The following is a 57,671-nucleotide window of genomic DNA, read 5'->3' on the forward strand; positions in this document are numbered from 1 at the left end:
CCCGAATTAACGGCGGAGCGCTTCATCACGGGAGCGTTGGGAGAACGGTATTACCGAACCGGAGACCTGGCGCGCTGGTTACCCGATGGCAGCCTCGGTTACCTGGGACGGATGGACCGGCAGGTGAAAATCCGGGGGTACCGGATCGAACTGGGTGAAGTGGAGTCGGTGCTGCTGGAATTGCCGGAGATCGAAGAGTCGGCCGCGGAGGTGCGGGAAGACACCCTGTATGGCTACTACGTATCGAGCAAAGAGGTGGAGGAAGCCGAAGTACGGAGGCACTTGCGCGTGAAATTGCCAGACTTCATGGTACCGGGCCAGGTGATGAGATTGCAGGCACTACCCCGGACATCCAGTGGCAAGATTGATCGTAGCGCACTTCCGATCCCGCAAAGGCTTAGCGAAAACGTTCAAATCGAATCGCCTCAAACCGAACTTGAAGAAAAGATATTAACAATTTGGAAAAAAATCCTCAATACAGATGTTGTTGGAGTAAATGATAACTTTTTTGAAGTTGGAGGTACTTCTATCTCTCTGTTAACACTTGCTGTCGATCTGGATGAGGCAGGAATAGAAATCGAGCCTATAGAGCTTTTTCGCTTATCCACTGTGAGGGAACAATCTGATTACTTTAGCTCAATAAACCCAATACCATTAAAGTATTAAACATTCTACAATGATTCGAGAAAGGAGCTGCCTCAATGGATTTATATAGATTGGCAACAAATTATAGCTTCTGTGTTAAAGAAAATTATATATGAATGCAAAACAGCTGATTGCTAATATACGATGCTCTATTAAGTCATCTAATGAATCTCTTAGGCTTCCCACAAAAAAAGAAGCAGGAAATCTTCTGTAGAGAAGGAGGCTCGGTGGTGATATTCAATCCCGTTATTTTTAAAGAGGAGAGCTTGACTTTACTTGCGCCAATGGAATGCCTTTCCTCATGTGTAGTCTCATATCTTAAACATATTGGGATGAATCCGAATTACTTTTTAATAGGATACTGGTCTTTAAGATACGACTACGGGAATCTAGCTGCCGGTATGTCAGCAAGTGAATATAATTTGACGGAATCCTATGGTCTTGACATAGTCCCTGCAATTAATTCGAGTAAAGAAGAGTTGATTAGAAGTCTGAGTCAAGGGCATGTATCTTTTTATTCTTGTATTTCTTCAAGTTTAACTTATTTTCCAAAAGTGATGTTAACTCATGAGAACTCTGGTTTTACACACGTTATTCTCCTGGTTGGCTATAACGAGACAACAGATCGTATTTTGTTAGCTGACCCTACTGCCAAGTATTTAGGGGAAATTAGATTCGAAGATTTACTAGCTGCGGGTACATCCACGTCAGGATTCTCATATTATATGCTCCAACAAAACGGTTATAAATCTATGGTGTTAAACTCCTATATTAAGGAAAAAGTGTCACAGGCCTATATGGCTTATTTGTACCCAAATGATCACTCTTCAATACATCTTGCTGTGAAGAGTTTCATTGATGATCTAGATGCAAGCTTTCACTGGACAAAAGCCAAAAGAGATAGCTGGATAATGCAGAATAATATCTCATTAACTTCTATCTATAAAATGAGAGGTGTGTTCTGGAAAAGCTATAAGGAAAGTTGCGAATTAACTGAAGCTAACGTTCTATTGGGTGATAGCCTGATTGAAGGGATTATTAGACAATGGGTTTCAAGTAATTTTATGCTTGTGAAATATCAACGTGCAAACGATAACCAGCTTTTGGTGGAGTCAATCAAGCAAGGGATAAAAAAAGCAGTAGATCAGGAACGGGAGTTTTTAGCTTTCCTATGTGATCTATCTTAATATCCATATCATAAAGAGTCGTATTAAGCTGGAATATCTACAGTGGTTAAGGTCACAGTACAAGTTCTTAACACTATATTTGATTGGTTATGAGCTACGGAAGAAGTAACTTGAATTTTTGGTTGCTTCTTCAAATAACTCCACAGAAAGAGGAATTAAAATGACTAAAGTTGGCGTTATTGGAGCGGGCATTATGGGCTGCGGTGTTGCGCAGAACCTCGCTCAATCCGGTCTAGAAGTTGTACTACTGGATGTCAGCGAGAAAATACTGCAGGAATCCAGAGAAAGAATTACAAATGATCTACGTTTCCGCTCATTATTTAATTCTTCTGAGATTCTGGAGGCATCTGATTCAATAATGCAACGTATCCATTTTGGGACGGATTACTCTTTATTGAGAGATGTTGACTTTGTTGTTGAAAATGCAACTGAAAATTGGGAAGTGAAGCGAGAAATTTACACAATTATTGATGATGTTTGTAAAGAAGAGTGCATTTTTATGATCAATACTTCATGTATTTCAATTACCAAATTGGCTGCATTAACCAAGAGAGCAGATAAAGTGATAGGAACTCATTTCATGAATCCAGTAGCTGTTAAGAGAGCAGTGGAAGTAATTAAGGGGTACCATACTTCTAACAGTTGTATTCATGCAGTCGAAAAGTTCATGAGACGCATCAACAAAGAAATAATTATAGTTAATGATTATCCTGGTTTTGTTTCAAATCGCATTTCACACTTGTTCATTAATGAAGCTGCATTTGTTGTCCAAGATCAAGTAGCTTTACCAGAGGATGTAGATGCAATTTTTAGAAAATGTTACGGGCATGCAATGGGACCTCTGGAAACGGGAGATTTAATCGGCTTGGATACAGTGGTTCATTCTTTAAACATTCTTTATGAAAGCTATCAGGATTCTAAATTTCGTTGCTGTCCATTACTGAAGAAGATGGTTGATGCAGGATTATATGGTAGAAAAAGTGGTCAGGGTTTTTATGTGTATCCCTAATTAATAGAGAACACTATGATCAGAAATTCTTAGTGGAGAGTGAATAAGATGGATGAGATAAAATCTAAGATTAAAGTTTTCTTAACCCGTTATTTTCGTAATTGTGAGTTGACAGATGATGATGACATTTTTGAACAGGGATTTGTTAATTCCCTATTTGCTATGCAGCTGGTTATGTTTATCGAAAAAGAATTCGCTATAACAATCGAAATTCAGGACATGGATCTGTCCAACTTCAGGACAATAAATCAGATGGTCAGTCTGATTCAGAAAAAGACCACCAACTGAAAAATCTGCTTAATGATGGGGGATTGTAATGAAGATTGAATTAACATCAGAACAGTCAACATGGCAATATGAATTTCGAAATTTTGTTGACCAGGAGATAGTTCCTCGCGCAGCTTATAACGATAAACAGGAGCAAATTCATCCTGAAATTATACATATAATGAGTGCAAAGGGCTATCTAGGCTCCATGATTCCTAAGAGGTACGGTGGTATGGAGCTGGATAACGTTACATTAGGTATTCTTAATGAAGAGATGGGTCGAGGATGTTCCTCAGTGAGAAGCTTGTTGACGGTACAAGGTATGGTGGCATTGGGAATTCTGAGATGGGCAACAGAAAGTCAGAAGGATTACTGGTTACCGAAGCTAGCTTCCGGTGAGGTATTGGCTTCGTTTGGACTTACCGAACCGAATGTCGGTAGTGATGCTAAAAGCATTGAAACGACTGCCGTACTTGATGGAGACGAATATGTATTGAATGGTCAGAAAAAATGGATAACTATGGGTCAAATAAGTGGAATGTTTCTCATTTTTGCCAAGTATGATGGGAAGCCAACTGCATTTTTAGTAGAGAAGAGCAATGTTGGATTTGATGTTATACCTATGTCAGGGCTGTTAGGTGCAAGGGCTTCTATGATTGCTGAAATACGATTTAACAACTGCAGGATCCCGAAAGAAAATCTTCTTGGACAAGTCGGGATGGGATTATCACATATCGCGTTACCATGTCTTGACTACGGTAGATTTACGATTGCTTGCGGCAGTGTAGGATTGGCACAGGCATGTTTTGAAGCTTCAGCTCACTATGCAAATTCAAGAATTCAATTCGGTAGGCCCATAAGGGAGAACCAATTGATTCAAAAGATGATTACAGAAATGACTGTAAATATTAAAGCTGCCAGGTTGCTTTGCTATAAAGCCGGGTATTTGAGAGATACAGGTGATCCAGACAGCATCATGGAAACTTGGTCAGCTAAGTATTTTGCCTCGACCATGCTTAATAAAATTGCAAGTGATACAGTGCAAATTCATGGGGCCAATGGATGTCACAACGATTATCCAATTGAAAGATACTATCGTGATGCCAAAATTAATGAAATTATAGAGGGAACGACACAAATGCACGAAATACTCATTGCAACACAAGAAATCATTACTGTCCGTCGAGCATCAAGAAAAGCTGCTAATTTGGAGAAAAGTAAGGAGAATATTTCCCATGACCTTTCCAATTGATGAGAAAATAAAGACTAAGGCCAAACGCCATATTAAATGTGTGATTTGGGACTTAGATCACACCATATGGAATGGAATTCTTATGGAGAATTCTGAGGTTCAGCTACATTCACACATTCTTGATGTCATTATAAGCCTAGATAAGAGAGGTATACTTCAGTCGATAGCTAGTAGGAATGAATATGATATTGCAATGGAGAAATTGAAAGAATTGGGTATCGAAGAATATTTCATTTACCCGCAGATTAACTGGAATAACAAATCTAGTTCAGTCCAAACTATCTCCAATCTGATTAACATAAATATGGATGCGATAGCCTTTATTGATGATCAACTTTTCGAACGAGAAGAAGTGACTTTCCATCATCCACAAGTTTTTTGTCTAGACGCTGTGGAGACAGTTAACTTGCTTAAAATGTCAGAATTCTCACCCGCATTCCTTACAAAGGATTCCATAAATCGTAGACAGATGTACTTAAACGATATTGTGCGCAAGAGCGCTGAGGATCGTTTTGAAGGTCAGCAAGACGAGTTCCTGTATTCACTCGATATGGTACTTACTCTTTCCTTTGCTGAAGGAGATGATCTAAAGAGGGCAGAGGAATTAACTGTAAGAACGAATCAATTGAATGCAACCGGCTATACATTTTCTTACGAGGAAATTGAAGCTTTATCACATTCTCCTAATCATAAACTTATAATTTGTGGTCTAGATGATAAATTTGGAACCTATGGTAAAGTAGGACTGGCACTTCTGGAATGCAACAATGATTGTTGGACCCTGAAACTACTTTTGGTATCCTGTCGAGTTATCTCGAGAGGGATTGGGGCTGTAATGTTGAACTTTATAGCCAAACTTGCCAATAATGCTGGGAAAATATTACGGGGGGAGTTTCTACCTACTGGCCGTAATCGGATGATGCTACTTACTTATAAACTTTCAGGTTTCAGGGAGTTGGAAGAGAGAGAAGGCATGCTTATACTTGAACACGAACCGAGTCAACTTCAAAATGTACCAGAGTACATTACATTATTTGACTACGTTTCGTAAAGGTATGGTTCGAATAGATGAATTAAAGAGTGAAGATCTATCTCTAGATGGCGTGAACCAGTTTGTGTGATGTAGATTATTCTATCACAACAATGCCTGAAAATATGTCTATTAATCTACTTAAAAATGCTGTTGTATACTGTTCGGACGTTTCGTAGATTATCATACTACAAAAAAAGCGGCTTTCAGATATTCTAATTATTATCCTAAGCCGCTTATATGAGTAACAAAAATTATTTATTGCTATTCTCAAATTTCCTATTCTTCATAACCAGAAGGAAAGAAAGAATCAAAATTGTTATATAAATAACGGGGGATGCAATTTCTATTGGTGTTAGAACATTGTTTGTTTTATTGTCATCACTTAGTATGAACAGAATTATTCGGTAAGGAGGAATTATCCATGAAATAATAGGAGTAGTTTGATCTATAATACCTTGGCCTCCTAATGAAATTGAAAGAATAGTACATAGTCCAAAAAAAGATAAACGGGTTGTTCTGAAGAGCTTTTGATTAAACCATACTGCTATTGAGATTCCGAGCAAAGCTGATAGTTGATGACAACTGAAGGCAATTAAAGCTTGTTGAAAACTTGGAGTATAGTCAAATTTATCAAATATTATAGGGTAAATAATTGCGAACGTTGAGATTGGAAGAGTGAACAACCATATGTACAGAAGCTTTAAGGCATAAAGAAGAGTTAACTTTCTAGAATGAAGGAAAGTAATAATTTGTTGTGTCTCATCTTCAATATCAATAAACCCGTAGCAAAACCAAGCCGAAACAAAAAAAAGAAAGGTGGACGTAATCGCATAGCTATCCATGACTGGATTTGGCACAACCCCGTACAGGAAAAAAACAGCTATAAGATACAAAGTGAGTGGTGCTACATAACGATAAGAACGTTGATAATACCTATGATAATAAAATAAGATGTGTAACATTTAAGTTAGACTCCCTTCCTGTCAATGTTAATTATCGATCCACCGGCTTGTAATATTTCTAAAAGCAGGGTATCACAGGAGTCTTCATGTACATAGAAACTGGTTAGGCTGTTAGCAGTAGAGCTGGATATCACTCCTATATGGGATGAAAATTGATTAGCCAGACTCATATCTTTAAACCTACAAATTACAAGAGAAGCTCCTTCATTAAAAACTTGTTGTTCTTCATGTTCAAACAGTGAAGCATCTTTTACTGTGACGATCCTGTCAGTTATTCTTTGGAGCATGGCAGGTTCATGAGTTGAAATTACAATCGTAACCCCCTGTTTTTTTAACTCCTGCAGTGCGCTAATCATTTCGAGTGAAGAGGATACATCTAAACCTGATAAAGGTTCATCGAGTAGAAGCAAGTCTGGTCTGGATAATATGCTCTGCATCATATTAACTTTCTGTAGCATGCCTTTAGAGAAATACCGCATAGGTTGATCACTCAGCTGTAAATGGAAAAGTGAGTGTAATTCCTTGATCCTTTGGTGCAGATAATCTTTTTTTAGACCTTGAATGCAACCCATATGTATTAAATATTCCTGGGAGGTGAATTTATGCTTGGGAAAGCGATCCGGCATGAAGCCTATCTTTGGTTGCTGCGAATTATTGACAATGCGGTGTCCAGTGGTGGGGTGAATAAAACCACCAATTATTCTAATAAGGGTGCTCTTACCGGAACCGTTTGTGCCTAGCAAAATAAGTGTTTGGCCTTGATTTATAGTCAGCGATATAGTCGATAAAACAACTTTATTAGAATAACGTTTAGTTATATTATTTAATTCCACAATTGAGCTCAATATTAATGTCCTCCTTTTATATATTTTAGTTAACCTAATTTCATAAAATTTCACCTATATCTTAACTTGCTCTTTTCAGTCACTTCTCAAGAAGTAAGTAGCAACCAATTTAGTTTAGCGCAAATTTAACATATTGTCACTCCATTTCTAGTATATTCTATATTCCTTTTTTCTTGTATTGAATATAATCTTATTTTGTTGTGTAAAAGAATATGATAAATATACATTTATGGGATAAAGTGATAATGTTAAATTGTTACAATAGTAGTTTCATTGGTCTCATCAAAATGAATATAGAGTTAATGATGTTAGCGAAGGAGAGTTTGAAAATGAAGAAAAGCGCGTTCATTTTTCCAGGACAGGGAACACAATATGTTGGAATGGGAAAGACGCTCCATGACCAGTTTTCCTCAGCGAGAGAAACTTTTGAAGAAGCTAATGATGTGACTGGTATTGACATTACGAAGTTGTGTTTCGAAGGAAGCTTATTAAAGCTAAGCCAAATTGATATGGCACAATTAGCTATAGTTACAGCGAGTGTTGCAGCCTACAGGGTATTAAAAGAAGAGTTAGAATTAGAACCGGATTATGTCGCTGGTCATAGTTTGGGAGAATACTCTGCGCTTGTTGCTAGTGGAGTAATATCTTTCAAAGATGCACTTAAGCTCTTACAACTAAGAGGAGAGTTATGTTTTCCTTATTGCAATTCGGGAAAGGGTTCGATGTCGATTATCGATCATGTGCAAAGTGGACTCATAGAAAACATTTGTTCGAAGGTATCTTCTGTGGGATGTCAGGTTTCCATAGCTTGTTATAATGCTCCCCTGCAGACAGTTATTACAGGGGATGCAAAAGCAGTGATGGAAGCAGAAGATGCAGCTGTTATGCTTGGGGGAGGAGTAACTCCACTTATGATGAGTGGTCCATTCCATAGTCCCATATTGCAACCAGTTGCAAATCTAATGGAAAGAGAGCTTAAAGATTTAAAGGTATCCAATTTTTCTTTTCCAGTTATGTCAAATGTAACAGGTCTTCCTTATACTACACCCGAATCGGTGAGAGAATTGTTATTATCACATTTGACGCATCCGGTTAAATGGATGGATATTTTACATTATTTGAGCATAAATAACATTGATGTCATGGTTGAAGTAGGACCTCAACATATTTTAACTAATTTACTGAAGTTAAATGATGCTCCATTTAGTACATATTCTTTTGGAATAGCCAATGAATTGCCTTCACTCTCAGCCCTAAAACCAAAAAAATATTCTGATATTGAATTTATGGCACAATGTTTGAAAGCTGCAGTAACAACACGTAATCGAAATCTGGATGAGTCCGCTTTCGAATCTGCGATTGAAGCCTACACTGAGCTTGAGCAAATAGATAGGGAGGTTAATCTTCATAGAAATATCTTATCCAATAAACAGCGAGAAAGAGCTATTCAGCTGTTAACGCAAGTCCTTGTGAATAAGCAAGTACCTTTAAATGAACGAGAGATGACACTGGGGAAATTGCTCTGTCAAGATTAAATTTAATAAACGAAATGAGGAAATGACATTGACGAAAGAGAATAAAAATAAAATTAGAAATTTTATCTCACGATTCTACAGACACCATAACTTATCGGATAGTGATAATTTAGTGGAGCTCGGTCTAATGAATTCACTTTTTGCTGCCCAGCTCACCATGTTCCTTGAACAAGAGTTTGAGATACAGATGGAGATACGTGAGCAATTTTTTGAGAAATTCAATAGCATAGACACAATATGCAGTCTAATAGACGAGCATATAGAAGATTCGACAGGGTCGCATGTATATCAACTCCCGAATGGCTTAAAGGTTGAATATTTGAATAAGACGGATGCTGATCACTTTTATGAGGATATTTTCGTTAAACAGTCTTATTTGTCTAATGGGATTGAGTTGCGTGATGGAGACTGTGTTTTTGATATTGGAGCAAATATCGGCTTGTTTTCATTGTTCGCCTTACAACGTAATAAGGGGATAACAGTCTACGCTTTTGAACCGTCTCCATTAACTTACAAAGCCCTGCAGAAAAATCTAAACGCGTATAAAGATCAAGTTCATTTATTTGAATGTGGTATTTCTAATAAAGAAGGTAGTGGTACTTTTACTCATTACATTCATAGTTCAGGTATGTCAACATTTCATCCTAACGAAGATCAGGAGATGGAATCACTTAGAAATATAATTACAAATGCAACCAACGTAAAAGAAGATAAAGAGCATTTAGTGGCTTTATCCGTGAATGACCGTTTACAAAGCGAAATATTTACATGTGAAATTCGTACCATGGCAAGTGTGTTGGGTGAGCATCCTATTAAAATTATTGATCTACTTAAGATAGATGCTCAGAAATCAGAGTGGGAAATATTGAGAGGTATTCCGGATGAGGCTTGGCCAAAAATCCGGCAAGTTGTAATGGAAATTCACGACTTAAACAATAGGGTGTCGGAGATTGAGAAATTTTTAGGGGATTTAAACTATCAAGTTCATATAGAACAAGATGTGTTGTATAAGGGGACTAACCATTTTAATCTTTATGCTATTCAAAATAATTAACGATTTGGGACGTAAATATGAAATTCTTTTATTAAATTTGAAATACGTGTTTACCTCTGCGTTGACGTCAAAAGTTTGTCACAAGATTGGCAATAAAGAGTTGAGTTTCTAGCTGAATGGACCTCTCTATAGGAGATATTTCCCGCTCCAAACTGCCATAAAGCCTCTTTGTGAAAAGTAGAAAATTAAGCTGTGTTCTAAAAAATAGAATAATGTTACGAATGAACTAGCAGTGATGTTAAATATATATAATCCTCTCTGGCTAGGGAGTGTAAAAAAATCACATCATATTGCTAGGAATGTTCTAATAGGGCTAGCTTGTTCTGGAGCCTTAAAAGAGCCTTTTCTTAATATATTTTACGATCTGAAATTGGTTTGATGAGCCCTAATAGTCTCTATATGTCACTAAAATGTTGCTTTTAGTGGAATATAGAGATTTTTTTAACATTAAAATATATAATTTTATTTTATTCTTTAATATGTATCAAAATCAAATTATTTTTTTTGTTCCCAAAATAGAGAAATGAATGTATAATATTTACTTAGAAGTAATGTCTTACACCCTTAAATTCCTTTATCTAGGTGATGGGAGGGAGATGAAATTTGATACATTGTCTGCTTGATAGTTTTGCTTTTCTATTAAACCAGAGACGTTATCCTGTAGATTACCGGCCACTTTATTTTGGTGCATGGAATGTGCCTATTACTTGGGATGAAAATCACGAATTAACTTATTTCTCAACGGATCTATCCCCTCAATCGTTTGTTCAGGATTTCACGGAAACATATGGAGAAGCTATAGATATGTTTCTTTTTAAAAGTAAAAATTTCAATTTTGATAGTTTACATAATAGTATGCCCGAGAATATAAACGATAAAAGGGTTATAGCTTGTGTCGATTTGTTCTACTTAAATTACCCGAATCGTTGTTACAAAATTAAACATCGTCCGCACTTAGTCATTATTGAGCAAGAAACGAAAGACTGTTGTCGTATAATAGATTCCTATTTTAATTGGAGTGGAAGTGTACCTCATGCAGATATTGCCTCTTCTTTTATTGAAGCAACAATGTGGTTCACTCTGGACACTGGAAAATTACATTCACCAACAAAGGAAAATGTACTCCGCAAATTAGCCGATTCCTGTTTGAATTTTGATAATGAATTATCCTCAGTAGTAAGTCGAAATTTAAGCGAGGCAATTGAATTAGGCGGAACTGAAAAAGTTATGAAAGAGATCTCTAAGAAATTAAGTCAACTTGGTGTTTTGGCGAAAAGAAAAAAAGCATATGAATATGCTTTTTCTTACTTATCAGAAACGATGAAGTTAAATTTAGATCTGAATGAAGAAAGAATGAAAATACTCCAAACAGGGTGGAGCAGTCTTGCATTTTTAATTGTTAAACTAGGTATTAACGGTAAGGTTGAGGATTTAAATAGGTTACTTGATAAAGTAGAAAACCTCGCGAATCTCGAATCGGAGATTAAGGCGGACTTATTGTTAATTTGTAAAAAAGCTATTTGAAGGTGGGGGTTCTAATGGAAACTCGGATTTCGATGAACGAAATTTCTAACAATAAATTAGCGGATATGATTGTGTCCAAATTAATTTACAGTATTGAGAACATCGAAGGATGTAGATTTGATAAGGAGAACTTCGAAGTCGTTGTTGAGCACTCTTCTTCCGATCAGCGTGCAGAAATTGAAAATGTTGTGCTTCAACTTATTTCTCGTGAGCAATCCTATCGAGGATTTTCGACCAAAATATTAAAAGATAATTTAAGCGAAGTAACCGTTCCAAATTTGCATGAAGACTTATCGAATATCTATTCGCCTAATCATAATGTCAAACGTGGTGTAGCATTGGAACTTTATGATTCACTGAATAGACTGTTACAAAAAGTTGCTTTAAAACATACATTAGATGAAAGAAAGTATTCTTCGCTTATAGAGACGCAGGTTTTAAAAAGATGCGGTTACATTCGTTCATTTCCTCAGAATCTCTTCATGGTTTCGGAATTCCCGCATTTATTAGAAGCTCTCGATCAAGTTGAAGAATCAGGAGGAAGCGACTCCATTGCTCGGCAAAGTAAGTTTTCTCTTTCTACAGCAACTTGTATGCACTGTTATGCGGAGTTGGCGGATCGGGAAATCGAGACCCCATTAGTTATAACAGCAGACTCCAACTGTTTTCGGCATGAGGCTCCATGGCGGCTATCCAGTTATAGACTGAACGAGTTTGCGATGAAGGAGATCATCGTTATAGGGGAGCCGGAATTTGTTGAGGCTAAGAGAAAAGAATTAATTGAAGAAGTGTGGGGATTGTTTTGTGAAATGGGGTTGGCAGGGAAAATAGAATCGGCGAGTGATTTGTTTTATTACTCTGACGATACAGGCAAAAGTCTGCATCAGGTTGTAAAGAATTTGAAATACGAATTGATTGCCGTTGTTCGATCAGGAACAGAATCTTTTTCCATAGCATCCTTCAATAATACTCGTTCATCTCTGGTTAATTCATTCGGTATTATAGATCCTAATAATCCCATTTTACATTCGGGCTGTATAGCATTTGGTCTGGATCGTTGGGTTTATGCAGTTCTCTCCTCTTTTGGTAGTACGCCTTCATCTTGGCCAAATAAATTGAGAGAATTGTTGCTTTGATAGGACAGTCTGTCCAAGGGGGAGAGTTATGTTAAACGTTAATAATGAAGAGTTTTTGTTCCAAGATTTACAGAGGCAAATGGATCTATTAGGTAATAACCCGGCACTTTGTTCTCCTCAGGGAAAGAGGATTGCTGTATGTCTACGACACCCGTTTGAAATACTTGCTATCTTACTATTTGTAATGGAAAGGGGAGGAGGGATACTTCTCTTGCATGCGGACACTCCCCTTTCGAAAGCGAAGGAAATTGCTGAGTTGGGAGGCTGCGGGGGGATTGTTTACTCTAATTTGAATGATGTTATTCCACTTAGAGGAATGGCGTTGGAGACTGAACCAACAATTTATCAGATGACTTCTGGTACGACGGGGGAGCCAAAGGTAATTTCACGCAGTTGGATAGAAGTTCAAGAAGAAATTACCGCTTATAACGAAATGCATGATTGGAGAGCGGATGAAACTCCAGTTGTGCTGGTTCCTATTCATCACTCTTTTGGTTTGATATCAGGCATGCTTTCGGCACTGGCTAGAGGAACCAAGCCTCCAATACTTATTACAAATTCAAACCCTAAATACATCATACATAAGATAAAGGAAACGAAAAATTCAATCGTGTTTGGGGTTCCGTCTTTATTCAGTTTGCTCTTATCTTTTTCTAAAGAATCCATGAGGTTTCATAAAGTGGTTAGTGCAGGCGCATATATCCCTCAAAAAACATTCATGTTGTTGAAGGCCAGCACGCAAGAGTTATGGCATCAATATGGTTGTTCCGAGTTAGGGTGTATCTCTATAGGAGTAAACCAAACAGAAAATTGTAATGTCGGTAAAATATTAAATACAATGAGGGTTGAGACGAGATTAGTGGAAGCCTGCACAGATGAAGAAATATTAGTACATAGGAAAGATAAAGTGATTTACACGGGAGATGCGGGCTTTTTAACGAAAGACGGTTTTTTGCAAGTGAAAGGACGTATTGATGATGTGATCAATGTCTCGGGGTATATGGTGAATCCCTCCGAGATTGAAGATACTATATTACAAATGGAAAATGTTAGAGAGGTGGTCGTATTCGGGAAAAAGCACGTTGTATTTGGTGAAAGTATCAAGGCTTTGGTTGTAGCGGAGAATGTGAGTAACTTAAGTATACGTGCTTGGTGTAATGTCAAACTTCCAAAATATAAAGTGCCTGGAAGCATTGAGATAGTTGACAAAATACCAAGAACAGAAAATGGGAAGATAAGCAGAAAAATATTAAGAGAAATGGATGGTATAACAAATGACAAGAGATGAAATTAAAGCGAAAATCAGAGAAATTATGTCCAATGAATTAAATCTCACGGTTTCTGCAATATTAGATGAAGAAAGTAAACTTTTCGAGGATCTGGGTATAGATTCCCTTATGGTCATGCAAATCGCTGTTTATGTTGAAGAACAATTTGAAGTAGTGATACCAGATGAGACATGGGAGCCGAGTGCTCTTACTTCTGTAGGCTCATTGGTGGATTTCGTAGAGAATTTGCTAGAGGGGGAGCCAGTTTGAGGATTGGTATAGCTGGGTATGGCCGCATTGTAGAGTTGATGCACAACTCACTTATACGAAAAGTCGAAGGTCTTGAACTTACGGCAATATACGATGTGACGGAAGAGAGAAGGAAACATGCTGAAGCCAGAGGGCTACAGACGTATTCGAACTTGGACCTTTTTTTATCGGATGCTCTTATTGATGTAGTGTTAATTGCCGCTCCGACCCAATATCACTATTCTATTGCGTTAAAAGCCTTACAATACGGAAAACATTTAATTATTGAAAAGCCTGTTGCAATGAACGCGCAGGAGGCCATTGAAATTCAAAAAAAAGCTATTGAAATGAATAGAGTTGTTACTTTATTTCATAATCGCAGATTTGATCCGGACTTTCAATTCGTTCAATCGATTCTGAAATCTAGTGAAATTGGGAAAGTTTTGTTTTTGGAACGCTCCCATCATATGGATGGAGCGGGGGTTGAATTTGGAATTCAATCTTACAATCCAAAATGGAGAATAATGGATATTAAGGGCGGCGGGGTTCTGCTGGACTGGGGAGTCCATTTAATTGATCAGCTACAACAATTAAATCTAGGTTCGGTGGTTTCGTTTACTGGCTCGTCTTATAAGATGGGATGGCATCAAGGGGATGCGGACGATTATGTGAATTCAACGATTGCTTTCGAAAATGGCCTGTTGGCAACAATAGAAATCCATTCATTATCTAATGTAGATAAGCCATCCTGGACAATTGTTGGCGAAAGAGGAAGTGTAGTCGTATATAAAGATAAGGCTTTTGTGAATGTAAGGGGAGCAACCTCTGAGATGAGGGAAATTCCTAGACTTTCTAGATTTGCTTCGGAGGTAATTTACACTTCATTTCTATTGGAAATTGAAGGCAAAGGTAAATGCATTGTAACTTTAGATGAAGCAATTAAAACCATGCATTGGATTGATCAAATTCGGAAGAATGAGGTTTTAATGGGAGAAGTGAGTAAATGGCGAGTTTAAAGCAAGTTATGAATCCTGAAGTGATTAATTTGGGAGCTTTAGAGTGCTTATCTTCCGCCGTTGTAACCAGTTTGAACATGACAGGCAGAGATTACAGATATTTTATCGCAGACTATTGGAATCTAAACTGTGAACTTACAATGTTGCTTTCGAGCAGGAATTTTTCATTTTACAATTTGGAAGCAATTTATGGTATGAAATCAGATTTTGTAGTGGGTCCCTATGAGCTTCTGATTAGGGAAGTGGAAAGAGGAAACATTGTAATTTACAAAGTAGAAGCTTCAAAACTTGGTTTTTTTCCTGAATCAATGCTTGGTTTTGAAAATCAATTTTTTGGACATTGCTTGCTAGTTTATAAATATGAACCTGGAACACAAACTTTCCATATTGTAGATCCCGTAATCAAATACGTTGGGAAAATCTCAATGGATGAACTTATCCATGCAAGCGCATTTCCAAGTTGTGCTGGTATGAATACGATTCATCTAAATAAGGAGTCGACATTATCTTCCGAGCAAAGACTTAATTTTTCTGCGGAACGAAACTACAATTCCTACTGTTTGGAATATGTTCCTGGCGGTGCCAGAGCGCTAAGGAAATTCCGCGAGATAATTGAGGAAAGTGTGGAATGGACTCAGGAAGTACGAAATGAGTGGTCAAGTAAAAATTCTATTTCTATCACGTCAATTCTTAAATTACGTGGATTAGTATGGGGAAGTTTTAGAAGTCTTGCAGGTTTTACTCAAGATGTTATTGAACACGGGGATAAGTCGATTGAGGATATTTCCAAATTATGGAACTCTTTGAATCTTAATATACTTAAAATTGGTCGTCAACCTAAACCGGAATATGTAGATAAAATCATTAATTATACTAAGCTCCTTGAGGAGAAAGAATTGGATTTTCTAAAGTTTGTCTATCATAATACACAACTTAAGCTAAAGGAAACCGAATAGGGGGCTTTTTAATGGGAGTATTGTTCTCTGCACCTCAATATGAATTCCAGTTGATTAGACAAGAATGGGAACAACGTTTTAACGAACTGTGCGCACATGGTGTTTTTGTTGGCGGAGCTCCTGTAAAAGAGTTTGAAAAACATTTCGCGAGTTTTCTGGATGTTAAAGGCGTTGCGGGTGTTGGCAATGGAACTGACGCATTGTTTCTTGCTTTAAAAGCACTAGGGATCGGTAAAGGGGACGAGGTAATTACCGCAACAAATACGTTTATTGCTACGGTTGAAGCCATTCATCATACAGGTGCAACTCCAGTTTTAGTTGATTGTGAGCGAGATTCTTATTTAATCGATTTGGATCAGGTGAAAGCTAACGTAACTTCAAGAACGAAAGCGATCATACCCGTACATCTATATGGACAAATGGTGGATATCGACGAATTTGTTCAGTGGGCAGCGGATAAAGGGATTTTTATCGTTGAGGATTGCGCACAGGCTGCAGGGGCTCATTTAAATGGAAAGTATGCTGGAAGTATCGGGAGTATCGGTTGTTTTAGCTTCTATCCTGACAAGAATCTGGGAGCTATTGGTGACGGTGGTGCAATCTCCTCCAATCACCCAGAACTATTATCTGGATTTCGTAAACTCCGGAATCATGGAGGAGAACTAAAGTATATACATGAGTTTCCAGGCTTTAATTCCAGGTTAGATCCGTTGCAAGCGCTTGTTCTTGACCTAAAGCTAAAATATCTAAACGAATGGTCGGAGCGAAGACGTGAGAATGCAGGAATATATAGTGAAAATTTATCAAATGTTGAAGGTGTTATTGTGCCTAAACATCGTGGAAATGAAAGTCATGTCTTTCATCTATACGTTATCAGAGTGGAAGAGGACAGACGGGATGCCCTAAAAAAACATTTGCAAAAGAAAGGAATATTAACGGCCATTCAATATCCAACAGCTGTGCATCAGACACCGGCTTTCCAGCATCTCGGTTACGGAAGAGGGGCGTTTCCGGTGAGTGAGGAGTATGCGCAACAGATCCTCTCTCTTCCAATGAGTATAGCATTATCAAAAGCGGATATCGAATACGTATGTGATGAAATAAGATCTTACATGGGAACTAACTAACTGGAGTTTTGATAGTGGGGAGCGAATCAAAAATGTCTTTGGAACAGACAGATTTTATAAGGATGGCCTATATCGATGGACGGCCTAAACGCGTCAACGAACGAGTCATTGATTCTCAATTGACAAGGTTAATCGGGGAACATACTCGGCTGATAGGCATTCCTCCTATTAAGTTTCTAAAACTTTTTAATGGTTCACCTGAAAGATGGTTAGAAAAGAAAGAGATCAAGACCGCTTCTTTAAGGCTTCAAAAACTGTGTGCTGATCTTGATACGAAAATCATTTTTGCTAACCTTCCTCAATTGACTCCCTATTTACTGTTAGCCAGAAATCATATGAATCTTGATATTCGATTTCTTATCATTGCTCACTCCGTTGGATCGGAAAAATGGCTAAAGCATTGGATAGCACTGGCTCCGCTTATTAGAAAACAAGATATCGTAATTGCTGCGACGCAATCCTGCAAGACGGCTCTAGTAAACCTGTCTTCAGTGTACAAACAAACTGTATGTATACCGCTTTTTATCGATTGCCACAATCCTGTTCAACGTTCATTGGCAAACAAGCCATTTAATATTCTCATGATAGGAAGAATAGAACCGGTTAAGAATATTCATAATGCTATAAAATTAACTGCTGAATTAAGAAAAACTTTCCCTGAAGTTAGATTGATCGTAGCAGGGGAATTCACGGGAAGGAACAAAGAGGAAATTGATCTTTATCGATTGCAAATAGAAAAGGTGATGCATGGTACAAATTCCTTCGATATTGTTCAATGGGTTGGCCCTGTTGAGGGGGAGGAAAAATCGCAATTGTTGAGCAGTGCTAGTTTGCTTCTTAATCTGTCAACTGATCCAGGTGAAACATTCGGGTTTAATTTAATTGAAGCGAAAACTCATGGCCTTCCGGTAGTCTGCACGAAATGGGATGGTTTCATGGAGGTGGTTAATGATGAAATTGACGGTTTATTTGTCGACTGCTTCTGGGACCGTGATCTCCCGGAGATAGATATGGATAATGCATTGTTATGCTGCTCGAGAATTTTATGTAATGATTCTTTCCGGTTGCAACTTTCTAAGGGGGCATTACAGGCCGCATTTTATTACGATTATAAGAAAGTGATACCGCGTATTATAAGCGAAATTAGAAATGCTGACACTCACCTAATTTCTGATACGAGAAGAACAGAGTTTGAGGAGTTGCAAACCGCTAACCTCATTAATCTCAAAGAGTTTTATTCGGAAACCGTGATTCAGGAGACTAGTTTCGTTAATAATCGATATTTTAGTTTTTTCACTGAACAAAACGGTATCAAACATGAAGAATGGATGCCTATTGCTAAGCGGTTTATCCATCATTTCGCCGGAGGAAAGTGCAATGATTAGATATGGTTTATTTCAACGTATTAGTAGTCTGGTCGAACATCGAAAAATTTTCTTAATCGTGGCATATATGTGTAAATTTATGGGTTTGCTATCTATAGCTGTTCAACCGATGTTGCTTGCGTACTTGATTGATCACGTGCTAATAGGCGGGGAAGAGGGTAAATTAATTCCTATTATTATTATTTGCGCAGCGCTTATTACATTTGGTTTTATCATGAACATAGTAAGCTCGGGGATTTTTCGGAACTTGGATATAAGGTATACATTGGACATCCGCGAAAAAATCATCCAGCATATTCGTAAAATACCTGTAGATATCATTGAAAAGAACGGGGTTGGTAAGTATACTGCTTTGGTTGGGATGGACCCTGCAGTTGTTGCGCAATTTCTAACGAATATTTTAGTAGAAGTGGTGAGTCAGTATGTCACTCTTCTCTTTGCTCTTATTTTTTTGTTTTCTATCAACTGGGTTTTAGGCGTAGTTGCACTATTAAGCGTTCCATTTATTATTATTTTGCCCATGCTTTTTCGTAAGCCGTTGATTCGATACTCTCAGCAGATTCGCTCTCACAACGAAGAAGTGGGAGCCATGATTATTGAACATATTGAAGGCTCTAGGGAAATTCGCGTGTTTGGACTGGAAAAATGGGAAAAAAATAAAAACAAAAAAGTCTATTCGCATTTGATTAAGTCAAGTACGCTTGAGACGATATACGGAATGTTGTCCTCTCAAGTAGGCTCTCTTTCTGTCAGTTTTATCATACTGACAGTATACTATTATTCAAGCGGACAGATCCTTCATGGAACGATGACACTAGGAGGTATGGTAGCCTCTGTTGGATATCTCAGTAATGTTCTAACCCCAGTACTAGCTGCAGCTTCACTTTATAGTTCTGTTATGAAAAGCGAAGTAGCGATCTCGCGTATTGAAGAGTTTTTGGGAATGCCCGTCGAAACGTATCAGAATAATAAGTATATTCTAGAGATGAAGGAAAGGAACTTGGGTACTAAAGAACCAATTCTGAGTGTTAATGATTTGAACGTTCCTGGCGAAGCTAAACCGATTCTTAAAAATATTGATTTTCATGTTTCTACTGGTCAAATGATAGCTCTCGTCGGACCAAGCGGTTCAGGTAAAACGACTTTATTAAAAACACTAATGGGCTTGATTTCGTATGAAACGGGCTCGATTCATTTAAATAACCGTTTGATAGGAGATTTGAGCCGCGAAGAAATCAATCTTACGATAGGGATGGCATTTCAAGAAGCGTACCTTTTCAAAGGAACATTATTTGAAAACATTAAACTTGCAAAGTTAGAAGCGACGGAAGAAGAAGTAGTCGAAGCTTCACGAATGGCAAACCTCGGAACGCTTATTTCTGATCTTCCGAATGGAATACATACTGAATTGGACCCCAATGGAGGTCACTTTTCAGGGGGCGAGAGACAACGCATTGCGCTGGCACGTTTATTTTTGCGTAAACCCCCAATCATTTTGCTGGATGAGCCAACATCGGCTGTAGATTCAATGACAGAGATGGAAATTTTTAAATCGATCAAACACTTACAGCGAGAATGCACAATCATCTTGTCTACGCATCGCCTGGATTCAATCATGGATTTTGACTGTATTTACTTGTTAAAAGATGGGGAAGTAGTGGAGAAAGGAAATTATCAACAATTGATCAACCAAAGGGGAGGATTTTACTCCATGGTGGCCAAAGAAAGAGAAACAGTCGAAATGATTTAAGTTATGAATTCATCCCAGTGTAGACTAATTCATGAGCATAGGTGAATTTGAAAAAAACGAAAACTACTGCAACATACAGGTACTACTCTTATAGTAACACACTATTTTTAAATGAAATGACAAGTAGTCAGAAATTTTGATACATGTCCTTATACTACTAATGAGAAAATAATGACTTTAATTTAGGAGACAACAACTTCATGAAGAAAAGTGTGTTATACGAAGACATTATCTTTAGAATGTTGGTTTCATCTGTAGACCTAACCACGGAATTGTTAGAGTTAATTACAGAGGATCGGCTGGAGGTCAAAGTTACGAAACAACAGAAACTAGAAACAGATAACATAATCCTTCGCGAGTCATTTCTATTTTCGCATAAGTATAAGATGACGATTTCGCAGAATATTGTAATCCTCTATTCAGACTTCATGCCTCTCGACTTATTCAACTCTATCATGTTGAAGAAAGAGGGAATCGGACATTTACTTAAGAGGACAGGTTCAAGTTCGACCAGAAAAATTATTCGTTCTGGATACAGACAACCTTCCGAAGTCATCAATCTGCAGAATGAGCCTTTTAAACTTCAATTTGAATCTCAAAAGAAAATTCCTTTTAAAGAGTACAAGGTAAGATTTGATTCATATCCAATTGAAGGAATGCAATTGGTTGAGTATTTTAATCCGGAAATGATTTCGGAGATAATAAAGTACCCTATGAAGCTTTCTGAAGAAAGAAATAGTATGGTTTAAGTTTATTTTTTATGTAACTCTCAAATAAACCATTAAATTTACAACTTTAGTAGCGAGCAATTCCTGAATGGAATATTAGATTTCCCTTTAGAAAATGTTATATATAAAGCTATCTTTATTGAAATTGAATTTTTTTAAAACTGAAATAAGCTAAAAAGCCAGATATTATATTGGAGGTAGAAATATGCAATTATACGATATTCAGCTAGTTGTTACTGAAGAGATAAAAAAATTACTAAGCCTTGACCGTGAGATTGAATTAAGCGAGGGTTTGGAGAACATAGGACTGGATTCAAGAAATACAATGAAATTAGTTGTTCTAATAGAAAGTATATTTGGATTCGAATTTGATGATGAGGATCTGGTAGATGACGAAATCCTTTTTAATGTTTTTAATGTAAGTGAATTTATTTTCAAAAAAATTAATGGATAGAGCAAATTTGACATCTTGGATTGTTATTTTGGAGATTATGTGGTAAATTCTACTTATAATACTTAATTTAGTATTTTATTTGAATACTAAGTAAATATTTAGAGAAGTTGATAGGTATATAAATTAAAGGAACAAATTGAAAAAGATGATGCAGAGCATATCAGAGGTTGTCAAAGAAGCTTACATATTTATATTCTTACTGTTCGATATTCAGTTATGGGCTTTGACTACGCGTGCGGGAAGTTTACGAGGCGCGTAAATCAACAAAACCACAAGGCACCGTAAAAAACGATTTATCATTAATAAGCAATCTTATTATTTTTAAAGTGCACACTAGTGAATAACGTATAGGGAGGGGTTATGGTATGAATACATTTGTAGTAGTTCCTGTTGGCGTTACACCAAATAGTCACTCAAAAAATTAATAATTAAAAATTTCGTTATTCAATAATATTTTTAAAAGAAACACTAGTGTGTGCCTTAAAAATAATAATGAGACCTTTATACTTCCGAGCTTGTTATAGGAGATGGATTTCAGAAGTTGAAAAGTTTTTTATCTCCAGTTAAGGATAAGTTGCAAGCGACGCATTGATTCTTCGTTTTAATCGGTACATGGTAGCAATAAGCTGTAAATAATGGAAAAAGAGGCTTAGTAGAATCCTGTACGTCAAGATTTTTCAGTTGATGTAGCATCTTCTCGAACCTACTTTCCTGTAACCCTAGCTCTTTTGGTTCGAGAATTTGCATTATATATCTTAGAATTTCAAAAAGGAGAGAGACAATTGAGAGTTAAATTAAATCCGGAATATACGATTAAAGAATTTAAAGATGGAAAATTAATTGTAAATTTAGTGACAAGTTTTTCATTTTATATTAACGATGCAGTGTACTCAGTAATCAAACCGCTAATAAATGAATCAAGTGATGTCCAAACTTTGACTAAAAATGTGGAATATGATCCGAACGAGGTCATGGAGCTTATAAAAGATTTAATTAGTAAAGATTTATTAGTTGTTATTGATGAATAAGTTTTACTTTTGTGCTTTCTTGATAATTTAGTAATATTATATGTGTCAGGAGGGAAACATGACTAAAAATCATTGTTATTATTACATAATAGCTAGGTTGGCAAAGGAAAAAGGAATTGATTTAAATGAAATTGATATTTTCTACTTGTTAGGTGGATATGGTTTAAAAATCGAAGAAATGAATAATGGGTATTTCCCGCATATCAGTGTCACAGGGAATAAGGTTAATAATGAAATATTTGAAGATAGAACTGGAATCAAATTTTTTCATTTAAATTACACTACAGAAAAGTTTGAAGTAGCCAATTTAATAGAGGCTTTGAAAGTTAGAAATTATGTATCAGCTGTAGCTAATTGCTATTTTTTGACTTACGATCACCTTAATTATAAGAATAATATTGGAAGTCACTTTATTTTTATCCATCAATATGATATTTCAAATGATACTTTTCTTGTAAGTGATAATAAATTTGAGTGTGTTTCAATAAAAAGAAATGACTTAGATATTGCTTTGAAAAATGTACCTAATAGTAATAATGAAGTGAGTTTCTTTGATATAGAAGTAGTAGTCGAGGATGTTGGAATTAAAGATCGGATCCCAGAAATAATTAAATTGAATGCACTTGAGTTACTCAAAAATTGTAAAAAAGAGCTACTGAATTTAAAAAAAGGTCTTGAAAAATTAAAGACATTGGAACCAATTTATAAATCATTATCTTATACTGAAACTCTTAATAGTATCAAGTCTTTGAATGGTCCTATTGTTTCTAGAAAATATCTTTTGCAGAGTTTCACAGATGATGAAATCAGAAGAGAGATCAATAAGTTAATTGGTATGTGGGAAAAACTTTGTATTAGTCTTTACAAAATTTATGAAATTGGGACCGATATTAATCTAGATGGACAACTTGAAGATATTCTTGAACTGGAACTATTAATAAATGAAAAAATTTTAAACAATGTTAAATAAGAGTCATGTCAAAAATTAAGATTGATTATGTTGAAGCAACCGGCTTATCTCTTTTAGCTATGCTTCGAATTCCTTGACACCATATGTTCAGTGAAAGGTTCTTTTTTTAGTTCCCGATACTTCCTCATCCACTGATGCAACGTGCTTAGATACAAATATAAATCTTGGAAGGCTCTCATTATTACTCATGGTGGGTCTTTTTCTTGATGATATGATGAATTGAGTTGATTGTAGGAATAAATAAAATAGTACGATATTAGAAAATGCAATCTTTTTCAAATTTTTGCACTCAAGGTCAAGCGAGTTGAAGTTAAGCCATCAACTTAATGAAAGATAATTAGGGATTGAAGATTTTGAAAAAAAAGATTGTTGTGTGTGCTAGTGTCGGGATGTGTATTTGTCTTAAATTGTTATGGATTAAGGCTGAGCATTCAGAAATATTGTGCTATAATTCAATCATATGGCATTTAAGTTGATATTACGGTTGGAAGGCGGTTCTTGCATGCAGTCAATCTATGAGCGAATTGAGCACCTGATTGCCGAAAGAGGGATGACAAAGAAGGCCTTCTGTGAACAGCTGAAGATAAGCACAGGCAATTTGGGTGACTGGAAACGTGGTAAATCAATCCCGAGTACAAATAAACTCATTGAAATTGCTTCATTTTTTGATGTGAGTCTGGACTGGTTGATGATTGGGCGTTTATCGAAGGAAGCCATTGTGCGGGAAAAGCGGGAAGATTATTTTTTTAACGTGTTGCGGCAATTGAATTGCCAAGAGAGTGAATTATCGACTGTGGAACAGTCTTTTATTAGTGAATATATCGAGTTCACTCGTTATCGCAAATTCAAAGAGAGTAAAGATTCTGGAAACTATAGCTACCAACCTGAAGCGGAAGGCGAAAATAAGTCAGAGCAGGAAGGGACGTAAGTGCCTCTGGTTGATAAAAAACCTCCACTGTGCCCAAGGGAATGATTTCCGGGACAGTAGGGAGGTTTTTTTTCTGTAGAAATATCGGTTTAGTGATGCTGATCAAGAATACTGGAGTATTTGGGGTACAACTGGCGGATACAATCTGGACAGATGTCGTGTGTAAACTCGGCGGAAGTATGTTTTTCCAGATAGCGCTCAACGCTGTTCCATTCGTCTGATTCATTCTTGATATGTTTGCAAACGGCACAAATAGGCAGTAGTCCATGGAGGGTACGAGCTTCAGTCAAGGCTTGTCGCAGCTGAAGTTCTGTCTTCTTCTGTTCTGTAATATCTGTGTGAGCCACCAAAGCGAGGTTGGTATCCGTCGTAGGTCCGTTCTGTAAGGGAGTAAGTTCTACGCGAAACCATTTCTCTTCGTTGTGTGGTGTAATAACAGAGATATCGTATGTATGGGTTTGGTTAAAAGGAACAACGTTATGCCTCAGGTACCTCGCGAACTTGGTTGGATAGTGGTTTTTCTGTTGTGCTGCCCATGCTTCCATCAGGTGAAGGTAATGATTGTGGCGGCTGGCTGCACGTATGAAAAGTTTATGAAGTCCGTGCTGCCAGGCCCGGTTACAGCTTCGTATCATCCATTGATGATCAATAATGATCAACTGATGATTGGTCGCCTGGAACGATAGGCTTTCCAGGTCGGATGTAATGGTTCCCATGAGAGAAGTCCTCCTTATGATGATGAAAGTGTTCTTATCTCAGTTCCTCTGGTATGTTCAAAATGTCAGCGACCTGATGTCTGAATCGGGTTGCTTTGCGTGTGCCATGAATAAGGTTGGATAGACGGTAGGGCGGAATATCATGTTGTTCGCAAAAGGTTTTTTGATCGACCTGAAGTTCGGTTAGCCGTCGTTTGATAGCCCATCCGAACGGAGTGACTGGTTTCTTCTTGTTCAATAGGGTTCACCCCTGAGTGGATTTTATAGTATTCAGCAGGTCATTCTTCGTGTAAAATAGATAGGAATACGTGCTGTTAGTTACATTATATACGTAAATTCGTCATCTAACAATTAAAAAATACGGAAATAAGTGTATTTTTTGAATTAAAATGACGTAAGTTCGCATTTTGTTGATTGAACAAAATAAAAAAACACGCCAGCAAGGGGAGTTGCGGCGTGTTTTTGGTGTGCTCTGAAAAAGAGGTTTCGAGGAGGAGTGCGGAATTATGCTCTGTAAGCGTGCAGGCCTGCTCCAAGCATGTGGAAGCTGGGGAATAACGACTTCATAGACATGGACGTAGGATGCATGGGTGCATCCGGTGAGGAGGCGCTCACGGTAGTCCATTCATTCTCAAGGTCTGCGGTCAGGCGAGCCAGCAGTTCCCGAGTGGCATTTTCATTTAGGGGGATAACTTTGCAAGCTTCGGATACGCATGCATTCATGGCTGAATGTAAGTAGCCGAGAACCGCCTCTTCGACGGGGATATCGAGGTGGTGGTTGATCCAGGCGTGAACGGTGGGGAGGCAACCAACTGAATTGTATTTTACGAAGATTTGTTCAAGCGGGCTAAGGTCGATCCAAGGATGCAAGGCGCGAGACAGTTTGATTAAACGTTTGCCTATGATTGTTGCTTGCTCTCTAAGTTCAGGAGGGGTTCGCTGTACATGCACAAGTTTGTCGATCAGGGCAATTCGCCAAGTATCCTTATGATCTGTTGCGGTGTAAATCCCCTTGATAGCCATACCTTCTAGACGAACGAGACTGGGGTGTAACTGGCAACGCATAAATGATTCAAGTTCCTCAGCTGTCCGAATAGTGCCTTCCTTGATGTGGGTGTCCATGCCGAAGAAATGGGTGAATCCTCCCACCTGGACAGAGGGATCAAGCAGTTTCGCATAATCGAGTAGCTTATTCCCACGGTTCACGATCATTCGCCTCCTGCGCTTTATTGTGTTATGTTTAATTACAAATGATGATCTTTTCTTAAGTTTAATGTGTAAATCCGAATTATATGATATATATATTCACATAAATATCCGTGTTTTGTCAATGATTTATGAGAAAATAAAAAACTTAATTAAATAAAATTCATAATTAGTGTTATATAATATAACATTAAAAATTCTATCTGTGTCATATATCCATGTCTAAAATCACTTTGGCCATTTTGCCGAATCAGATTAATGATATGTAATTTTCGAGGAAATATGACTGAATTTTGCAAGAGGTGTGGAATAGGAAGGGGTGAAGAACTGTTATCAATTTAGAGTAAAGCCGGTTGTAGTAAAATGTCATTCATAAAGTAATTCATAAAGTGATTAATAAAGACTTTACTTTTGTTTAAGAATCCGGTATAATCAATTCTGTTGCCGATAATTTACGACATGCGGTCGTGGTGGAATGGCAGACACGCTATCTTGAGGGGGTAGTGGGCGTATGCCCGTGGAGGTTCGAGTCCTCTCGACCGCATCATATGAAGATTTACGAGAGAAGCTTTCCGTGATGGAGAGCTTCTTTTTTTGTTTTCATATAGCAACAAGGACGAATTATTTAGGATGAGGACATGTGTTAAAAGAGAGGACGCAAAAAAGCCGCCCAAAAGCTTGAGCAGTTTCTGGCTCTTTGCTTTATAGGTGGCTTTTTTCGTTTATATGTTTGTTCAAAAGTCTATATTTATTTGTTAATTAGCTTCTGAATATCCTCTTCGATTTTGTCCGGTGTAGTCTGCGGAGCATATCGTTTCACAACTTTACCGTCCTGATCGACAAGGAATTTGGTGAAGTTCCATTTGATGGCTTTGGAACCGAGCAAGCCTGGTGCTTCTTTCGTAATGTGTTGGAAGAGCGGATGAGCGCTTGAACCATTGACGTCAATTTTTTCAAACATAGGGAAGCTTACGCCATAATTCATCTGACAGAATTCAGCAATATCGTCGGAAGATCCTTTTTCCTGCGCGAATTGGTTGCTTGGGAATCCAAGCACTTCAAACGGAGCATCCTGGAATTTATCCTGAAGCTCTTGCAAGCCCTTGAATTGAGGGGTGAGACCGCACTGGCTTGCGGTATTCACAATTAACAACACTTTGCCGCGATATTGGGACATCTCAATCTCTTGTCCGCGAAGGGTGTTTACTTTGTAATCATAGACTGACATGGGGTACGCCTCCATCCTGTTATTCTTAATATACTTATTATATTTTAAACAATTAAATAATGCAAAACTTATTTGGATTTAGCGTTGTTATAACCATTCGCTTGCTGGACTCCAAAATGGATGAGAAATACATGAATCAATTTTTGTGCGGTTGAGAATTAGGTAGCTTGGAAGAGAAGGATAGCGTATGACCTCATTGTAAGCGTTATTATCAAAGGTTATTGCCGGAAATCTGGCGATTCGGTGATCTGTATGCACTTTACATGATCATGGTACGGGTGTATGATTCATAGCGTAATTTGAATTTTAATTAAATTGTACCTGAAAAACGAAACAAACGATAATATCGATCGGTCTTATACTCAAGATTTACGAACGATGTTTTAATCGCTGAGTTTCCATTCATTGTGTATGGAAAACGGGGGAACCAACAGAATGGGCTGTATGACAGCAGCGGACATTCATGGGGTGAATTTTTCGGTGAAATCCGGAAATAGGGCGACTCTCGCGCCCGAATCCGTCAGCTAACCTCGTAAGCGTTAAAGGGAGAGGCAACAAACCGCACGCTGGTTCATGGCGCTTTCGTCATGGATTATTTAAGAAGCGTTTCGGAGGCCTTGGTCCCCACGCTTCTTTTTTTGTTGTCTTTTCACGCCAAGGGAGGAACGAAGAATGGATAAAGAGATGATTTTGGTAACCGCTCCGAATGAAGCTGGACGTAAATTTGTGAAATTGCTGATGTATAAAAAAATGCCATTTGCCGTTCTGACGAACAGTGCTGATGAGGAGCGCAAACTTCGCCGTCTTGGCGTGGAACACGTCATCCGTATGAATACAGCAGCTGCTGAGAAATGGTTTTTGCCGCAAGGCAGTGTAGGCAATGTATTTATTTTTGAGAACAGTCTGAACTTGACATGCCGCTATCTTCAAATTTGTCGCTCTTGGACATCGAAGTCCTTGTGTGTGATCACGGAGCAGAGCCATCCTAAAGGGATTTATCGTGGAATGGGCGCCGATAAAATTGTGTATTCACTGAATGGAGAAGTCGGGTTCCTTCTTAATAGCTGCAATAAACCGGAGGCTGAAGTGAGCAGCTTGTGATTGACATTGATCCAAGGTAAGACGCCTGTTATAATTGCAGGTATAGACTAACGGAATTTGAGGAGACTCATGCTTGTCGTGGGTCTTCTTTTTTTATGGAAACAGTACGGTAGTATAGAAGCGAGGGATAACCTGCAGCTAACGAGGAGGAATCAGCGTGCCGGATATTGCCGGATTGAAGTGGTTGTTTTTTGATGTGGGGGATACGCTGGTGGACGAATGGGAGCCTGTAGATGATATTATTGGGCAATTCGTTCGGGAAGCGAATGATTACGGCTATCCAGTAAAGATTGAGGCGGTAAGAGAACTGTTTGCTACCTGTTACCGTAATTATGAACAGTGGCCCATGAAAGTGGCCATACGTACATATATTCATGATGAAGATCACCGCATTCAGATTCAGGACAAGCTGAAATTCCATAAAGAATTGGAGCAACCGTTTCCTTCTGCAACCAAGGTGCTTGAACAGCTTTCGCATCACTATCGCATTGGCATCATTGCGAATCAGAGTCCTGGGACTGAAGCGAGGCTGGAAAGCTACGGACTTCGTAAATATGTCCATGTCCTGGCCTGTTCGGCAGAAGAAGGGGTGTCCAAGCCTGATCCGGAGTTGTATGCGGTTGCTCTGAAGCAAGCTGGATGCGCGCCGGAAGAAGCGGTTATGATTGGAGATCGAATTGATAATGATATTATGCCAGCACGTAGTTTAGGCTTACGCACCATTCGCATTTTGCAAGGATACGGAAGGTTCCAGCCAGAGCTTTCGGATGACGAGCGTGCAGATTGGACGGTGGAGTCCCTAGATGAACTGCTGCCGCTACTCATACCCGATGAGGATGCAGGCAAATCTATATGAGTCTCAGGTTAGATCGTGTGGGGTAGATTAAAGGTATGAGGGTATTAGAGCGTATCACAATAATGATACAAAGAAGGCCGATTTGCGTTGGGATCAATACCAACAGCGAATCGGCCTTTTCATATATAAACTAGAACAGCATGATGGTCTGAATAATCAAATACACATTCAGCACAACGATGATAGCGGCAATAGCCCAAGAGACAATTTTGAGCCACAGTTTGTTTGCAAAAGGCCCCATGCTTTTTTTGTCACTTGTGAACATCACAAGTGGGATGACGGCGAATGGCAGTTGCAGGGACAGGATGACCTGACTCAAGATCAGCAACTCTTCAGTGCCGTGCTCACCGGCAATAGCAGTGACGATAACAGCAGGGATGATGGCAATCAGTCGAGTAACAAGTCTACGCAACCACGCCGGGATACGGATATTCAGGAAGCCCTCCATGACGATCTGTCCTGCAAGCGTGCCTGTAAGGGTTGAGTTCTGACCGGATGCGAGCAAAGCTACGCCGAACAAGACACTGGCGATCGTTGTACCAAGCAGTGGGGTTAGCAGATGATATGCATCGGATATCTCTGCTACCTGTGTCATGCCCGCGCTGTGGAATACAGCTGCAGATACGATCAGGATGGCTGCGTTAATGAACAGAGCTAACGTCAAAGCAATGGTTGAATCCAGTGTGGTGTAGCGGATAGCTTCTCTTTTACCCTGAGTCGTCTGCTCAATCTGGCGGGTCTGCACAATGGATGAATGCAGATACAGATTGTGCGGCATAACGGTAGCCCCGATGATGCCAATGGCGATGTAGAGCATGGCCGGGTTTTGCAAAATTTCGGTGCTAGGAACGAATCCGTGAAGAACACCGCCCATATCCGGTTTCGCCAAAAATAGGTCGATGCCGAAACAAAGAGCAATGGTTGCCATCAGCACGATGACGAGTGTTTCCAGTGCACGGAATCCTTTGTTTTGTAGTACGAGAATGAGTAATACATCCACTGCGGTAATAATCACACCGTACAACATGGGAATGTTAAACAAAAGTTTAAGAGCGATTGCTGAGCCGATGACTTCGGCGAGATCCGTAGCCGCGATAGCCAGTTCACATAGAATCCATAACATCATGACAACGGGAGCGCTGAAGCGTTCACGACAGGCTTGGGCGAGATCACGCCCAGTGACAATACCTAGCTTGCCTGCGAGGGATTGAAGCACCACGGCCATCATGTTGGAAAAAAGGATGACGGACAATAACGTATAACCGAATTGCGAGCCGCCTGCGATATCCGTAGCCCAGTTGCCGGGGTCCATATAACCAACAGCGACAAGATACCCTGGGCCGACAAAGGCGAGGAACTTTTTCCACCATGCCGCATTTTTGGGTACTTTCATGGAACTGTGTGCCTCACCTAGCGAGGGGGCCATCGTAGCTGCGGAAGCAGACGCATATTCGCTGGATGGAGAATTGAACGGATTTTTTTGACTCATACATGGATCACCTGACTTTACAATAAGATGTGGCCGGCCTGTAGCCGGAATAAATTCATTTTTAGGATGTGCTCTAGCACAAATGCTGTGGCAAATAAACGGGATAAATACGAGTGCTCATATATCTAAAATTTTATGTTCATGTTTACATTGTACACCCTCAATAATTTTTGTCTAGTGCAACTTTTGTGTAGTCGGACAAAAAAAAGGAGAATTTTTCGAAGAGCCTCTTTATATCGTACCCATTTCGTAAAAAGATACGACTTTTATCACGTACGCATGAAATGTAGCCAAATGTAAAAGCTGATAAAGTACACAATCAGACGTTTCAAATCGAGCCAGAAGTTTAAAATGAATTGTAGGCAGTCAAAACTTTATTAACGAAGGAGAGATTCTGATGGAAGCTTTATATACAGCAACAGCGACAGTAAAAGGTGGACGAACAGGTTCGGTGGCTTCTTCGGACGGTGTACTGCAACATGATCTGAAAATGCCGAAAGAACTTGGCGGTGCTGGTGGAGAAGGTACAAATCCCGAGCAACTTTTTGCAGCTGGATACGGTGCATGTTACGAGAGCGCTCTGGCTAACGTGGCACGCAAAGCAGGTGTGAAATTGGAGAATGTCGTTGTAACCAGCAACGTATCGATCGGCAAAGATCCAACAGATGACGGATTCAAGCTAGCGGTTCGTCTGGATGTGAGTATGCCGGGAGTGGATCACAGTCAGGCTGAGGATCTTGCCCGCAAGGCGCATGACTTCTGTCCGTATTCAAAAGCAACCCGCGGCAACATCGACGTTGTACTCAACGTTGTCTAATAGATAGGAGAATCCCTGGCTTTTTCTCTTTGAAAGGCACAGGTAAAACAAAGAGCAAGGTATCCAGTGATATCTGATCTTCAAGCACACAAGCCCTGCTGGTAGCTCAGCAGGGTTTTGTTTTCCAACATATATCACCTGAGAATTCACCTAATCTGAAAGCGGAGGAGGATTTCTCCGTATTAAGTCGTACTCTTTTACATAAACGTACAGTCACTTCATGCCACATATTCCATTAAGGGGGAACGGCGATGAGTATTGAAGAGATGATTGAGAGGAAATTTGTATGCACCAAATGCCGGGGTACGGAATGCAACATTAAAGAAGTCTCTATGTCAGGAGCGGGGCTCAGTAAGGTGTTTGATATTCAGCATAACCATTATTTGTTTGTAGGCTGTACGGCCTGTGGATATGTGGAAGTGTTTAACCCGGACGTGTTGAAAGGCAAGAAACAGGGACAAGTTGGCACGATTCTGGATATTCTGTTCGGCGGATAGACATGCGTGAGTTGACATCGACCTGAAATTTCTTTAATATGATTTAGTACTGAAAGTGTCAGTGTCATTAGCATGAACCAAATTTGAATTCACGGGTGATATCCATGTCTTATAGACCAAGCATTGCACAACTGCAAGTAGCCAGCAAAAACGAAAAAGACGGATTGTACGAATTTACGATGAAACTGGTGGATGGTACACAGTGCCGTGTATTCTACTCCAAATCTCCGGATTGGAAAATGACTGCGATCAGCCGTCTGCAGAAAACACCTTGTCCTGTATGTCGTAAAGACTTCATCTGCAAATGTATGGATCAATGGTCAGGTGACCTGCATCAACAAATGATTAACGACGAGTGGATGGAAAAAGCACTGGCTGAGTAATTGTCGGACAGTTATGAGCGTAGGCACTGAGCCTGCGCTTTTTTTCTATTTTGCCAGAGAGATTGGTGGATCAAATTTAGGTTAGGCGAGGAAAGTTGGCTCAAAATGGGTAAGTAATCTAACAGCACCATATAGGAGGCCACGATCATATGACAGTAGACCAAGAGGATAAGCATCAGGGACACCCGATTGTTCTTGTAGACGGCGTTTGTCACTTCTGCCAGGGGTTAACCAAATGGATTATCAAGCGTGATCCGAAGGCGAAATATCATTTTGCTTCACTTCAGTCGGATGTGGCGAAAGGATTGCTGGAGAAGGGTGGTCTGAGAACTGACAGCATGGATACGTTTGTATTGATTGAAAATGGAAAATACTATACACGCTCCACAGCAGCGTTAAGGTTGGCCAAAGGTCTCAAGTTTCCTTATCCGCTACTCTATGTGTTTGTTATTGTGCCCAAATTCATTCGTAATGCAGTATACAACTGGGTTGCGCGCAATCGGTACCGCTGGTTTGGGAAGGACGATGCATGTATGTTGCCTACACCCGAGACTAAAGATCGATTTTTATAAGTATAAAAGTATCAGTTTTCAAGGATAAGCTTCCATAAGAAAGAAGTTTCATGTAAGGTGATTAATATCGGCAATTACTGGGTAATTACTGTGGGTTACATTATTTTTTACATTATTGGGAGGATAACAACTTGAAGAAGTGGACGACAATGATTATTGGGGCATTATTGGCAGTAAGCTTGGCAGCATGCGGAAACGACACAGATAAATCTGCAACGCCGCCAGCAGGTAATGAAACAACGACTGAAAGCAACAATACAGCGGAGCAGAATGCGGCTGTTCCAACACTGGATGAATTGCTTGCCAAAACAGGTGAAGCAACGAAAGCGCTGAAAAGCTTCACTACAGAAGCTAACATTGATCAAAAAATTAAAGTGGATGCTGGTGAGCAATCTCAAGATCAGCAAGTAAAAACGTCTTTGAAAATGGATATCATTAAAGATCCAATGATGATCTATCAAGAGATGGAACTGGATATGTCTGGACAAAAGCAAAACGTAAAACAGTATATTACTTCAGACAAAATTTACTCCCAAGTGGGGGACCAGTGGGTAGCGATCCCAGAAGAGCAAACGAAGGCGCTCATCGAACAATTGAAAGCTAGCATGAACCCGGAAAAAGAGCTGGACCAATTCAAAAAAGTAAAAGAAGACGTTAAGATCACTGAAGAGGGCGACAACTATGTCCTGAACGCAGATGTATCGGGTGACAATGTCAAGGAATTGGCTAAATCCGTTATGGAACAAAACGGTTCAGATGCTCAAATGCAGGCTATGCTTGATCAAATGAACATTAAGAGCATGAAGATGAAATATTTGATTAACAAAGAGACGTCTCTTATGGAGAAGATCGATGTAGAGATGGTGATGGAGATGGAGCAAAACAATCAGAAAATGACGATGGACATGAAAATGGACACTTCGTTCTCCAACCATGACAAAGTTGCAGAAATCAAAATCCCGCAAGAGGCTTTGGACAGCGCAAAATAAGTAAAGCCTGAAACACCTTTGATTCTTACTTCGGAATACCTGTGGGTAGACCGGATAAGGATCAGGGGTGTTTTTTTGATTTTGGAAGTTCTTTAGAGTGTTATAATATGGACTTGTATGATTTATTTTTTAAATTTGGTCATTTGTAAAAGGATCAGCCGTGATTGTAAACATGTGGTTGCGTAAGGTTAATTCATCATTGTTTTAATGGGAAGGGGATACCGAGATGATCAAATATGCACATATTCATCACGTAAGTCTGGCTGTTCGTAATTTGGAAACCGCAAAAAAATTCTATTCGGGTTTGCTCGGAATGCAGGAGATTGAGCGTCCTCCGTTTCGTTCCACGGGTGCGTGGTATGCGATCGGCAGTCAGCAACTTCATCTGTTGCAACATCCGGAAGGTCATACGCTGCGGGAAGCGGGGATTGATACAACCGACGGACATTTTGCACTTTGGGTGGTCAGTTATTCGGAGACGCTAGCTTGGCTGGAAGAGCAAGGTATTGAATATGAAGCTAGACCAGATAGTGTGGCTGGATTCGCTCAGATTTTTATCCTTGATCCGGATCGAAATATCATTGAATTTGGAGCGCCTTATGGTTCTTAAGTGAGATGGTTAGAATAAATCCCTTGCTCGTCCAGAAATTGTATGTTATAGTGTGCATACATTCATAGCACGTGACGGAAGCACCGTCCATATCCTGCAATTTCATGCGGGAAATGGGCGGTGTTTTTTGTGCTTTTTTTTGATGGGAGGGAAACGTAATTGATTGTCCTTAAGGCAATGCTGGTATCGAGGGATAAAGATTATATCCAAGCTTGGCTTGACTATGTACAGCGTAGTTCGTCAAGCTCCACGATGCGATTCATCGCTTTTTCACAGTGGGAAGCATTCAGGAATCATATGGATGAACTGGATGAACAAGAGCTACCTGATCTGATCATCGCTGAACCTGAGTTTTTAAACCCTTGGTTGATGAATGGTGGGGATGTCTCAGGTATCCCATGGCTTATGCTTAGCGAAGGAGCTGACGAAGGGCACGAGGCGAAGCGACTCATGAAGTATCAGCCGTTGCCTGCGTTGCTTGAAGCCGTCAGGAGGGCTTGCAGGCAACCACGTAGTAAGCGGAGTCGACATTCGGGTCAAGAAACATTAACCATCGGTGTATTATCGGCATCGGGTGGGAGTGGCAAAACAGCCGTAGCTCTGCATATGGCGAAGCAACTTGGACTCGCTGGGTATTCTGTGTTGTATCTCAATCTGGAGACTCTGGACAGCTCATTTCCTTTCCTGGAGAGAGGGTTACGGCAGGGCAGTCAGCATCATGTGGAAGCAGAGACAGGTTTATCACGACTACTATATGATCTGAAAGCCTGTAAAAGGGAGGTAGCGGGTGGTCAGTTACAGACGCAGCGGCGTAGCCTGAATCAAGGTCCTACACAAGATAGAAGTGCGGGGGGAAGGAAAAGTACGGATGCACATACAGATATAGCGTCTGCTACTTATTCGGATATCTCGGTAACAGGACAAATGAAAACAATAGTTGAGTATGTTGTTGGGCATGAGGCATTAAAGGCGGATGTGTTCTGGCCGTTAGCCAACCGTAAGGAAATGTTACAGATGTCTAAAGCGGATACAGTGGATCTCATCCGGTATCTGACCGATTCCGGGCAATATGAAGTGTTGATTCTGGACGGAGACTCAGGCTGGGATGAACGTAGTGATGGCATCCTGAAAACGGCAGATACCTTCGTCTGGTTAGTAGAAGATGATATCGCCGCGATGCATCGATGGGGACAATGGCTTCAGCATAACGAGCGTAACCGAACAGAACTGTTAGGAAGTATGCTGGAGCGTACGTATTTTGTCATCAACAAATATCGGGAGCAAGTGATCAATCCATTGCCAAGACCTGATCTGTATGTGGATGCAGTGTTGCCTTATATTCCTTCTTGGAAACAGATGAATCAGGAAGAGGTCATGCTGAGTTCACCGATCTTCCAGCGTGAAGTAAAGAGATTGTGTGAATTGCTGATTCAGGCTGAAGGAGGTGGCTAGCCGCAAGACAGGATGCATTTTTATACAGGAGGAGCCTGGGGAGTTATGACAGATCATTTATGGAACATCACAGACCGTGAAGAACAATTTCAAATGCTTCGCAGAGAGGTCCGAGCTTCGCTCGATATGACTTCTTCTGCCGGGGATGAGGAGTTGTGGCATGGGATTGAGAGAAAAGTTCTCGGTGATTCGGGCCTGGAAGATTTGACTTCAGGTGAGCGCCATGAGTTGGTGCAACGATTGTACGATTCTTTTCGCGGATTGGATATTCTACAACCTCTGGTGGATCACCCGGACATTACGGAGATTATGATCAACAGTCATCGGGAGATATTTGTGGAACAAGAAGGGGAGGTCAGACAGATTCCACTGCAATTCGAGTCCAGAGAGCGGTTGGAGGATATTATTCAAATAATCGTGTCTGGTGTGAACCGCATCGTCAATGAATCTTCCCCCATTGTGGATGCCCGCCTGAAGGACGGTTCACGGGTCAACATTGTGCTTCCGCCTATTGCGCTAAAGGGGCCAACGATGACGATCCGGAAGTTTCCCAGTGAGCCGATGAAGATGTCTGATCTGATTGAGAAGGGGGCCTTGCATGAGGAAGCAGCCGAGTTATTACAGCAGTTAGTGCGGAGCAAATACAACATTTTTATCGGGGGAGGTACAGGTTCGGGGAAAACGACTTTTCTGAACGCGTTATCCCAGTTCATCCCTGCTGATGAGCGGGTTATTACGATTGAGGATTCAGCGGAGTTACAGATCGTGACTGTGCCCAATCTCGTCTCTCTGGAGACCAGAAATGCCAATACAGAAGGAAAAGGTCTGATATCCATCAGGGATTTGATCAAGTCCTCCCTACGGATGCGTCCAAACCGGATTGTCATTGGGGAAGTACGGGGAGCGGAAGCGCTGGATATGCTACAGGCGATGAACACGGGCCACGATGGGAGCTTGTCTACTGGTCACGCAAATACGATCTCGGACATGATCAGTAGACTTGAAACGATGGTCCTTAGTGGAGCGGAACTTCCCATTACTGTTGTAAGACAGCAGATTAGCTCGGCCATCGATATTTTTGTACATCTTTCCCGGCTTCGAGACCGTTCACGTCGTGTGACGGAAATCAGTGAAGTGATAGGTTTACGTCATGGTGAAGTGCTTCTGACCCCGTTGTTTCGATTTCAGGAGCAGGAGGAACGGGAAGGGCGTATCATTGGTGGACTCATCCGGGTGGGCAACCTGACCAAGGTGGATAAGATTCATATGGCCGGACTTGGAGAGTGGCTTGAAGGATACATAGAACAATTAGCTGAGCAGGCCGGACCAGAAAACAAGTAGTAAGCTATGAAAATAAAGCGAGCTATAGGATGGGATACAAGGTGAGTGGAAAAGAAAAACGTCTTATAACAACTATGATTTAATGTTTTTGATGTGACCTATCTTGTTGTTAACGATTTTGGGAAGTTCCAAACCATGTTGTGAGAGAAAGAGGGTGCAGAGGGCGGTGCAGGGCAAGCAAGCATTAACGAATTATACCGTATATACACTTAGCTCAAGACAACGCTTGGTCTGTATGCTGGTCAGCGGATGTTTATTTTTCGGTGTTGGCTTGTTGTTTTATCATCACTGGTTGGCAGGCACGATACTGGCTGCTGGTTGTATATGGGTGCCCAGGTTTTGGACAAAGGTGCTACTGGAACGCAGAAGGATGACACTTAGTCTGCATTTCAAGCAAGCTCTGTATGCACTATCCTCGGCCCTGGCGGCCGGGAAGTCAGTGGAAAACGGTTTTAAGGAATCCGTTGAAGACCTGCGGATGTTGAACCCTGAAGCTGATACCGATTTGATTCGAGAGTTCACTATATTGCGGACACGCATGGAATACGGTCAGCCGATTGAAGAGGCGTTGCAGGATTTTTCGGAAAGGGCACAGATTGAAGATATTACGAATTTCGCAGACGTGTTTATTACTTGTAAACGAACGGGAGGTGATCTGGTGGAAGTGGTTCGTCGTACCTCCGCAGTGATTGGAGAAAAGCTGGATATTCAACAGGACATCATGGTTGCTGTGGCACAGAAAAGATTTGAATCCAAAGTGATGTTTGCGGCACCCTTCATTTTTTTGTTATTTCTCAACCTGACCGCCAAAGATTTTATGGAACCACTATACAGCGGGCTCGGATATCTCATTTCTACAGGTGCGCTTGCTGTGCTGGTCTGCTGTTATCTATGGATTCATCGCATTATGGATATCAAAGTGTGAGGAGATGAAAAGATGCTGTTTCCCCTCATGATTGGAGGAGTACTTAGTGCGGGCTGGATTGTGCTTGATCGAACCCGTGGGAAAACTTACAAGCATTTACGAAAGCTGCATATGGAAGGATTACGTTTGAAAAAAATGCATGCTCCGTTTCTGTTTATGCTCGACAAGTTCGAGATCGGCCGCAGATTACCTGTACTTATGTTTCGGATGCAGCACGCGATCCAGAAGATGCATGGCATACAACATAGCGGTGAGAAAACGCTACTCTATTGTGCTGAAATGTTGACGTACTCATGGCTAGTGTTGCTGTCAGGATGTTTACTATCCCTCGTGAGGGAGGTAGGCACGGGAGCATTAGCTGGTGGAGTCGTTCTTGCAATTGCTTTACCGTTTGCGATGTATAAGGATCTTTACACCAAGGTGAAGCGAAGAGACCAAGATATCCTTATAGAGCTCCCTGAACTGCTTAATCGAATTGTGCTCTTGGTTGGGGCAGGGGAAACAGTACAACGTGCAATCAACCATAGTGTGAATAGCCAGGGCGAACGGAATCATCCCTTGTACAACGAATTGCGGAGAGCGGCAGGGGACTGGAATAACGGATACTCGTTTCAGCAATCTTTAGAGCAGTTCAGCCGCCGATGTGGTGTGCAGGAAGTAACGATTTTTACAACGACAGTTTTACTGAATTTCCGGCGTGGAGGAGGTGACTTTGTATTGGCACTGCGGGATCTGTCACATGTATTGTGGGAGAAACGCAAGGCGGTTAGCCGGGCCAAGGGAGAGCAGGCCTCTTCGAAATTAGTGTTTCCGATGGTGCTGATCTTTTTTACAATCGTGATCATGATCGGTGCGCCAGCTTTTATGATGATGAACATGTAGGAGGGAAATTGGGATGAAGAACAAGGTAGCGGCATTTTGGAAAGAAGAAGAGGGTCTGGGTACGCTGGAACTGATTCTGATTATTGGTGTAATTATCATTATAGCGTTGATCTTCAAAGACCAGATTAAAAAGTTGGTAACAAGACTGCTGGTTAATGTCAGTAGCAAAAGTGATGAGTTTTTTGAGTAGACGTTTTAGAAAGGAAGAAGGGAGCTTCACTGTCGAAGCTTCCCTGGTCTTCCCGATCATATTATTTATCCTGGTGTTGCTGCTGTTCTTCACGATGTACATGTACCAAAAAACGTTTTTAAACCAGCATGCTTATGCGGCTTCTGAACGAGCTGCCTACAGTTGGGATAATAGTCACAAACAGGCGCTGACAGGCGAATATGCTTCCGGGGAATATGATCACTTGTACTGGCGGTTAAGCGATGATCGGCTGTTAGGAGTATTGTTTGGTTGGGCGGGAGCGGGTAATGAGGTTAGCGTTTCTATACCTGAATCAGAAGGTGGCAATCTTTCGGAAAAAAAACTAGCACAAGCATCTAGCCATATGCCTTCAGCCATGAAGGGCACAATGACATATCAAAATGCATTGATCCAGCGGAAGGTAACAACTGAGCTAGAGCAGGTTATATCGTTGCCTCTGCCCTCATTGTTGTTTGATTCCGGCAATCTTGTACTCACGAAGGGCTCCTCTGCTGTTGTAGAACCGGTTGAATTCATCCGAACGGTGGATTTGATCCGTTATTACGGTGCCAAGTTTAAAGGAAAAGGTGGAAAGGAAGCGACTTCAGCTGTGGAGGCAGGGCAAGTTATACAGCATTTTGGTAAAAACGAAAAATGAGCAAAGGGGGAGGGAGGCACTGTTTAGAAAAAAAGATGGTGAAGCTGGAGCTGTAACGTTATTTCTGATTTTGATTCTGGCTGGAGTGTATATGTTTGTGGCAATTTTTATTGATTATGCGAGAATTGCTGCCTTCAAAGTACAGACGGAGCGGATGGCACATGCCGCAATGAGATCCGTTATGTCAGCTTATGATACATCGCTTCGGGAGTATGGTTTGTTTGCATATGGCGACAGTAGCGGAGATGCCATTATGGCCAAAGTGTTGAATGATAGTGTGAAACCTTCTTCCGTAAAGGATGGTTTCCCGATTCTGGATATTCAATGGGACACCACTTCACTCGGTATGGAACGTGAACTGGGCAGGTATGATATTTTTAATCGTCAAATCCAGGAAGACATGAAGTATAGAGCGCCGGTTGATTTTGCTATTGAAGTGATTAATCGATTCAAACCGATGTCAGAGGAGATGAAGGAAGCAGCACATACCGTAGATCTGTTGAAGAAATTACAAAAGCTCTATGACAAACGTGAGAAATTGCTGGATGAAGCGGTCGGGAATCAGATTGAATCTGCCGATAAGGTAATGAAACTTCCAGACTTGATCATGAAACCGCCAGCCCAGGCCATCTATGAAGAAATGCTTGAGACAGCGCCAGAGACAGCGGCAGAAGCGGCTGCACGTTATGCCGATTACTTAAGCAAGAAACAAGCAGACGAGGGACTGCCTTTCAATGAACAGCTGTACATATTGGAATTGGGGCGTTACCGGACAGGTGTAAATCAGATTGTTACAGGAATCAGCATGTTGATGCAACCAGCGCTAGAGGCGCATAAGACCAAACTATTGGAAGCACAGGACAAGATCGAAGAGGCACGTGAAATTAATGAAGAAATGAAACGAGTGATTGCGGAAGGAGAAAATCGTTCCGAGAATGCCGGTTATGACAACGTGGGTAGCTCTACCCTTCCTGGAACGAGTCCGACATCTGCGGGTTCCGGCAATGAAGCCAAAAGTACTCGTTCGCTCGCTTCCGAGCTTGTCAGGGAAGATGCTCTATTTGATCGGATAAAATCTCGTGTGATTTCTCAAAATGAAGACTTCTCTGGCGTGCGAAAAGATAGCATGGAACTCAATACCCAGCTTCGGAGTGTGACGGGTATGAGTAGTGTTCCAATTAAACCTGCGGTCAGGCAGGCAAGTCAGACTACGGAACGTTATATGAATTCTTTTGGGAGAACAGGCCCTTCCAATCTTATCACACAGAGCCAACAGGAACTTGAAAACGGCCGTGGATCGGATGCCCAGCGTAAAGAGAATGACAAGCAGTCCAAAGGGAAGTTGAAGGAAATCAAACGGATATTCAGCCGGATAGAAAACGGAAGTTCCGGTTCCGTGCAGACATTCAAACAGTTGGAACAATTTTATGAGGCCAACATAGCGTTCAATCAAAAAAACTCTGAGCGAGCGGAAAAGACAGAGATTGCGAGTGATCCGTATGATTCCGGTGGAAATGCCATGAAGGGAATGGATCACCTGTTTGGAGGGATGTCAGGACTACTCGGACAACTTGGCGATGAGTTGTTTCAGAATGAATATGCGCTTGCTTACTTTAATTCCATGGATTTTGGTCAATTGTTCTCCTGGACGGAAGGTAGTGGAGATGTTAATGACGTGTTCAAACTGGAGAATCAGGAGCTGGAGTATATCCTATACGGTTTTCATAACCCTTCAGGTAACATCGCATCTGCATATGCGGAGGTCTTCGGAATGCGTCTGGCGATTCGTACAGCTGAAGGACTAAGTGAGAATAGTAAGCTTGGGAATCCGCTTCTTGTGCTGTCTGCCGCGATCCTGTATGGAATCACGCATGCAATAGAAGATATGGTGAAGCTGGCGAAGGACGGCAATGTTGAATTATCCAAATATATCAAGGTGAAGCTGACATACAGGGATCACCTTAGATTGTTCCTGCTTATGCATAGCAATAATGATCGCAAAATGTCCCGAATGTTAGCCTTGATCCGATTGAATACGGGAGCTAACCCGGATGAGAAACAAACTTATGCTTCCGGTCAGATGCGCAGCAGCATCAAGCTATGGTTTTTGCCTGGAATTATGCGAAGTATAGGCGCTGTTATGGGCAGTGAGGATCAAGTACAAGATGGACGCTTTTTCATTGAACGGAAGGCGGATTATTCCTATTGAACACGTGAAAACATGTTGATGGAGGCATAATGGAAAAAAGGGTTCAGGTTCAGGATGAAAGGAAATGTGTGCAGATGCAACATCGGATCACGCGGATAAGCAGATTGGAACGCTTGAAGTCACTGAGAAAACAGGTGCTTGAAGCGAAGAAAGAACAGGGCACTATGGTGCTGGAGGCTTCGCTGGTTCTACCCATTTTTCTATTCTTTATCCTATTTCTTATCTTCATTGTTCAGATGACACTGATCTCCACCGCATTGCAGAGTACAGCGGGGGAAACGGTAAAACAGTTATCAACTAAGGTTTATCCAGTATCGCTTGCCTTCGCGCCTTCAGATTCTGCTGGAGGTGAGAGCCTGGAGGAGGGCTGGAAATGGCCACAGCTGTCCCTGACGGAATGGGCAGACGGTTACGCTTCTTCCTTGCCTTCACCCTTAAGTGACTGGGTGCGAGATGCAGCGAAACGTGGTGAAGAGCCGCTGCAAAGAATCAAAACGTCGGTAATGGAAGCCATACTTGATCCGGTTGTGAAGCCGTTGTTGCAACCATTTGTTGAAACTACACTGCTGGATATGGAACGTATTCATGTTAACGGAGTATCCGTTCCTAACTTGAAGAATAAGACGAATCCGTATTTCAGAATAGAGCTGAGTTATGAGTTGCCTGTGAAGGTTCCTTTTCTCGGCAAGCCTTTACGAATTCAGGTTGCTGCATCAGAGCGGATATGGATTGGTGACACAGGAGAAGGAAGTGGTAACGGAAGCGGGGGAGAAAATAGCACGGGGTCAGCAACTGTTTTATCAAAGCCAGATCCAGCATTCATAGGGAACCATGCAACGATAAAGGTTCAGGTCAAGCCAGGCGCAACGGCTAATCTCACGATTTTTTACAAGTCTGGTGAGAGTTCTGCGAAGCATATTGGCTGGGCTACGGCTGACGAGAACGGAATCATAGAATGGACATGGTTTGTGGGCACTCGAACAACGGAAGGGACTTGGAGTTTTGTTGTAGAGACTGCGGAGGGCATGCAGACGGAAACTTCATTTACGGTAGCATCCAGAAAGTAAGGAGCGATGATATAGGTGGGATGGTTTTATGTGATCTGTGGTATATATCTTCTGGTGGCGTTTGTAACCGATATACGGTCTATGAAAATTCCGAATCGGTTGACTCTACCAGTAACGGCAATGGGAGTGCTTGCTCATCTTGCCTGGGGAGGCTGGGGAGGTATGTGGTTCTCTTTAGCTGGATTTGCTGTTGGTTTCGGTATGTTGTTTTTAATGTACGTCATCGGTGCAGTCGGTGCAGGAGATGTGAAGTTATTTGGGGGCATAGGAGCCTGGACGGGGTTTACATTTGGCATACACGTGATCATATATTCCATTCTGTACGCTGGATTAATCGGCTTAGTTATCCTTTTATTTCGCAAAGATGCGTCGCAGAGAATACGTACAATGATGTTTAATATATTCGGTTTCTTTAAACTAGGCTCTCTTAAACTCGTAAGTCACGAAAAAACGCTGAAGTTCCCGTTTATGCTCGCTGTACTTCCCGGTTTCGTCAGCTCATGGATTTATATGTTTGGGTAGTTGCTCTGCTCTGGAATAACAGCGATTGAAAGGCTCCTCTGTTATTGGAGCATCCGTGTAATGACTTTTGTTAACATATTAAAACAATGGAAAGTGAGGAGCGGTATGTATGGCTTAACGAGGGATTTCGTACGTAACGGCGGGACATTTATGGTTTTGGAAAAAGCGGACGGGCTACGAATGGAGGAACTCAGCAGGGTACAGATCGGTATGTTAACCTCGAATCGAATTCCTCGTATGCTACCTTTATTCACTCGGGAGATTGATCAGAATGTAACGTTACAGTATGACATCTCCGGATATAAGATGTTGTCCCAGATGTTAAAATCGAGTCAAATCAGCTTGCCAGTATTGTATAATCTTTTATTTCAGTTGGCAGAAGCTCTTGTGGAGTGCAGGCACTACATGTTGGAACCACAAAATTTGTGTATTCACGAAGACTATATATTTATTCAGGGGGCAATGGAGCAAGGGGAGCTTGGTTTAGTTTACGTACCCATGATGAATGCCCATGCCCGGCAGGAGAAGCAACCCCCGCAGATATTCCGTGACTTGGTAATCAAGCTTATGGCTCATGTTCAGGAATTAGAAGGAGAGGGCATACAACGAGTATTACAGTTATGTGATGATGAGCGGTGGGACATTCGGCAATTACGTGAACTTTTATTAGAATTGTGTACTGGTAAACCAGCACGACTGATATCCAGTCAGCTGCCTGAAAAGAAAAGCGTCGCCAGACTTAATTACAATACACCTGATACAGAACAATCAGATCGTCATCAACGTGAGCGCCAGCAAATCATCAAACCGGATGTAGACATTAAAAAAGTAGACCCCTATTCGAATTCTTTGTTATACAGGCCAACAGCTGGCCAACCTTCGTCGAGAAATACAAACTACTTTCATCAGAATCAGACCTCAACTCAGCCTGAGTCCTCTTCATCATTTGTTTCCGTAGATCAGAAAAATGTGGAGATGGAAGAGCAAAATTCGGTCACTAGATCTTCGCATACGACATATATCTGGCTAGGTTGTATAGTTTCCATGGCATTAGTATGGAGATTTATCTACATGCAACAGCCGAGTCAGAATGCAATGATTTTGTCTACAGCGCTAAGTGTTGGCCTCAGTGCAGTGGCGAGTTGGATGTGGAAGAGAACGGGTGATTCCGTTGGTAAATCCGGCGTTCATATCCCTTTCTCTTTATCAGTGCTAGGCAAGAAAAAGGATAAGGGGGCTAAAGTTGAAGAAGAGATGTTTCAGGAGAGCTGGCGCTGGAATGCCATGGATAAGCCCGAAGAAGATAAGGGGAAATCCATTGAATCTTTGCCTGAGGTTGCTGAAGATCATACCTCTTCCCGCCTTCGCAGCATGAGCATATCCCCTATGAACCTAAAGTCTGAAGAAGAAATGCTCAATCCACCATATACTGAGAAACGGGAAAGGGAATGGGGGAGCACTTCTGAATCCCATCTCACGGGCTCAGCCGCTGAGGCAACAGTTAATCTGCAGCCACTGGACGGATTACCCAATGAAGACAGAAGCTCTAGTCTACCATCATATTACCTTGAATTAACTCTAAATAAAGGTGGAGGGAGCAAACGTGTTGATGTGAAGGGGGCATCTTTTGTCATTGGAAGAGCAGCGGATATGGTTCAATATGTAGATAACTCGACAGGTGTATCCCGTGCACATGTGGAATTGAGTCGGAGCAAGTCTGGTTATGCTCTCAAGGATCTAGGTTCCGTCAATGGAACGATGCTTCAAGGAAGTCTGCTGGCTCCTTACAAAGAATATCCACTGACGGATGGGGATACGTTCATCCTGGCCGAATCGGTCTACGTTTATCGAGTGTCAGGATGAACTGTACGATCCAAATGTAATTTGTTTTAATCGGATAACCCGCGATGCTTCAGGTCCTCAAGAGCCTGAGTCAATGTGGGGAAGGTAAACTTAAAACCGTGATCCAAGGATTTTTGTGGAATGACCCGTTGTCCTTGAAGCAGGACGACGGATAGTTCACCAACCAGTGTTTTGATCAGGAAGCCAGGGACAGGGAACCAGTGAGGACGATGATAGACTTTGCCTACCGTACGGCCGAATTCATCATTGGTTACCGGGTTGGGCGAAGAAGCATTAACTGGACCCGAAATTTCTTTGTTATGAATAGTAAAGTCGATCAATCGAACGATATCCATGATGTGAATCCAACTGGTCCACTGTTTTCCGCTGCCGATCTTGCCGCCAAATCCGAGCATATAGGGCAGTTTCATCAATGGGAATGCCCCTTTTTTATGACCCAAAACGAGACTGACACGGATTTTGACCAGTCTTACATCCCGGATGGCATCGGCGGCAACTTCCCATTGTTCCGAGACGCGGGAAGGAAAATTCATCGACCTTTGCGGGCTGCTCTCATCAAAGGTTTCATCGGGAGAGGTGCCGTAGATTGCCATGGCAGAAGCCTGGACAACAACTTCCGGCTTTTGTCGTAGCGATTCCACTAGTTTAGCAACCCGGGCAACCGTTCTAACTCTGGATTCCACAATTTCCAGCTTGGCCTTCGTTGTCCAACGCTGGTTCAATGTCTCACCCGCTAGATTCACCAGAGCATCAATACCTTCAAGTTCCTGCGGCGTTTCTTCGAGCTGATCCCAAGATATATATGTAAGGTCTTTACTCGGATTATGCATGTCAGGAAGCTTGCGAGTGATTACTTTCACATGATGTCCGGCCTGTAACCAGTAATCTACAAGTGCGCCTCCGACAAATCCGGTTCCTCCACAAATGGCAATTTTCATATTGAACATCCTCTCTTATGGGTCAAAAAGCCCCGCAAGGTAAGTTAAATGAGTGAAAAGGGCTTACCGAGCGGAGCTAACATGTGTTTAATTTAACCAAATTGGTACCACATCTAACGATGCTGACCTGCTTTATTTTCCAATCGGTTCATACGCTATAATTCATCAAATGATTATTTCATTAAATGGCGATAGGGAGTATAGTCGATTTTATTTTTCTCCAGAAATTTAACCAGAAATTTATTGTCCCGTTTTGGTGTCGCAATGATATAACCTTTAATGCAATGGTCTCTGGACACTTCGGTTGCATGATCTTCCACGGCAATTTTACCAATCTCGGCAGCAATGGAATGTTTGGCAATGTCGCGAAAAGGGCCAGGTACAGGCTCAACAAGCTGATCCAGAAAAGCTTTGGCTTCATCTGTCCATAGGTGGCGGCTTGTCTCCACCCAGTGATTCTGCCAATCCAGCTTGGACTTTCCGTCAGCTTTCGGCAGCACTTTAAGGAACTTGCGCATCATGAAAAATCCACCGATGCACATGCTTCCAAGCAGCAAAAGCGTCCAGAACGCAATCGTATTCATAAACCAGTTGCTGGGCGAACTACTCGTTAAAAGCTGGGTGTAGGTATTAAAAATCATTGCCAAATCACCTCGGTTTATTGATTTTCACGCCCTGATGAAAAGGCGTCCATGTTCCGTAATTTGCTGTCAAAAATAGCCTCTCATTCGAATTATATCGCATTTCTAGATTTATTTCGATAATCGCGTTATGATAGTGGATAATTCGGAATAAGGGGGATCTATTGATGCTGAAAATCGGCTCCCACGTGTCCTTTTCGGACAAGGGATTATTGAGTGCAACGAAGGAAGCGTCCTCGTACGGTTCCAGTTCGTTTATGATATATACGGGTGCACCGCAGAACACACGCCGCAAGCCTATTGAATCGATGTTTATTGAGGAAGGCAAACTTGCCATGCAGGAAGGCGGATTTGAGGACATTGTTGTGCATGCTCCTTATATCATTAACCTGGGCTCTTACAAGGACAGCACATATGGACTGGCTGTGGACTTCCTTCAGGAGGAAATCCGCCGTACTCACGCCATTGGCGTGAAAAACATCGTATTGCACCCTGGTGCATTTACGGATAAGGATGCTCATTACGGTATCGAACGTATTGCACAAGGATTAAATGAAGTGCTCGATGGTATTCAGGAAACCGATGTGAATATTGCACTGGAGACGATGGCTGGCAAAGGGACCGAGATGGGCCGGAGCTTCGAGGAACTTGCACAGATTATTGAGAAAGTGAAACATAACGAACGTCTGACGGTGTGTATGGATACGTGCCACATTCATGATGCGGGTTATGACATTGTCAATGATCTGGATGGTGTACTGGATCAATTTGATCGAACGGTTGGACTTGACCGCATTGCTGTAATGCACATTAACGATAGTAAAAACCCTGCCGGTGCACGCAAAGACCGTCATACACCGATTGGATCGGGCTGGATTGGTTTTGAAGCAATCAACCGTATTGTAAACCATGAGAAGCTGAATAATCGTCCATTCATTCTGGAAACGCCGTGGATTGGTAAAGATGCCAAAACCCAGCGACCGATGTATGAAATTGAAATTGCATTGCTGCGCGGAGACGTGGAAGGCCGTTTCGGTCAGGAGTTCCTGAGTGAAGTCGAGCAAATGCAGCACTTCTTCAAGGGTAAGGAACTGGATTCCCGTGCGTATGTACTTGATGTGTGGACACTGCTCAAAAATGATGCCAAAGCCAAAAAAGCTGATCCGCGTGAACCGCTGGAACGCTTGTATGACATGGTGACAGAGGCGGCATTGTTCCCGCATTTGAATGAAGAACAAATCAATCACCGCTTGATTGCTTGGCTTGCAGGGTAATCCCTGCAAGTCTTGCCTGATATAGTTCATGTATGTCTTGTCTAATTGAAGGAGGAAGATTAACCCGATGGAGATTCACGCAAAACAAATACGACCTGATGATCAAAACCGCGCCAATCGAGCGCGTATGCTTATTTCCTGTCCGGATGGTCCGGGAATTGTAGCAGCGGTATCACACTTTTTGCATCAACATGGTGCCAACATTGTACAGTCTGACCAGTATACGATGGACCCGTCAGGCGGTATGTTTTTTATGCGGATCGAGTTCGATCTACCGCAACTGGAGAGCAACTTGGCGAAGCTGGAAGCGGATTTTGCCGATGTGGCAACACGTTTCGAGATGGAATGGTCTCTTTCAGCGGTTAGCCGCAAAAAAAGGTTGGCTATTTTTGTATCCAAAGAGGATCACTGTTTGGTAGAGCTGCTCTGGCAATGGCAGGCTGGCGATCTTGATGCGGATATTGCGCTTGTGGTCAGCAACCATTTGGATATGAAAAACTATGTAGAGTCTTTCGGCATTCCGTATCACCATATTCCGGTTACAGCCGATACGAAAAAAGAAGCGGAGCAACGTCAACTGGAAGTGATCGGCAACGATGTGGATGTGATTATTCTCGCCCGCTATATGCAGATTATCTCTCCAACGTTTATTGAACATTACCGTAACCGTATTATCAACATTCATCATTCGTTCTTGCCAGCCTTTGTTGGAGGTAAGCCATACGCTCAAGCCTATAACCGTGGTGTTAAAATCATTGGCGCAACGGCGCATTATGTAACGGAGGAGCTGGATGGCGGCCCAATTATTGAACAGGACGTTCAGCGTGTAAGCCATGGGGACAATGTGACCGAATTGAAACGCATTGGACGTACCATTGAGCGTGTTGTGCTTGCGCGGGCTGTGAAATGGCATGTGGAGGACCGTGTTCTTGTACACGAAAATAAAACAGTCGTATTTTAAGTCTAAGTTTACGCTTTAATACTGTGCAAGGTTGATCCGTAACCTCACAAGAGAAGTAGACTCAGTCACTCAGAGAGTGCTGCACTATAAGCCGAGCGGCCCCAGTTCAATGATGGACCGGGTGCCGCTTTTTGGCGTGTATGTATTTTCCGCATAGACCTAACAAAGTACCAAAGAGAAGATGGCCAACGACCCAATAGAAAATGGCACCAGCATCATTCAGATCGGGTACACGTGGGGATAACGGAGACAAAGGGAGATAGAGCAGGGAAGAGGCGGCTCCAATAAGTATTCCTCTACTGAATGGACGGCCTGAACGTCTGATCCACCAGATATAGAAAATCCCAATGATAACAGATACAGCAAGGTGCAGGGAAAATTCGATCCATTCCGGCAGGCGCGGAGGAAGCCCTGGTACAAAATCAATGTTAAGTAGCAAGGTGTATACCTTTTCGTCAGTTAATGTTTGGACCACTTTGAGAACCACTCCTAGAAAAACGCCGCTGACGATTCCGGTTATGATCCCGGAAAACAAGGGTAATGATGATTTTAACGAACGAGACGGGTGTCGCACTGCATCTGACATTACAAGCCCTCCTTGGAATGAAGCATACCTACTATCTGAAAAATAAACCGTTCACCTCGCTCTCGAATCGAGAGATACAGACTAGAAGATGCAAATTTCACGTTAATCTCTAAAAAGTGTATGGTTTTCGGCTTAAAGGTTATACTTCATCCGATGGATTAACAAGGTTTAGCGAGAATCAGCCGAATTTTCCGTAACTTTCTAAAAGAAGGTTATGGAAAAGCTTCACGGCAAGTGATACAATACAAAAGTGAATAAGTCAAAATGAAACATTCAAGCGGATTCACTTATTGTTTATGCGGTTTGCTTGTATGATGAGAGGGACTCGCTTGCGCACCCGACTTATCTAAAGACATGAGGAGGACAAACCATGACTGACAAGAACGAAGCGATTCAAAAGGACGAGAACACCACAATCGACAATCTGTCGATTACAACCGTACGTACTTTGGCGATTGATGCAATTGAGAAGGCAAATTCCGGACACCCGGGTATGCCGATGGGCTCCGCTCCGATGGGGTACCAGCTTTTTGCAAAAACGATGACTCATAACCCGGACCACCCGACTTGGATTAACCGGGACCGCTTTGTGCTGTCCGCAGGACATGGCTCCATGTTGCTGTACAGCTTGCTGCACCTGAGCGGCTACGATCTTCCTATGGAAGAATTGAAACAATTCCGTCAATGGGGAAGCAAAACTCCGGGTCACCCGGAATTTGGACATACAGCTGGTGTTGATGCAACTACCGGACCACTGGGTCAAGGTATTGCAATGGCAGTTGGTATGGCTATGGCTGAAGCTCAACTGGGCGCAACTTATAACAAAGATCAATTTAACGTTGTTGATCACTACACATATGCAATCTGCGGTGATGGCGACCTGATGGAAGGCGTATCTCATGAATCTGCTTCCCTGGCTGGACGTCTGGGCCTTGGTAAACTGATCATGTTGTTCGATTCCAACGACATTACGCTGGATGGCAAACTTGATCTGTCTTCTTCCGAAAGCATCGCTAAACGTTTTGATGCGTATGGCTGGCAAGTGCTGCGTGTTGAAGACGGTAACGATCTGCCCGCAATTGAAAAAGCAATCAAAGAAGGTCAAGCAGACACAGCACGTCCTACATTGATCGAAGTGAAAACCGTTATCGGTTACGGTAGCCCGAACAAACAAGGTAAAGGCGGCCACGGCGGTACTCACGGATCTCCACTGGGTGCAGAAGAAGCTAAACTGACTAAAGAATATTATAAATGGGTATATGAAGAAAACTTCCACGTACCAGCTGAAGTTCGCGATCACTTTGCTCAAGTAAAAGAGAACGGTATCGCTGCAAACAAAGCATGGGACGCGAAATTTGCGGAGTACAAAAAAGCATACCCTGAACTGGCTGCTCAGTTCGAAACAGCAATTAACGGTGATCTTCCAGAAGGCTGGGATCGTGATCTGCCGAAATATGCGGCAACAGACAAAGCATTGTCTACGCGTGTAGCTTCCGGTAACGCTCTGAACGGTCTTGCACACAATGTGCCTCATTTGACAGGTGGTTCTGCTGACTTGGAAAGCTCCACAATGACGCACTTGAACAACCTGGCAAACTTCACTCCGGAAGACTATTCAGGCCGTAACATCTACTTCGGTATCCGTGAATTCGGTATGGCTGGTGCGATGAACGGTATGGCATTGCACAGCGGCGTGAAAGTATTCGGCGGTACGTTCTTCGTATTTACCGACTACCTGCGTCCGGCTGTTCGTCTGGCTGCACTGATGAGCCTGCCAGTAACGTATGTTCTGACTCACGACAGTATCGCTGTTGGTGAAGATGGTCCTACGCACGAGCCGATCGAGCAATTGGCTTCCCTGCGTATCATCCCGAACCTGACGGTAATTCGTCCAGCTGACGGTAACGAAACTTCTGCAGCTTGGGCTTACGCGCTGGAGAACAAGAGCAACCCGGTTGCCTTGGTACTGACTCGTCAAAACTTGCCGATCCTCGAAGGTACTGTAGAAGGTGCACGTGAGAACGTTAAACGTGGTGCTTATGTGGTGTCCGATGCTAAAGACGGTAAAGCGGTAGCACAAATCATCGCGACAGGTTCTGAAGTACAGCTCGCTGTTAAAGCTCAAGCTGCACTTGCTGAGCAAGGGATTCAAGTTCGCGTAATCAGCATGCCTAGCTGGGATCTGTTCGAGAAACAAGACAAAGCTTACAAAGAGTCCGTTCTTCTTCCGGATGTTAAAGCTCGTCTGGCGATCGAAATGGCTTATCCAATGGGCTGGGAAAAATATGTTGGAGATCAAGGTGACATTCTCGGAATCAGCACATTCGGTGCTTCCGCGCCTGGCGACCGTGTAATCCAGGAGTATGGTTTTACTGTGGATAACGTAGTTAGCCGCGTAAAAGCATTGCTGTAATTAAAACTTTATACTTCAACAGTCTGTCATGGGCCGAACGTCTTCCGGCGCTTCTGGCTCATGACAGTTGTTATTTCCGCAGAGTCAAGGGCGGCATGGCTGCCCTGATCTGTGTTGCCTTTTGTTTTCATTAACTTCAGGGGAGCGGGTACGCATGTCACAATTCGATCAAGTCAGTGTAGTGAAAAAGGCCAACATATATTATGATGGCCAGGTAACCAGTAGAACGGTTATTTTGGGGGATGGCAGCAAAGTGACGCTAGGTATCATGCTTCCAGGTAACTATGAGTTCGGCACAGATTCCCGCGAAATTATGGAGATTCTGTCCGGCGATCTGAGAGTATTGCTTCCTGGTGAAGAAGAGTGGCAAGAGATTCAAGGCCAAGCTACATTCCACGTGCCTGCTGAATCCAAATTCAAACTGGAGATAAGCAGCGTTACCGACTACGTCTGCTCGTACCCGGCGGAATAACACAAGAAGGGGAACTCGAACCGCATTGTTGCGGATTCGATTTGCCCTTTTTGCTTCTTGAATGTTAACAGCCAAGTTCGTGCATAAGCTTGTCAGCAAGTTGGATTTGAAGTATCCTTAGGACAAGTTGTTTAACATGGAAAACGGAAATATTATACCGATATCAGGAGGTTTTTGAGATCATGGCAAAAAAAGTGACATTTGACTATAGTACAGCTTTGCAATTTGTAAACCAGCACGAAGTAGACTATTTCGCTGAACCGATCCGCTTGGCTCACGAGCAACTTCATAATGGTACAGGAACAGGTTCCGACTATCTCGGTTGGATCGACCTTCCGACAGCATATGACAAAGAAGAATTTGCCCGCATCCAAAAAGCGGCTGCTAAAATCCAAAGCGATTCCGAAGTGCTGATCGTGATCGGTATCGGTGGATCATACCTGGGAGCACGCGCAGCGATCGAAATGCTGACACATTCCTTCTACAACAACTTGCCGAAAGACAAACGCAAAACTCCTGAGATTTATTTTGCAGGTAACAACATCAGCTCTACGTATGTGACACACTTGCTGGATCTGGTAGAAGGTAAAGACTTCTCCGTGAACGTTATCTCTAAATCGGGTACAACAACTGAACCAGCGATTGCATTCCGTATCTTCCGTGCAGCTCTGGAGAAAAAATACGGGAAAGAGGAAGCTCGCAAACGTATCTACGCAACAACAGATAAAGAGCGCGGAGCACTCAAAAAGCTGGCGAATGAAGAAGGTTATGAATCTTTCATCATCCCGGATGATGTAGGTGGACGTTATTCCGTACTCACGGCAGTAGGTTTGTTGCCAATCGCAACAGCAGGGATCAACATCGAAGAAATGATGCAAGGTGCAGCTGATGCTTCCAAAGAGTACAGCAATCCGAATGTAGCGGAGAACGAAGCGTATCAATATGCCGCTGTTCGTAACGCATTGTATCGTAAAGGCAAAGGAACAGAGATTCTGGTAAACTACGAGCCGTCCTTGCACTTCGTATCCGAGTGGTGGAAACAGCTCTTTGGTGAAAGCGAAGGTAAAGACTACAAGGGGATCTATCCTGCATCCGTAGATTTCTCCACAGACTTGCACTCTATGGGTCAATTCATTCAGGAAGGTAGCCGGAACATCTTCGAAACCGTTATTCAAGTCGCAGAAGTATCCGAGCACATTTCCATTGAAGCTGATGCGGACGATCTGGACGGTTTGAACTTCCTTGAAGGAAAAACGATGGATTTCGTCAACAAAAAAGCATTCCAAGGAACGTTGCTCGCACATACAGATGGCCAAGTTCCAAATCTGATTGTGAACATTCCAGATATGACTCCATATTCCTTCGGATATCTGGTATACTTCTTTGAAAAAGCATGTGGCATCAGCGGATATTTGCTGGGTGTGAATCCATTTGACCAACCGGGCGTGGAAGCATACAAGAAAAATATGTTCGCATTGCTGGGCAAACCAGGCTTTGAAGAAGAGAAAGCAGCGCTCGAAGCGAGACTTTCTGAATAATTCATGGCTCCGCTCATATAGTTAAATAAAGATTGTTAAGTCCATCCGGGAATGCGAGCTTTTGCAGGGTATCGTTTCCCGGGTGTCATTAACCAAGGCAGTTCATCCGCAATATGCGGGGAACTGCTTTCTTGTAAAATGGATGATTTACAGAAAGTTGGATTGGAAATGATTGAACGTTATCGAACGGTTCGAGGATCGGGACAACTGGAAATTGTGATCAAGAAATCACGGTTTATCGGTCATATTATGCCGGTCTCAACTGAGGAGGAAGCTATTGCTTTTATTGATGATATCAAGAAAAAGCATTGGAATGCGACACATAACTGCTCGGCGTACATGATTGGCGAGCGGGATGAGATTCAGAAGCAGTCCGATGACGGGGAGCCGAGTGGTACAGCGGGTAAACCTATTCTTGAGGTGATCAAGAATCAGCAATTAAAGAATGTAGCAATTGTGGTCACACGATACTTCGGGGGAATCATGCTTGGCGCTGGTGGACTTATTCGTGCGTATACAGATGGAGCTGTGGCAGCGATTGAAGCAGGAGAAGCCATTACCAAAGTGCTGCATCGAGAAGTATTTGTCGAATTGGATTATACGTGGCTTGGGAAAGTGGAAAATGAGTTAAGGGGCCGGGAAGTGCGTACAGGTGAAACGGCTTTCACCGATAAAGTTACGTTAACGTGTCTTCCGCCGGATAGTGAAACCGAGGCATTTATCGCCTGGATCACGGATTTGACGCAAGGGCAATCCCGGATCACGGAGGGACAGCGGCTTTATTTTATTGAAGGGGAATAAAATATATGGCTAGAAGAGCAGTCGAACAGGAGTTGTCGAGGGAGCGGATACTGGAGGCGGCGAGGCATCTTTTTATTACCAAAGGATACCGCGCCATTTCGATGCGAAGCATCGGCCAGCATCTTGGCTATAGTCATGGGTCGCTGTATTATCATTTTAAGGAAAAAGCAGAATTGTTCTATGCGATCGTGGTAGAGGATTTCAACCATCTGGGACATCTACTGTTGCAAGCCATGGTCAGGCCGGTTGCAGGCGGCGTGAAAAAAGTGGAGCATATTTTGATGGAGTTTATTCGATTTGGTCTGGAAAATCCATATCAATACGAGATTATGTTTATGATTCGGGACGAGGAGTTGTTGTCCTATTGTCGTACGGAGCAGGGACGTTGTTTCGAACTGTTTGCGTCGATTATCAGGCAGTATATGAAGGAAGAGGGCTGCGCCGAAGAAGATATTCAGCATGTGCCGCGTACTTTGTTTCTGGCGATGCACGGATTCATATCGTATCATATTCAAGACCGTTTAACGTTTGCGGAGATCGAATCCTCTGCGTTGTCTCATGTGAAAGTATTGTGCCGTAACTTGGGTCAGCAGCCTGGCGTGCAATAATTTGCCGCTTATGCCTGCCCCTACACTTCAAGGCGGTGATTGATCATAACATTAACTCTTTATTACGTTATCATGCGAAAGATATTATTTTCATACGCTGAAGATGAAGACAGGCGTTCCTAACCCCGGTACAGGGTGGAGCGCCTGTTTGTGTTTGTCTTTTTTGGAGATGGAACTTAACCTTCCATAATTTTGATAAAATACTCCCGGTTACGCGGTCCATCAAATTCGCAAAAATAGATTCCTTGCCAGCGTCCGAGAAGCAGTCTGCCTTCATGAAGGATGACAGTCTGTGATGGACCCGTAGTTATTGATTTGAGATGTGAGGCCGTATTGCCCTCAGCGTGACGATACTGAGGGTGCTCCCATGGGTACACCTCATCGAGACGTAACAAGACATCATGTTTAACATCGGGGTCCGCATTTTCATTAATAGCAATGCCAGCTGTTGTATGTGGACAATAAATGAGCACGGTGCCATTCTGCACGCCGCTGCTTTGCACAACTTGTTTGACTTCCCGTGTGATATCCTTCATTTCATCTCTTGCAAATGTTGATATATTTTTTGTGTATAACATGTCTTTCCTCCTTGTCGTTGTAATGGCTCTTCTCAATTTTAACTCCCTAGGTAGTAACTTAACCACCTGAAGATCAACAAACCTCATTGATTCTACAAGTAGATCTTAATGATTCATATAAGGATTCATAGAAGAATGGGAACTACACAAATGTTTGATTACATTGAACGGAATTTCGCCAATGTAATGTACTGAAATCGTTTATTAAAAATGGGGAAATTTGTGTATTCAGAGCATCAAATAGTTCGAATAAAAGCATTGACGATCAGCACTGCAAACTGGTAAAGTATCAGATAAGCAAAAACCAAGTAGACTAATGGGAATAATAATAAAGTAAACTTATCCAACTTAGGAAAATGTCGTATGAAGTCAGGTAGACTGCCGACCGGAGTTAAAGCCGGAGGCTGGGAGGGAACACAGTAATGAACACCGTTCTTCGTCACAAGGGATGGACTTGGGGTTTTCGCAGTACCGTATTGTTATATTTCATCGTGCTCATTGTACTTCCAATCATCGGTGTATACGCCAATTCCTTCTCCGAAGGATGGAGCAATTTTGCTGAGAGTATCATGGACCCGATAGCATGGAAGGCGGTGCTGTTAACGGTACGTCTGGCCGTGGTCGCCGCTATAATTAATGTGGTCTTAGGAACCATGATTGCCTGGGTGTTAACCAGATATCGATTCGTTGGCAGATCCTTTCTTAACAGTCTGGTCGATTTGCCTTTTGCATTGCCAACAGCTGTAGGCGGTCTAATGATTATGCTGTTGCTCGGCCCGATCAGTGCTGTCGGGAAACTGGCTGAATCAATGGGGTTTGAAATTGTTTTTCATCAGCCTGCGATTGTGATTGCGATGACCTTTGTTACCTTTCCTTTTGTCATCCGGGCAGTGCAGCCTTTGCTGGAAGAGATCGATCCTTCCGAGGAAGAGGCTTCGTACACGATGGGTGCTTCCAAGGCTCGTACATTCATGCAGGTC

General features: G+C 41.8%; 59 protein-coding genes, 1 tRNA gene and 1 riboswitch (1 of these 61 running past the window's edge). Of the genes, 49 read left to right on the forward strand and 11 right to left on the reverse strand.

Annotation, left to right across the window (positions count from 1 at the left end):
* The 6 genes from J2T16_RS09215 to J2T16_RS09240 all read left to right on the forward strand — a co-directional run.
* Positions 1 to 666: acyl carrier protein (locus J2T16_RS09215; protein WP_499018205.1), on the forward strand; the 666-nt coding region annotated here is incomplete at its 5' end.
* Positions 667 to 809: 143 nt separating this feature from the next.
* The gene (locus J2T16_RS09220) at positions 810 to 1,832 is read left to right on the forward strand and encodes a C39 family peptidase (RefSeq protein WP_499018207.1); all 1,023 of its coding nucleotides are present in this window, start codon (positions 810 to 812) and stop codon (positions 1,830 to 1,832) included.
* A 160-nt stretch (positions 1,833 to 1,992) separates the two neighbouring features.
* The gene (locus tag J2T16_RS09225) at positions 1,993 to 2,841 is read left to right on the forward strand and encodes a 3-hydroxyacyl-CoA dehydrogenase family protein (RefSeq protein WP_221791718.1); all 849 of its coding nucleotides are present in this window, start codon (positions 1,993 to 1,995) and stop codon (positions 2,839 to 2,841) included.
* A 48-nt stretch (positions 2,842 to 2,889) separates the two neighbouring features.
* On the forward strand, positions 2,890 to 3,129 hold the full coding sequence (locus J2T16_RS09230) for an acyl carrier protein (RefSeq protein ID WP_221791717.1): 240 nt from the start codon (positions 2,890 to 2,892) through the stop codon (positions 3,127 to 3,129).
* 28 nt (positions 3,130 to 3,157) lie between these two features.
* Positions 3,158 to 4,360, forward strand: coding sequence for an acyl-CoA dehydrogenase family protein (locus tag J2T16_RS09235; RefSeq protein ID WP_221791716.1), 1,203 nt, complete (start codon positions 3,158 to 3,160; stop codon positions 4,358 to 4,360).
* Complete coding sequence (locus J2T16_RS09240; protein ID WP_221791715.1) at positions 4,344 to 5,411, forward strand: HAD-IIIC family phosphatase; 1,068 nt, start codon at positions 4,344 to 4,346, stop codon at positions 5,409 to 5,411. The genes J2T16_RS09235 and J2T16_RS09240 overlap by 17 nt, the downstream gene beginning before the upstream one ends.
* Before the next feature lie 233 nt (positions 5,412 to 5,644).
* Here the strand turns inward: J2T16_RS09240 and J2T16_RS09245 are convergent, their stop codons facing one another.
* The gene (locus J2T16_RS09245) at positions 5,645 to 6,355 is read right to left on the reverse strand and encodes a hypothetical protein (protein WP_221791714.1); all 711 of its coding nucleotides are present in this window, start codon (positions 6,353 to 6,355) and stop codon (positions 5,645 to 5,647) included.
* Between the two features lie 5 nt (positions 6,356 to 6,360).
* On the reverse strand, positions 6,361 to 7,200 hold the full coding sequence (locus J2T16_RS09250) for an ATP-binding cassette domain-containing protein (RefSeq protein ID WP_221791713.1): 840 nt from the start codon (positions 7,198 to 7,200) through the stop codon (positions 6,361 to 6,363).
* A 329-nt stretch (positions 7,201 to 7,529) separates the two neighbouring features.
* Here J2T16_RS09250 and J2T16_RS09255 point away from each other — a divergent pair, with 329 nt between their 5' ends.
* The 16 genes from J2T16_RS09255 (at position 7,530) to J2T16_RS09330 (ending at position 24,308) form a co-directional block, all read left to right on the forward strand.
* Positions 7,530 to 8,735, forward strand: coding sequence for an ACP S-malonyltransferase (locus tag J2T16_RS09255; RefSeq protein WP_221791712.1), 1,206 nt, complete (start codon positions 7,530 to 7,532; stop codon positions 8,733 to 8,735).
* Between the two features lie 28 nt (positions 8,736 to 8,763).
* Positions 8,764 to 9,789 (forward strand): FkbM family methyltransferase, encoded by a 1,026-nt coding sequence (locus tag J2T16_RS09260; protein ID WP_221791711.1) that lies wholly within the window; start codon positions 8,764 to 8,766, stop codon positions 9,787 to 9,789.
* 603 nt (positions 9,790 to 10,392) lie between these two features.
* Positions 10,393 to 11,313: a DUF6005 family protein gene (locus J2T16_RS09265; RefSeq protein ID WP_499018211.1), complete on the forward strand. Its 921-nt coding sequence runs from the start codon at positions 10,393 to 10,395 to the stop codon at positions 11,311 to 11,313.
* A 14-nt stretch (positions 11,314 to 11,327) separates the two neighbouring features.
* On the forward strand, positions 11,328 to 12,449 hold the full coding sequence (locus J2T16_RS09270) for a class-II aminoacyl-tRNA synthetase family protein (protein ID WP_434349134.1): 1,122 nt from the start codon (positions 11,328 to 11,330) through the stop codon (positions 12,447 to 12,449).
* Between the two features lie 28 nt (positions 12,450 to 12,477).
* Positions 12,478 to 13,737, forward strand: a complete 1,260-nt coding sequence (locus J2T16_RS09275) for an AMP-binding protein (protein ID WP_499018213.1) — start codon at positions 12,478 to 12,480, stop codon at positions 13,735 to 13,737.
* Positions 13,724 to 13,987 (forward strand): phosphopantetheine-binding protein, encoded by a 264-nt coding sequence (locus tag J2T16_RS09280; protein WP_221791708.1) that lies wholly within the window; start codon positions 13,724 to 13,726, stop codon positions 13,985 to 13,987. The genes J2T16_RS09275 and J2T16_RS09280 overlap by 14 nt, the downstream gene beginning before the upstream one ends.
* The gene (locus J2T16_RS09285; RefSeq protein ID WP_221791707.1) at positions 13,984 to 14,982 is read left to right on the forward strand and encodes a Gfo/Idh/MocA family protein; all 999 of its coding nucleotides are present in this window, start codon (positions 13,984 to 13,986) and stop codon (positions 14,980 to 14,982) included. Before J2T16_RS09280 ends, J2T16_RS09285 begins: the two co-directional genes overlap by 4 nt.
* Entirely contained in the window at positions 14,970 to 15,938 is a 969-nt protein-coding gene (locus J2T16_RS09290) for a cysteine peptidase family C39 domain-containing protein (RefSeq protein ID WP_499018214.1), read from the forward strand. Before J2T16_RS09285 ends, J2T16_RS09290 begins: the two co-directional genes overlap by 13 nt.
* Before the next feature lie 11 nt (positions 15,939 to 15,949).
* Entirely contained in the window at positions 15,950 to 17,065 is a 1,116-nt protein-coding gene (locus J2T16_RS09295) for a DegT/DnrJ/EryC1/StrS family aminotransferase (protein WP_499018216.1), read from the forward strand.
* Between the two features lie 32 nt (positions 17,066 to 17,097).
* Positions 17,098 to 18,450 (forward strand): glycosyltransferase family 4 protein, encoded by a 1,353-nt coding sequence (locus tag J2T16_RS09300; protein WP_499018217.1) that lies wholly within the window; start codon positions 17,098 to 17,100, stop codon positions 18,448 to 18,450.
* On the forward strand, positions 18,443 to 20,200 hold the full coding sequence (locus tag J2T16_RS09305; RefSeq protein WP_221791703.1) for an ABC transporter ATP-binding protein: 1,758 nt from the start codon (positions 18,443 to 18,445) through the stop codon (positions 20,198 to 20,200). Before J2T16_RS09300 ends, J2T16_RS09305 begins: the two co-directional genes overlap by 8 nt.
* Positions 20,201 to 20,400: 200 nt before the next feature.
* Entirely contained in the window at positions 20,401 to 20,949 is a 549-nt protein-coding gene (locus tag J2T16_RS09310; protein WP_221791702.1) for a hypothetical protein, read from the forward strand.
* A 184-nt stretch (positions 20,950 to 21,133) separates the two neighbouring features.
* A complete protein-coding gene (locus J2T16_RS09315) occupies positions 21,134 to 21,382 on the forward strand; it encodes an acyl carrier protein (protein WP_221791701.1) in 249 nt (82 codons plus the stop codon).
* Between the two features lie 782 nt (positions 21,383 to 22,164).
* Complete coding sequence (locus J2T16_RS09320) at positions 22,165 to 22,410, forward strand: hypothetical protein (RefSeq protein ID WP_221791700.1); 246 nt, start codon at positions 22,165 to 22,167, stop codon at positions 22,408 to 22,410.
* A 58-nt stretch (positions 22,411 to 22,468) separates the two neighbouring features.
* The gene (locus tag J2T16_RS09325) at positions 22,469 to 23,380 is read left to right on the forward strand and encodes a BtrH N-terminal domain-containing protein (RefSeq protein ID WP_336120861.1); all 912 of its coding nucleotides are present in this window, start codon (positions 22,469 to 22,471) and stop codon (positions 23,378 to 23,380) included.
* A gap of 502 nt (positions 23,381 to 23,882) precedes the next feature.
* Positions 23,883 to 24,308, forward strand: coding sequence for a helix-turn-helix domain-containing protein (locus J2T16_RS09330; RefSeq protein WP_221790227.1), 426 nt, complete (start codon positions 23,883 to 23,885; stop codon positions 24,306 to 24,308).
* 89 nt (positions 24,309 to 24,397) lie between these two features.
* Here the strand turns inward: J2T16_RS09330 and J2T16_RS09335 are convergent, their stop codons facing one another.
* The 3 genes from J2T16_RS09335 to J2T16_RS09345 all read right to left on the reverse strand — a co-directional run bounded on the left by J2T16_RS09335 (position 24,398) and on the right by J2T16_RS09345 (position 26,230).
* A complete protein-coding gene (locus J2T16_RS09335) occupies positions 24,398 to 25,024 on the reverse strand; it encodes a nitrogen regulation protein NR(II) (RefSeq protein ID WP_221790206.1) in 627 nt (208 codons plus the stop codon).
* Positions 25,025 to 25,058: 34 nt separating this feature from the next.
* Positions 25,059 to 25,262 carry a Rha family transcriptional regulator gene (locus J2T16_RS09340; RefSeq protein WP_090918120.1) on the reverse strand — a complete coding sequence of 68 codons (204 nt, stop codon included), beginning with the start codon at positions 25,260 to 25,262 and terminating at the stop codon, positions 25,059 to 25,061.
* A gap of 266 nt (positions 25,263 to 25,528) precedes the next feature.
* Positions 25,529 to 26,230, reverse strand: coding sequence for an urease accessory protein UreF (locus J2T16_RS09345; protein WP_167375681.1), 702 nt, complete (start codon positions 26,228 to 26,230; stop codon positions 25,529 to 25,531).
* 461 nt (positions 26,231 to 26,691) lie between these two features.
* Here J2T16_RS09345 and J2T16_RS09350 point away from each other — a divergent pair.
* A tRNA-Leu gene (locus J2T16_RS09350) sits at positions 26,692 to 26,774 on the forward strand.
* Between the two features lie 204 nt (positions 26,775 to 26,978).
* Here the strand turns inward: J2T16_RS09350 and J2T16_RS09355 are convergent.
* Positions 26,979 to 27,458 carry a glutathione peroxidase gene (locus J2T16_RS09355; RefSeq protein WP_123063300.1) on the reverse strand — a complete coding sequence of 160 codons (480 nt, stop codon included), beginning with the start codon at positions 27,456 to 27,458 and terminating at the stop codon, positions 26,979 to 26,981.
* Between the two features lie 378 nt (positions 27,459 to 27,836).
* Positions 27,837 to 28,012, forward strand: a riboswitch (cyclic di-AMP (ydaO/yuaA leader).
* A gap of 118 nt (positions 28,013 to 28,130) precedes the next feature.
* Here J2T16_RS09355 and J2T16_RS09360 point away from each other — a divergent pair.
* Positions 28,131 to 28,559, forward strand: a complete 429-nt coding sequence (locus J2T16_RS09360) for a hypothetical protein (RefSeq protein WP_090918114.1) — start codon at positions 28,131 to 28,133, stop codon at positions 28,557 to 28,559.
* Between the two features lie 157 nt (positions 28,560 to 28,716).
* Positions 28,717 to 29,415 (forward strand): HAD family hydrolase, encoded by a 699-nt coding sequence (locus tag J2T16_RS09365; RefSeq protein ID WP_221790207.1) that lies wholly within the window; start codon positions 28,717 to 28,719, stop codon positions 29,413 to 29,415.
* Between the two features lie 130 nt (positions 29,416 to 29,545).
* Here J2T16_RS09365 and J2T16_RS09370 read toward each other — a convergent pair whose 3' ends face one another.
* A complete protein-coding gene (locus tag J2T16_RS09370) occupies positions 29,546 to 30,904 on the reverse strand; it encodes an Nramp family divalent metal transporter (protein WP_308722538.1) in 1,359 nt (452 codons plus the stop codon).
* Between the two features lie 397 nt (positions 30,905 to 31,301).
* Here J2T16_RS09370 and J2T16_RS09375 point away from each other — a divergent pair, with 397 nt between their 5' ends.
* From J2T16_RS09375 to J2T16_RS09450, 16 genes are all read left to right on the forward strand, one after another.
* Positions 31,302 to 31,721: an organic hydroperoxide resistance protein gene (locus J2T16_RS09375; protein WP_090918107.1), complete on the forward strand. Its 420-nt coding sequence runs from the start codon at positions 31,302 to 31,304 to the stop codon at positions 31,719 to 31,721.
* 251 nt (positions 31,722 to 31,972) lie between these two features.
* Complete coding sequence (locus tag J2T16_RS09380) at positions 31,973 to 32,218, forward strand: zinc ribbon domain-containing protein (protein WP_090918105.1); 246 nt, start codon at positions 31,973 to 31,975, stop codon at positions 32,216 to 32,218.
* Between the two features lie 104 nt (positions 32,219 to 32,322).
* Positions 32,323 to 32,601 carry a hypothetical protein gene (locus J2T16_RS09385; RefSeq protein ID WP_090918103.1) on the forward strand — a complete coding sequence of 93 codons (279 nt, stop codon included), beginning with the start codon at positions 32,323 to 32,325 and terminating at the stop codon, positions 32,599 to 32,601.
* Between the two features lie 149 nt (positions 32,602 to 32,750).
* Positions 32,751 to 33,173 (forward strand): thiol-disulfide oxidoreductase DCC family protein, encoded by a 423-nt coding sequence (locus J2T16_RS09390; protein WP_308722539.1) that lies wholly within the window; start codon positions 32,751 to 32,753, stop codon positions 33,171 to 33,173.
* A gap of 131 nt (positions 33,174 to 33,304) precedes the next feature.
* A complete protein-coding gene (locus J2T16_RS09395; protein ID WP_154890885.1) occupies positions 33,305 to 34,162 on the forward strand; it encodes a DUF6612 family protein in 858 nt (285 codons plus the stop codon).
* Positions 34,163 to 34,388: 226 nt separating this feature from the next.
* The gene (locus tag J2T16_RS09400; RefSeq protein WP_154958501.1) at positions 34,389 to 34,772 is read left to right on the forward strand and encodes a VOC family protein; all 384 of its coding nucleotides are present in this window, start codon (positions 34,389 to 34,391) and stop codon (positions 34,770 to 34,772) included.
* A 159-nt stretch (positions 34,773 to 34,931) separates the two neighbouring features.
* Positions 34,932 to 36,224 carry a P-loop NTPase family protein gene (locus J2T16_RS09405; protein WP_308722540.1) on the forward strand — a complete coding sequence of 431 codons (1,293 nt, stop codon included), beginning with the start codon at positions 34,932 to 34,934 and terminating at the stop codon, positions 36,222 to 36,224.
* A 45-nt stretch (positions 36,225 to 36,269) separates the two neighbouring features.
* Complete coding sequence (locus J2T16_RS09410; RefSeq protein ID WP_499018218.1) at positions 36,270 to 37,565, forward strand: TadA family conjugal transfer-associated ATPase; 1,296 nt, start codon at positions 36,270 to 36,272, stop codon at positions 37,563 to 37,565.
* A gap of 166 nt (positions 37,566 to 37,731) precedes the next feature.
* Complete coding sequence (locus J2T16_RS09415) at positions 37,732 to 38,490, forward strand: type II secretion system F family protein (RefSeq protein ID WP_336120822.1); 759 nt, start codon at positions 37,732 to 37,734, stop codon at positions 38,488 to 38,490.
* A gap of 27 nt (positions 38,491 to 38,517) precedes the next feature.
* Positions 38,518 to 39,372, forward strand: a complete 855-nt coding sequence (locus J2T16_RS09420; RefSeq protein ID WP_499018220.1) for a type II secretion system F family protein — start codon at positions 38,518 to 38,520, stop codon at positions 39,370 to 39,372.
* 13 nt (positions 39,373 to 39,385) lie between these two features.
* A complete protein-coding gene (locus J2T16_RS09425; protein WP_090918085.1) occupies positions 39,386 to 39,562 on the forward strand; it encodes a Flp1 family type IVb pilin in 177 nt (58 codons plus the stop codon).
* On the forward strand, positions 39,546 to 40,220 hold the full coding sequence (locus J2T16_RS09430) for a TadE/TadG family type IV pilus assembly protein (protein ID WP_499018221.1): 675 nt from the start codon (positions 39,546 to 39,548) through the stop codon (positions 40,218 to 40,220). The genes J2T16_RS09425 and J2T16_RS09430 overlap by 17 nt, the downstream gene beginning before the upstream one ends.
* A complete protein-coding gene (locus J2T16_RS09435; RefSeq protein WP_341181752.1) occupies positions 40,201 to 42,429 on the forward strand; it encodes a hypothetical protein in 2,229 nt (742 codons plus the stop codon). Before J2T16_RS09430 ends, J2T16_RS09435 begins: the two co-directional genes overlap by 20 nt.
* Positions 42,430 to 42,503: 74 nt before the next feature.
* The gene (locus tag J2T16_RS09440) at positions 42,504 to 43,496 is read left to right on the forward strand and encodes a pilus assembly protein (RefSeq protein WP_499018462.1); all 993 of its coding nucleotides are present in this window, start codon (positions 42,504 to 42,506) and stop codon (positions 43,494 to 43,496) included.
* A gap of 15 nt (positions 43,497 to 43,511) precedes the next feature.
* Positions 43,512 to 44,018, forward strand: a complete 507-nt coding sequence (locus tag J2T16_RS09445) for an A24 family peptidase (RefSeq protein ID WP_154958494.1) — start codon at positions 43,512 to 43,514, stop codon at positions 44,016 to 44,018.
* A 60-nt stretch (positions 44,019 to 44,078) separates the two neighbouring features.
* The gene (locus J2T16_RS09450; RefSeq protein WP_499018224.1) at positions 44,079 to 45,881 is read left to right on the forward strand and encodes a DUF6382 domain-containing protein; all 1,803 of its coding nucleotides are present in this window, start codon (positions 44,079 to 44,081) and stop codon (positions 45,879 to 45,881) included.
* 26 nt (positions 45,882 to 45,907) lie between these two features.
* Here J2T16_RS09450 and J2T16_RS09455 read toward each other — a convergent pair whose 3' ends face one another.
* Both J2T16_RS09455 and J2T16_RS09460 read right to left on the reverse strand, forming a co-directional pair.
* Positions 45,908 to 46,819 carry a TIGR01777 family oxidoreductase gene (locus J2T16_RS09455; RefSeq protein ID WP_336120817.1) on the reverse strand — a complete coding sequence of 304 codons (912 nt, stop codon included), beginning with the start codon at positions 46,817 to 46,819 and terminating at the stop codon, positions 45,908 to 45,910.
* A gap of 173 nt (positions 46,820 to 46,992) precedes the next feature.
* A complete protein-coding gene (locus J2T16_RS09460; RefSeq protein WP_154890895.1) occupies positions 46,993 to 47,460 on the reverse strand; it encodes a DUF2621 domain-containing protein in 468 nt (155 codons plus the stop codon).
* A 167-nt stretch (positions 47,461 to 47,627) separates the two neighbouring features.
* Between J2T16_RS09460 and J2T16_RS09465 the strand changes: the two genes are divergently transcribed.
* Positions 47,628 to 48,734 carry a deoxyribonuclease IV gene (locus J2T16_RS09465; protein ID WP_090918070.1) on the forward strand — a complete coding sequence of 369 codons (1,107 nt, stop codon included), beginning with the start codon at positions 47,628 to 47,630 and terminating at the stop codon, positions 48,732 to 48,734.
* A gap of 67 nt (positions 48,735 to 48,801) precedes the next feature.
* Entirely contained in the window at positions 48,802 to 49,695 is an 894-nt protein-coding gene (gene purU, locus J2T16_RS09470) for a formyltetrahydrofolate deformylase (protein ID WP_090918068.1), read from the forward strand.
* A 106-nt stretch (positions 49,696 to 49,801) separates the two neighbouring features.
* Here purU and J2T16_RS09475 read toward each other — a convergent pair whose 3' ends face one another.
* The gene (locus J2T16_RS09475; RefSeq protein ID WP_499018225.1) at positions 49,802 to 50,281 is read right to left on the reverse strand and encodes a hypothetical protein; all 480 of its coding nucleotides are present in this window, start codon (positions 50,279 to 50,281) and stop codon (positions 49,802 to 49,804) included.
* A gap of 370 nt (positions 50,282 to 50,651) precedes the next feature.
* On the opposite strand from J2T16_RS09475, the gene tkt reads away from it, so the two are divergent.
* From tkt to J2T16_RS09500, 5 genes are all read left to right on the forward strand, one after another.
* A complete protein-coding gene (tkt, locus tag J2T16_RS09480; RefSeq protein WP_499018226.1) occupies positions 50,652 to 52,694 on the forward strand; it encodes a transketolase in 2,043 nt (680 codons plus the stop codon).
* 154 nt (positions 52,695 to 52,848) lie between these two features.
* Positions 52,849 to 53,166: a pyrimidine/purine nucleoside phosphorylase gene (gene ppnP, locus J2T16_RS09485; RefSeq protein ID WP_499018227.1), complete on the forward strand. Its 318-nt coding sequence runs from the start codon at positions 52,849 to 52,851 to the stop codon at positions 53,164 to 53,166.
* A 182-nt stretch (positions 53,167 to 53,348) separates the two neighbouring features.
* Positions 53,349 to 54,704, forward strand: a complete 1,356-nt coding sequence (locus tag J2T16_RS09490) for a glucose-6-phosphate isomerase (RefSeq protein ID WP_090918059.1) — start codon at positions 53,349 to 53,351, stop codon at positions 54,702 to 54,704.
* A gap of 168 nt (positions 54,705 to 54,872) precedes the next feature.
* A complete protein-coding gene (locus J2T16_RS09495; protein ID WP_090918449.1) occupies positions 54,873 to 55,505 on the forward strand; it encodes a YigZ family protein in 633 nt (210 codons plus the stop codon).
* Positions 55,506 to 55,510: 5 nt separating this feature from the next.
* Positions 55,511 to 56,113, forward strand: a complete 603-nt coding sequence (locus tag J2T16_RS09500; RefSeq protein WP_499018228.1) for a TetR/AcrR family transcriptional regulator — start codon at positions 55,511 to 55,513, stop codon at positions 56,111 to 56,113.
* Between the two features lie 176 nt (positions 56,114 to 56,289).
* Here the strand turns inward: J2T16_RS09500 and J2T16_RS09505 are convergent, their stop codons facing one another.
* Positions 56,290 to 56,691: a secondary thiamine-phosphate synthase enzyme YjbQ gene (locus tag J2T16_RS09505; RefSeq protein ID WP_090918053.1), complete on the reverse strand. Its 402-nt coding sequence runs from the start codon at positions 56,689 to 56,691 to the stop codon at positions 56,290 to 56,292.
* A gap of 422 nt (positions 56,692 to 57,113) precedes the next feature.
* On the opposite strand from J2T16_RS09505, the gene cysT reads away from it, so the two are divergent.
* Positions 57,114 to 57,671: the 5' portion of a sulfate ABC transporter permease subunit CysT gene (gene cysT, locus J2T16_RS09510; protein ID WP_090918051.1), read on the forward strand. The gene runs 258 nt beyond the window's last position; 558 of the gene's 816 nt are visible here — the first part of the coding sequence; it begins with the start codon at positions 57,114 to 57,116; the stop codon falls past the right edge of the window.

The organism is Paenibacillus intestini, from assembly GCF_030803945.1.
In the GTDB taxonomy this organism is placed as follows: domain Bacteria; phylum Bacillota; class Bacilli; order Paenibacillales; family Paenibacillaceae; genus Paenibacillus; species Paenibacillus polysaccharolyticus.

Bases quoted from the DNA above. Each gene is read 5' to 3' on its own strand.
- J2T16_RS09495 (WP_090918449.1), top strand. From the start codon at position 54,873: ATGATTGAACGTTATCGAACGGTTCGAGGATCGGGACAACTGGAAATT.
- J2T16_RS09245 (WP_221791714.1), bottom strand. From the start codon at position 6,355: ATGTTACACATCTTATTTTATTATCATAGGTATTATCAACGTTCTTAT.
- J2T16_RS09450 (WP_499018224.1), top strand. From the start codon at position 44,079: ATGACTTTTGTTAACATATTAAAACAATGGAAAGTGAGGAGCGGTATG.
- J2T16_RS09290 (WP_499018214.1), top strand. From the start codon at position 14,970: ATGGCGAGTTTAAAGCAAGTTATGAATCCTGAAGTGATTAATTTGGGA.
- ppnP (WP_499018227.1), top strand. From the start codon at position 52,849: ATGTCACAATTCGATCAAGTCAGTGTAGTGAAAAAGGCCAACATATAT.
- J2T16_RS09305 (WP_221791703.1), top strand. From the start codon at position 18,443: ATGATTAGATATGGTTTATTTCAACGTATTAGTAGTCTGGTCGAACAT.
- J2T16_RS09225 (WP_221791718.1), top strand. From the start codon at position 1,993: ATGACTAAAGTTGGCGTTATTGGAGCGGGCATTATGGGCTGCGGTGTT.
- J2T16_RS09235 (WP_221791716.1), top strand. From the start codon at position 3,158: ATGAAGATTGAATTAACATCAGAACAGTCAACATGGCAATATGAATTT.
- purU (WP_090918068.1), top strand. From the start codon at position 48,802: ATGGAGATTCACGCAAAACAAATACGACCTGATGATCAAAACCGCGCC.
- J2T16_RS09360 (WP_090918114.1), top strand. From the start codon at position 28,131: ATGGATAAAGAGATGATTTTGGTAACCGCTCCGAATGAAGCTGGACGT.
- J2T16_RS09230 (WP_221791717.1), top strand. From the start codon at position 2,890: ATGGATGAGATAAAATCTAAGATTAAAGTTTTCTTAACCCGTTATTTT.
- J2T16_RS09335 (WP_221790206.1), bottom strand. From the start codon at position 25,024: ATGGGAACCATTACATCCGACCTGGAAAGCCTATCGTTCCAGGCGACC.
- J2T16_RS09385 (WP_090918103.1), top strand. From the start codon at position 32,323: ATGTCTTATAGACCAAGCATTGCACAACTGCAAGTAGCCAGCAAAAAC.
- J2T16_RS09410 (WP_499018218.1), top strand. From the start codon at position 36,270: ATGACAGATCATTTATGGAACATCACAGACCGTGAAGAACAATTTCAA.
- J2T16_RS09220 (WP_499018207.1), top strand. From the start codon at position 810: ATGAATCTCTTAGGCTTCCCACAAAAAAAGAAGCAGGAAATCTTCTGT.
- J2T16_RS09460 (WP_154890895.1), bottom strand. From the start codon at position 47,460: ATGATTTTTAATACCTACACCCAGCTTTTAACGAGTAGTTCGCCCAGC.
- J2T16_RS09430 (WP_499018221.1), top strand. From the start codon at position 39,546: ATGAGTTTTTTGAGTAGACGTTTTAGAAAGGAAGAAGGGAGCTTCACT.
- J2T16_RS09465 (WP_090918070.1), top strand. From the start codon at position 47,628: ATGCTGAAAATCGGCTCCCACGTGTCCTTTTCGGACAAGGGATTATTG.
- J2T16_RS09315 (WP_221791701.1), top strand. From the start codon at position 21,134: ATGCAATTATACGATATTCAGCTAGTTGTTACTGAAGAGATAAAAAAA.
- J2T16_RS09500 (WP_499018228.1), top strand. From the start codon at position 55,511: ATGGCTAGAAGAGCAGTCGAACAGGAGTTGTCGAGGGAGCGGATACTG.
- J2T16_RS09275 (WP_499018213.1), top strand. From the start codon at position 12,478: ATGTTAAACGTTAATAATGAAGAGTTTTTGTTCCAAGATTTACAGAGG.
- J2T16_RS09310 (WP_221791702.1), top strand. From the start codon at position 20,401: ATGAAGAAAAGTGTGTTATACGAAGACATTATCTTTAGAATGTTGGTT.
- J2T16_RS09295 (WP_499018216.1), top strand. From the start codon at position 15,950: ATGGGAGTATTGTTCTCTGCACCTCAATATGAATTCCAGTTGATTAGA.
- J2T16_RS09380 (WP_090918105.1), top strand. From the start codon at position 31,973: ATGAGTATTGAAGAGATGATTGAGAGGAAATTTGTATGCACCAAATGC.
- J2T16_RS09390 (WP_308722539.1), top strand. From the start codon at position 32,751: ATGACAGTAGACCAAGAGGATAAGCATCAGGGACACCCGATTGTTCTT.
- J2T16_RS09370 (WP_308722538.1), bottom strand. From the start codon at position 30,904: ATGAGTCAAAAAAATCCGTTCAATTCTCCATCCAGCGAATATGCGTCT.
- J2T16_RS09240 (WP_221791715.1), top strand. From the start codon at position 4,344: ATGACCTTTCCAATTGATGAGAAAATAAAGACTAAGGCCAAACGCCAT.
- J2T16_RS09355 (WP_123063300.1), bottom strand. From the start codon at position 27,458: ATGTCAGTCTATGATTACAAAGTAAACACCCTTCGCGGACAAGAGATT.
- J2T16_RS09475 (WP_499018225.1), bottom strand. From the start codon at position 50,281: ATGTCAGATGCAGTGCGACACCCGTCTCGTTCGTTAAAATCATCATTA.
- J2T16_RS09300 (WP_499018217.1), top strand. From the start codon at position 17,098: ATGTCTTTGGAACAGACAGATTTTATAAGGATGGCCTATATCGATGGA.
- J2T16_RS09455 (WP_336120817.1), bottom strand. From the start codon at position 46,819: ATGAAAATTGCCATTTGTGGAGGAACCGGATTTGTCGGAGGCGCACTT.
- J2T16_RS09440 (WP_499018462.1), top strand. From the start codon at position 42,504: ATGCAACATCGGATCACGCGGATAAGCAGATTGGAACGCTTGAAGTCA.
- J2T16_RS09280 (WP_221791708.1), top strand. From the start codon at position 13,724: ATGACAAGAGATGAAATTAAAGCGAAAATCAGAGAAATTATGTCCAAT.
- J2T16_RS09490 (WP_090918059.1), top strand. From the start codon at position 53,349: ATGGCAAAAAAAGTGACATTTGACTATAGTACAGCTTTGCAATTTGTA.
- tkt (WP_499018226.1), top strand. From the start codon at position 50,652: ATGACTGACAAGAACGAAGCGATTCAAAAGGACGAGAACACCACAATC.
- J2T16_RS09325 (WP_336120861.1), top strand. From the start codon at position 22,469: ATGACTAAAAATCATTGTTATTATTACATAATAGCTAGGTTGGCAAAG.
- J2T16_RS09400 (WP_154958501.1), top strand. From the start codon at position 34,389: ATGATCAAATATGCACATATTCATCACGTAAGTCTGGCTGTTCGTAAT.
- J2T16_RS09375 (WP_090918107.1), top strand. From the start codon at position 31,302: ATGGAAGCTTTATATACAGCAACAGCGACAGTAAAAGGTGGACGAACA.
- J2T16_RS09420 (WP_499018220.1), top strand. From the start codon at position 38,518: ATGATTGGAGGAGTACTTAGTGCGGGCTGGATTGTGCTTGATCGAACC.
- J2T16_RS09505 (WP_090918053.1), bottom strand. From the start codon at position 56,691: ATGTTATACACAAAAAATATATCAACATTTGCAAGAGATGAAATGAAG.
- J2T16_RS09330 (WP_221790227.1), top strand. From the start codon at position 23,883: ATGCAGTCAATCTATGAGCGAATTGAGCACCTGATTGCCGAAAGAGGG.
- J2T16_RS09425 (WP_090918085.1), top strand. From the start codon at position 39,386: ATGAAGAACAAGGTAGCGGCATTTTGGAAAGAAGAAGAGGGTCTGGGT.
- J2T16_RS09255 (WP_221791712.1), top strand. From the start codon at position 7,530: ATGAAGAAAAGCGCGTTCATTTTTCCAGGACAGGGAACACAATATGTT.
- J2T16_RS09270 (WP_434349134.1), top strand. From the start codon at position 11,328: ATGGAAACTCGGATTTCGATGAACGAAATTTCTAACAATAAATTAGCG.